Origin of the sequence: Mesorhizobium sp. dw_380 (assembly GCF_018588885.1) — a bacterium.
Lineage (GTDB): Bacteria > Pseudomonadota > Alphaproteobacteria > Rhizobiales > Rhizobiaceae > Mesorhizobium.
In genome coordinates, this window is record NZ_JAFFIW010000003.1 from 167,875 (window position 1) to 221,605 (window position 53,731).

A 53,731-nucleotide genomic window follows, 5' to 3' on the forward strand; every position below is an offset into this window, starting at 1 on the left:
CATCGGCCTGTCCTGCCCGCAGGACATTTCGGTTGCCTGTTTCGACGATTTTCCCTGGTCCGACGTGTTCCAGCCGCAGCTGACCACCGTGGCACAGCCGGTGCAGGCGATCGGCGAACAGGCGGCCAATCTGCTGCTTGATCGCCTCGCCGGCAACCGGGACGCACCACCGCGCAAACTCGTGCTCAAGGGCCGGTTGATGATCCGCAATTCGTGCCGGCCGCTCGGATCGATGGTGCAGAGCGTGAGCGCTTAAAGCAATTCCAGGAAAAGTGTGAAACGGTTTTCTGTCCAGAGTTATCTAAAAACAAGCACTTAGAGCAGTTCAGCGATTCCGTGCAAAACTGAATCGCTTTAGCGCAGTGCACGCCGGGCCAACCGATTGGAGTGCCGACAATCAGCCGACCTAGGCGACGAAGACCTTGGCAATCACGGCACGCGGGGCTAGGAATGACGAGATGCGGCACGAGCGCCGGGTTGTATCATGCGCGCGACATCAATCTTGATCGCGATACTTGCCGGGATGGTCGCATTCTCCGGCTGCACCACCGGCGACGCACTGCAGACTTCTCCCGCGGCCTATGGCGGCCTGACCGACGCCGGTCTTCGCATCCCGCCGGTTCCGATCTACAAGGTCGACCAAAAGTTTCGTCGGCAGACGGTGCCTTACGCGACCGACGAGGCGCCCGGCACCATCATTGTCGATACAGGGGCGAAGTTCCTCTACTACGTGTTGGGAGATGGCCAGGCGATGCGCTACGGCATCGGCGTCGGCAAGGCGGGCTTCGAGTGGCATGGCACTGCGCACGTTGCGAGGAAGCGCGAATGGCCGGATTGGACCGCGCCGTCCCAGATGATCGTGCGTGAGCGCGAACAAGGCCACATCATACCAGCCCATATGGATGCCGGACTCATGAATCCGCTCGGGGCGCGGGCGCTTTATCTCTTCAACGAGAAGGGTGACACCGGGTATCGCCTGCACGGCAGCCCTGAATGGTGGTCCATCGGCAAAGCCGTGTCGGCGGGCTGCATTCGCCTCATGAACCAGGACATCATCGATCTCTATGACCGTTCCCCGGTCGGCACCAAAGTGATCGTCCTCTAGGGCAATGCCAGGAAAAGCGTGTAACGGTCTTCCGTCCGGAATTGCCAGGAAAACAAATGGTTATATCGTCCCTGTGCTGTCGGTGCAGCTGCGCTTTCCGAACGCTTCCGAGGCAAGCGCCCGCAGCTTCGGAAAGATCTGCTTTCCGCCAGCGATCACTCGCGCTCCTTCGCCTAGAACTGTCCTGGGGTCAGGCTTGAGGATGGTGCCGCCGGCCTCTTCGACCAACATCATGCCGGCCAAGCAATCCCAGGCGTTCATGTGCTCCTCGACATAGCCAAGCAACCGGCCCGAGGCCACATAGGCAAGCATCAGGGCGCCGGAGGCGTTGCGGAAGAAGACGCCTCCCTCGGCCAGGATCTTCTTGATCAGCACGGCGATATTCTCGGCCTCGGCCCGGTTCGAGAAGCCGGTCCCCACCGACCCTTCTTCCAGGCTGGTCGCCGTGCTGGTCTTGATCGGTCTGCCGTTGACGAAGGCGCCGCCGCCGAGCCTTCCGTGGAAGGTCTCGCCGGTCGACGGCTCGTGGATGACGCCGACGACCGTCTCCCCGTCCCTGGCACAAGCGATCACCACGCACCAGGCCGGAATGCCGCGCACGAAATTGGCGGTGCCGTCGATGGGATCGATCACCCAGACATGACCGGTCGAGCCGGCGACCGAGGCATGCTCCTCGCCGACGATGCCGTCTTGCGGGTAGTCAGCGGCGATTGCCGCGCGGACGAACAGCTCGACCTCGCGGTCGGCTTGCGAGACCAGGTCCTGATGGCCCTTGCTCTCGATGGTCAGGCTTTCCAGGTCGCGAAAATATTTGAGCCCGAGTTCACCGGCGCGCCGCGCCAGTTCGATGGCAAACTGCTCGCGTGCTTCATGGTCGTTTTTCAAGGGAAGTTTCCGATCCGTGGAGGGAAATCCGCCCATAGCAAAACGGCGGTGCCTACAACAGTACCTGATGGAAGATCAGGCCGCCCGCGACAGCGATTCATGAGCCTCGGCCAGGATCTCAAACGACCGCACGCGGGCGGCATGATCCGATATCTGCGCGGTGACCATCAGCTCGTCGGCGCCGGTGCGCCGCACGAAGGCGTCGATGCCCTGGCGAACCGTTTCGGGAGAGCCGACCACGGCGCAGGACAAAGCCTGGTCGAGCATGCTCTTGGCCATCGGATCGAGATCGCGGTCGTAATTCTCGACCGGCGGCGGCAATCTGCCGGGCCGGCCGGTGCGCAGATTGACGAAGGCCTGCTGCAGCGAGGTAAACAGCAATCGCGCCTCGGCATCGGTGGGCGCGGCAAAGACGTTGAGACCGAGCATGACATGCGGCTTGTCGAGCTGTTCGGAAGGCTGGAAGCGCGAGCGGTAGATATCGAGCGCATGATCGAGTTCCGCCGGAGCGAAATGCGAGGCGAAGGCATAGGGCAGGCCGAGCATTGCGGCGAGCTGTGCGCCATAGAGGCTGGAGCCGAGGATCCAGATCGGCACGGTCTGGCCCTCGCCCGGCACGGCGCGCAGGCGCTGACCTTCCTCGGCCGGCAGGAAATAGCCCATCAGCTCGACGACATCCTGCGGGAAATTGTCAACACCGGCCTCGAGGTTGCGACGCAAGGCGCGCGCGGTGTTCATGTCGGTGCCGGGCGCCCGGCCGAGCCCGAGATCGATGCGGCCGGGAAACAAGGCGGCCAGCGTGCCGAACTGCTCGGCAATCATCAGCGGCGCATGATTGGGCAGCATGATGCCGCCGGCGCCGACGCGAATGGTCCTGGTGCCGCCGGCGACATGGGCGATGACCACCGCGGTGGCGGCACTCGCGATGCCCGGCATGTTGTGGTGCTCGGCCAGCCAATAGCGCTTGTAGCCCAGCCGCTCGGCATGGCGGGCGAGATCGAGCGAATTGGCCAGCGACTGCGAGGCATCGCTGCCTTCGACGATCGGCGACAGGTCGAGAACGGACAGTTCGGTCATGCGTTGGTCTCCACGATTTTCTTTTCACGCACCTTGGACTCGAAGGCCACGCGGTCGGGAATGACGATGCCGAGCTGGTCTTGCAGCGTGTCGGCGAGTGCGGCGGCGGTGGCTATGTCGGTCTGCTCGGTGCGGCCGTCAATGTGGTGGATCGAGAGACGGTTGCCGCACAGCGCGTAACGCCGGTCCGGCGCGGCGCGTGCCGCAACGACGGAGGCGAGGAAATGCGATGCCGGGCTGGTCGACAGGAAGTAGTTGGCAACGGAATAGTCGACCTCGTATTGCGGCTGCAGATCGAAGCGGTAAAGCGAGCGCCAGTCGCCGCCGATGGCGGCCTGCAGGCGGAAATGATCGTCTCTTTCGACGATGCGGAAGGTCTCGTGCGGCGTCGTCTGTTCGAGCCCCGGTTCGAGCAGCAGCGGTGCCGTCAGGGTCAGGCCGCCAAATCCGACATCGGCGATATAGATCCGGCCATCAAGCTCGACGCGCAGCAACATGTGGCTGCGCGCGGTGATGGCGTCGTCAGGCTGGCCCCAGAGCACGCGCGCGGCAAGGCCGCCGACCTGGAAGCCAAGCGCCTTCAGCGCCTGCATGAAGAGGAAATTGTGCTCGAAGCAATAGCCGCCGCGCCCATCACGCACGATCTTGTCCTGCAGCGCGGCCAGGTCGAGCCGGACCGGGCGGCCGAGGAACGGATCGATGTTCTCGAACGGGATAGCCTGCGGGTGGAGGAAATGAAGCGTCTTCAGCGTGTCCGGCGAAGCGTCCCTGGAACCGGCATGGCCGATGCGAGCGAAATAGGCGTCGAGGTCGAAAGGAGCATCGCTCATCGGGAAGGCACCAGCCATTGTCCGGCCGGATATAGGCATTCGGTCCGGGCGCCGCAAACACGGCCTGCCGGTCAGGCAGTGGCCTTGCCGTTCTCTTCGGCGGGTTCGTCCTCGACCACGGCGGTGTGCTGCGCGCCGAGAAAATTGCCGACATGGCTGAGCCCGTCGAAATGATCGCAAAACACCTTGACGACAACCAGCAGCGGCACCGCCATCAGGGCGCCTACGAAGCCCCATAGCCACGACCAGAAGGCAATGGCGATGAGGATCGCCACGGCGTTGATCTCCAGACGCCGGCCGACCACCGTCGGCGTCACGAACTGGCCTTCGATGATGTCGCACAACAGCACGAAGGCCGGCGCCAAGAGCGCGTAGGAAATGGTGTCGAAGCTGATCAGCGCGATCACGGAGACCAGCACGATGGTAAGCAGCGCGCCGACATAGGGCAGGAAGTTGAGCAGCGCGGCGGCCACGCCCCATACCAGCGGGTTGGGCATGCCGAAACCCCACAGGCCGAGGCCGATGACGGTGCCGAGCCCGGCATTGATGGCGGTTACGGTGAGCAGATAGTGCGAGATTTCGCGCTCGACATCGTAGACGACGCGCAGCGCGCGCTTCTTTTCGCTGAGGCTGGCAAAGGACTGGATGATCTTCTCGTAGAACATCGTGCCCGAGGCGAGCAGGAACAGCGACAGCACGAAGATGATGGTCAGGCTTGTTGCCGCCGACAGGATATTGCTGGCGGCTGTCGACAGAATGCCGGACTGGGCGACCGCCACTTTCTGTACGCCGGGCTCCTGCGAGGTCTCGGTCAGCTGTTCGAGCTGATGCGATATCTGCATGACCTTTTCGAATGGGCGGCGCAGTTGCGCCAGCCGTTCGGTAAGTTGCTGGCCGATCGACGAGGTGTTGTTGATGAGGTCGATGACCGGGCCTGAGAGCAGGTAGCCGGCGCTGGCGAAGACACAGATCGACAGCAGCACCAGAAGGGTCGCCGAGATCACTTCGGGGATGCCGTGCTTGCGCAGCAGCCGGACGATCGGCGTCAATGTCAGCGCCAGCAGGAAAGCCAGAATGACCGGCATGAAGAAGGCGCGGGCGAAGTAAAGCGCGTAGATGGCCATGAACAGAAAGATGCCGACGAGCAGCGAACGCATCAGGCGCGTATCCGCGCGTGCCCCGACGCGCGGATCCTGATCGTCGGCAGCGTCTGCGACCAAGGCGGCGGGTTCGGCTTTCATGGTCACCCCTTGAGCCGCCCGCCCCTCCGCGATCGGCGATTGCCTGCAGGAAACGCGAAGTTCCGGCTGTGGGTTCCATGAGCCGGCTTTGAGAACGGGGCCTGGTTGGATGCAGCGGACGGGCTGACGGATGAGCCGCCCGCCACTAAGAGCGGTTCATCGTTTCACGGAAACGCCGAACCGCTCCACCTCTTTGCCTCTTTGTTTTGCGCGATTGCGGACGGAAACCGTTTCACGCTTTCCTGCAATTGCTTCAGGCGGCGGGCGTTGCCACCGCCGGCGCGGATTTGGCGGTCTCCCTGCGCACGATCGGCGCCACTTTCGTGCCGTAAAGCTCGATCGCCTTCATGATCTTGGCATGCGGCATGGTGCCGATCGCCATCTGCAGCAGGAAGCGGTCATTGTTGAAGATCCTGTGCTGGGCGACGATCTTTTCGGCGACCTGCTCGGGGCTGCCGACGAACAGCGCGCCGCTGGGACCGCGCGACTGGTCGAAATGCGCCCGCGATGTCGGGCCCCAGCCGCGCTCGCGGCCGATGCGGTTCATCACTTCGGCTTGCGGCCCGTAGAAATCGTCGGCCGCCTGTTCGGTCGTCTCGGCGATGAAGCCATGCACGTTGATACTGGTGGCGAGATCAGCCGGATCATTGTCGGCGCGCCTGGCCGCCTCGCGGTAGAGGTCGAACAGCGGCGCGAACCGCGCCGGCTCGCCGCCGATGATGGCGAGTGCCAGCGGCAGGCCGAGCGCGCCGGCGCGGGCGGCGGATTGCGGCGTGCCGCCAATGGCGATCCAGACCGGCAGCCTGTCCTGGAACGGCCGGGGATAGACGCCGCGATCGTTGATTGGTGCACGCAGATTGCCTGACCAGGTAATCTTCACCTGGTCCCGGATGGCGAGCAGCAGATCGAGCTTTTCGGCGAACAGCTCGTCATAGTCCTCGAGATTGTAGCCGAACAGCGGAAAGGATTCGATGAACGAACCGCGCCCGGCCATGATCTCGGCACGCCCGCCCGACAGAAGGTCGAGCGTGGCAAACTGCTGGAAGACGCGCACCGGATCGTCCGAGGAGAGCACGGTGACCGCGCTGGTCAGCTTGATGCGTTTCGAGCGCTCGGCGGCCGCCGCCAGTGCCACGACCGGGGCCGAGGCCGCATAGTCGGGTCGGTGATGTTCGCCCAGGCCGAAGACGTCGAGACCGACCTGGTCGGCCAGCTCGACCTCCTCGATCAGGTTGCGCAAGCGCTCATGCGGGCCGATGGCGCCGGGGCCGGGCTGCGGGCTGACGTCGGCAAAGGTGTAGAGACCGAGTTCCATTTGGTGTCATCCTGACGTTGGGTTTCGGCGCTAGACGTAGCGAGCGACCGGCCTCGCCGCCAGAGGCGCGGACGGTGAACAGTGCATGTCGATTTGGGTGGGGAAAGGCGTCTCCCGCGCGCAACAGCGCAGAATTTCATGGCTGGCATACCGTTTTGGCGCTTGAACTCTCGGTATTCGCGCGTATGTAAGCCTCGCGAATTGACTTCAGGGAAGTGGACTTGGCTATCTACAGGGAAAAAGACATTTTCGAGCGGCGCAATGCCGCGAACGAGGCAAAGAAGGCGCTCCTCGAGCGCTTCAAGTCAAAGCCGGCGGCAGACGATCCTGCGGTGGTGGCGCGACAGGCCGAACGCAAGGCAATCCTCCAGGCTCGTGAGATACGCGAAGCCGAGAAGGCAAGGCTGAAGCAGGAAAAGCTGGCACGCGAGGCGGTCGAGAAAGCCGAGCGCGAGGCAGCGGCTGAAGCAGCGCGCCTTGCGGCCGAAGAGGCAGCTCAGGCGGAAGCCAAAATTCGGGAAGCCGAAGAGACCGAGCGCATTGCACGCCTGCTCGCCGACGAGGCTGAACGCAAGGCCAAGCGCGACGCTCGCTATGCGGCGCGCAAGCAGCGTACCGGCAGGACGCCGCCGGGCTTTACTGGTCGCTGAGCTTCATTCGCCTCGACATATGATGAATAAGGGACGCGCTGAGGCGCGGCCCTTTTTGTATTTGTCCGCGTCTGTCGCTGCACCACGGTGATATCCGTCGATGTCAGGCGGTTCGCGCGGATTTGCGGCCGGCGGACGTCTTCAACTCGCGAATTTCAGCCCCATGATGCCGCAGACGATCAACGCGATGCAGGCGAGCCTGATCGTCGTGGCGGGCTCGCCGAGCAGCCAGATTCCGAGCAGCGCCGTGCCCACCGTGCCGATGCCGGTCCACACCGCATAGGCGGTGCCGACAGGAAGCGCCTTCAGTGCCAGGCCGAGCAAGGTGAGACTGACGATCATCGAGGCGACCGTGAGCACGGTCGGAGCCAGCCTGGTGAACCCATCAGTGTATTTGAGGCCGATTGCCCAGCCGATTTCGAACAGACCGGCGAAAAACAAAAAAGTCCAAGACATCGGCAACGCTCCATCCAGCGTCGGATCGGAAATAAATCCGACCTCAAATCAACAATGGCGGATCGTCCCGACCTAGTTTTTTCGGAGAAGCGCGGGGCCGTCCCGCGCCAGGGATTTAGGTTATCCAAACGCGCGATCAACACCTGCCCGGCGGCACTGTCGAATACCGCCGGTGAGGTCCGCTCGCGCCGGATTTGCCGAGGCCTACTTCTCCTTGATGCGCATCGCCTTGACCGGCGGCGCCTTCAGGACGGGAGCGGGCGCCGGCTTCTTGGCATCCTTCTTCGGCTTGCGGGCTTCCTTGCCTGCCTTCATCGCACCTTTAGCCATGATTCGTTCCTCCGATTGCGGGATGCGAAGTGAAACAAGAGAAACGCCTGACTGCAAGAGGCCAGCGCCTGTCGCCACCGCCGGTCGGTCGCTTTCAACCGATTTCTAATTTGCTCGTAAACCATGGCGGTCCGTGTCATGGTCGTCACCGCACTGCAGCATCGATCGGCGCTTCCGCCGGGAGATCGTCAGGCAGGCGGGTCAAGGCGACAATGCGGATCCACATCGGCTGCGAGATGAGCTTCGACTTTCCGCAGGAAACACCGCTCATCGCGATGCTCAATGTCCATTATTCGCGCGCCTCGGATCTCGAACGGCCGGATTTCCTGATTTCCAACCCACCAGTGCCTATCGAGAGCTATCGCGACAGTTTCGGCAACTGGTGCAACCGGTTCGTCGCGCCGCCCGGGCGTTTCACTTTCGGTACGGATGCGGTGATCCGCGACCCCGGCACATTTGAGATGGGCGAGCCGGAGGCCTGGCAACATGAGGTGCGCGATCTGCCGGCGGAAACGCTGCTGTTCCTGCTGCCCAGCCGGTTTTGCGAGAGCGACCTTCTGGCTGATGAGGCCTGGCGGCTGTTCGGCCATACGCCATCAGGCATTCCGCGCGTGCAGGCGGTGTGCGATTTCGTCCACAACCACATCGTCTTCAACTATGGCAACGCGCGGCCGACGCGCACCGCCGCCGAAGCCTATCGCGAGCAGAGCGGCGTGTGCCGCGACTTCGCGCATCTCGCCGTCACCTTCTGCCGGGCACTCAATATCCCCACGCGCTACTGCACCGGCTATATCAGCGACATCGGCATGCCGAAGCCATGGGCGAGCATGGATTTCTGTGCCTGGATGGAAGTCTATCTCGGCGGCCGCTGGCACGCTTTCGATCCGCGCAACAACGCGCCGCGCATCGGCCGCATCCTGATCGCCTCAGGGCGCGACGCGGCGGATGTGCCGCTGACGCATATTTTCGGACCAGGGACACTCGCCGGCTTCAAGGTATGGACCGACGAGATCAAGGAATAGCTGCGTTCCCGCCCGCAAATCCTCGAGGATTTTGAACGACCCGACGATTGGCGCGTTGTGCTTCACATTTTTCCGGGAATTGCTCCAGGTGCCTTGAAGGGACAACATTGCATGGCCGGGCACGGCGGCTCCAAAACGGTCATCTATGCGGCGCTCGCCGGCAATCTGGCCATCGCGGTGACCAAATTCGCCGCCGCCTTCTCCACCGGCAGCTCGGCTATGCTGTCCGAAGGCGTGCATTCGCTGGTCGATACCGGCAATGGCAGCCTGCTTCTTTACGGCATGCACCGGGCGGCGCGACCGGCGGACCGCTCGCATCCGCTCGGCCATGGCCGCGAACTCTATTTCTGGAGCTTCATCGTCGCTCTTCTGGTCTTCGCGCTCGGCGCCGGCGTGTCGTTCTACGAGGGCATCGTCCACATCATGGCACCGGAGCCTGTCGCCAACATCAAGGTGAACTATATCGTCCTCGGCTTGTCCTTCCTGTTCGAAGGCAGCTCCTGGCTGGTGGCGCTGAAGGAATTCCGCCAGCAGAAGGGCAGAGAGGGCTGGCTGCAAGCGGTGCGATCGAGCAAGGACCCGAGCGTCTATACCGTGCTGTTCGAGGACAGTGCGGCTCTTCTTGGCCTGACCGTCGCCTTCGCCGGCATCCTGGCGGCGGAGCTGCTGGCGATGCCGGAGCTCGACGGTGCCGCCTCGATCGGCATCGCCCTCATCCTCGGCGCGACGGCGATCTTCCTGGCCCGTGAAAGCAAGGGCCTGCTCATTGGCGAGCCGGCTTCACCCGAGGTGCAGAAAAAAGTGCTGGCGATCGCGCAGCAGGATCCGGCGGTGCGGCGGGCGAACGGCGTCCTGACCGTCCACATGGGACCGGAAGAGATCGTTGCCGGCCTGAGCATCGAATTCGAGGACCGCCTGGCGGCGCCGGAGATCGAAGCCTGTGTCGAGCGCATCGAAGCGCAGCTGAAGAAGGAGATGCCTGAGATCACGCGGCTGTTCGTCAAGCCGCAAACGTCAGGCACCTGGGAGCAGCGCCACAAGCTGATCGAATCCGCGTCCGACTAGAGCCGGATGATTTCAGGTCGAATCGACCTGAAATCTGAATCCGCCTCTAAATCAAAGAGATAGAGCATGATGTCGTCCGAAAACCGCTTCGCACTTTTCGGCATCATGCTCTAGCCTCCGGACCAGAACTGCACCATTGCCCCGTCGCCTTGCCTCGCTAAGATCAATGGACGTTTTTTTTTAGGAGCGACGATGAAGATCGACGGCGGATGCCATTGCGGCGCCATCACCTACGAAGCGGAGGTCGATCCGGAAAAGACCTCGATCTGCCACTGCACGGACTGCCAGCAACTGACCGGAACGGCCTTTCGCGTCTCGGTGCGGGTGCCGGAGGAGAACTACCGCATCACCAGCGGCACACCAAAGGTCTACGTCAAGACCGGATCCAGCGGCGCCAAGCGCGCCCAAGGCTTTTGCGGCGAATGCGGCTCGCATCTCTATGCGACATCCGTTGGTGACGGACCGAAGGTCTATGGCATCCGGACCGGCACGGCGCGTCAGCGCGATGAACTGGTTCCGCGGACGCAATATTGGCACCGTTCGGCCCTGCACTGGCTTCCGGAATTCGAGGGCACCACGATCATCGAGGAGCAGTAGCGCCGGTCTTTCGGTCGAAAGCCGCCTGCGACAGACAATTATGTGCTAGCCTCGCTCGCCTTCAACGGGTGGGTGATAGCGATGTTGGAAACGGACAAGTTGTTTGCCGGCTCGATCCCGGAAAACTACGATCGCTATATGGTGCCGTTGATTTTCGAGCCGTTCGCCGTGGATCTTGCACAACGAGCAGCATCCTTTTCGCCCGGCGCCGTCCTGGAAGTCGCAGCGGGCACCGGGGTGGTCACCCGCGCCTTGGCGCCAAGACTGTCCCCTGGCGCCAGCTATGTGGTGACCGACCTCAACCAGCCGATGCTCGACTACGCCGCTTCGCGACAGGCTCCGGACAGCCGCATCCAATGGCGCCAGGCTGACGCTCTGGCGCTGCCGTTTGAAAATGCGGCCTTCGATCTGGTTTGTTGCCAGTTCGGCGCGATGTTCTTTCCGAACCGCCCATCCGCCTACCGCGAAGCAAAGCGGGTGCTGAAGCCTGGCGGACATTTTCTGTTCAACGTATGGGATCGCATCGAGGAGAACGTGTTCGCGGACGACGTGACCAATGCCCTGGCAAGGATTTTTCCGAACGATCCGCCGCGCTTCCTGGCCCGCACGCCGCACGGCTACCACGATACGGCATTGATCCGCAGCGAGCTGGAAGAGGCAGGTTTCTCCCGTGTGACAATCGAGACGAGAGCCGAACAAAGCCGCGCCTCCTCGCCGCGCATCCCGGCCGTGGCCTATTGCCAGGGAACTGTCCTTCGCACCGAAATCGAGGCCCGGGACCCGGGGAAACTCGACGCTGCAACGGATTATGCCACATCCGCGATTGCGGAAAGACATGGCAGCGGCGAAGTGGCCGCCAAAATTCAGGCACATGTCATCGTGGCTGAGTCGTAAAGCGCATCGCGTCGAAACGGGTTCAGTCGTCGCCTTCGACGACCCGCAGCCTGAGCTGCCCGGTCTTTGAATCGGCAGTGCGAGGGCCGGGATCGAGTTTCGCGGCCGGTACCCGTGACGGCGTCTCCGGGCCGGCATCGCCGTCGGCCTGTGCACCGAACTCCAGCGCCTCGATCTTCTGGCCGCGCTTGGTCACCTTCGATGTCGAGACAAGGATATCGTCGATGTCCTTGGCCGACTGGCCGAAATGGACCTGCAGCTTGCGCACCCGCTCATCGACCCGCGCGACATCCTCCATCAGCCGGATCACTTCGCCCTGGATCAGATGCGCCTGTTCGCGCATGCGGGCATCCTTGAGGATCGCCTGGATGACCTGGATCGACAGCATCAGCAGCGACGGCGAAACGATGACAACCCGGACGCGGTGCGCCTTGTGGACGACCGCCTCGAAATTCTCGTGGATCTCGGCGAACACCGATTCCGACGGCACGAACATGAAGGCGGTGTCCTGCGTCTCGCCCTGGATCAGGTATTTTTCCGAGATATCGCGGACATGGACCTCGATGTCGCGGCGGAAGGCCTGGGCCGCGACCTTCTGCAGGTCGGCGCCATCGGCGGCACGGATGGCGTTCCAGGCTTCCAGCGGAAACTTGGCATCGATGGCGAGCGACGGCGCGCCGTTCGGCATCTTGACCAGGCAATCGGGCCGGCTGCCGTTCGACAGCGTCGCCTGGAATTCATAGGCCCCATGCGGCAGGCCGTCGGCGACGATCGCCTCCATGCGCGACTGGCCGAAGGCGCCGCGCGTCTGCTTGTTGGAGAGGATCGCCTGCAGCTGCACGACCTGGCCGGCAAGCGACTGGATGTTGCCTTGCGCGGTATCGATGACCGCCAGCCGCTCCTGCAGTTTGGCCAGGCTCTCATGCGTGGACCTGGTCTGCTCGGTCATGGTCTGGCCGATGCGTCCGGTCATGGCGTCGAGCCGCTGGCCGATCGACTGCGTCAGCTCCGCCTGGCGCGCGCCGAACACCTCGGCGATAGCGCCCATGCGGCCCTGCATCTCGGCCTGGCTCTGCAATATGCCGGCCATCCGGGCCTCGGCGTCGCGGGCATGGTCGGCGGCTTCCGCGGCGGCGACCGCGCGCGCCTTGGCCGACCGCCACAGCGCGATGACCAGCGCTACGAACAGGCCGAAAAACAGCAGCGCGCCGAAAGCCAGCGCAAGGCCGAGGGTGATCGTGGTGGCGCCAAGCCGCGCGACGGGTTCCGAAAGGATGGTGCTCAGATCATTCATGTGGACAGCATAGCCGATTCGGCCTGATGGCACAGATCAAAACGGGAACGAGGCTCAGGCGCACCGGTTGACGCCATTCCTGCGAGGTCTTAGGTGGAACGCCATGTCGATCAAGCCGCTCATCATCCTTCCCGATCCCATCCTGCGCCAGGTTTCCAGCCCGGTGGAACGCGTCGACGCGCCTTTGCGCAAGCTGGCCGACGACATGCTGGCGACCATGTATGACGCGCCCGGCATCGGGCTGGCGGCAATCCAGGTCGGCGAGCCTCTGCGCATGCTGGTGATCGACCTCGCCAAGGAAGACGAAACGCCGGCGCCGCATGTCTTCATCAACCCGGAAATCCTGGAAAGCGCCGATGCGCGCTCGGTCTACGAGGAAGGCTGCCTGTCTATCCCCGACTACTACGCCGAGGTCGAACGTCCAGCCAGCGTGCGCGTGAAATATCTCGATCGCGACGGCAAGCTGCAGGAGATGGAGGCCGAGGGGCTGATGGCGACCTGCCTGCAGCACGAGATCGACCATCTCAACGGCGTGCTGTTCATCGACCACATCTCGAAGCTGAAGCGCGACATGGTGGTGAAGAAATTCAAGAAGCTCGCCAAGGACAAGGCGCCGGGCAAGCTGGTGGGATAGTCGTCACTCGAGCCGCCCGCGGCTTTGTCCTTTTCTCCCGACCACCGAATAGCGTTGAGCCTCGGTTCGAATTCTGATATCAATGATATCGATTTGGAGATTCCCATGGGCGACATGCTCATCCGAGACATTCCCGAGCCCTTGAAACGCGAAATCGAACAGGCAGCGCGCAAGGGCGGCCAGAGCCTGTCGGGCAAGGCGATCGATCTTTTGCGCAAAGGCATGGTCGCGGAAAAAGAAGCCAAACCGGAACCAGGACTTTCCGCATGGGACGCGATCCGCTCAGCATTCGTCGCTGAAAACGCCATTGGCGATGAATTTTCCGAGATCATGAACGAGATCGAAGCGGACAGGAAACGCGACTTCGGTCATCCGGTTGAGGATTTCGAGTGATCGTCCTCGATACCAATGTTGTTTCAGAAGCCAGCAAACCCGTGCCCGACTCGAATGTCTCGGCCTGGTTCCGCAAACAGGATCTTCTCGCGCTCTATATGTGCGGGCCGGTCATCATGGAGCAGTCTTTCGGTGCGGAACGGTTTTTGAACAAGACGGGATCAGACTGTTATGTTCGCGTGCTCGATCAGCTGATTTCGCAGCAGTTCGCCGGTCGCGTCGTGGAATTTTCCGGTTCGATCGCTCGGCTTGCCGGCAAGATGCGTGCAGCACGCGAAAGAATCGGGCGCCCCCTCAGTCTTTCCGACGCCATGATCGCAGCGATCTGCCTCGCCCATGATGCGACGCTTGCGACACGCAATGACCGCGACTTCGACAGTCTTGACCTGAAGCTCGTAAACCCGTTTGAAGCGGAAGCGTGAGCCGGCTCACGGCGGGCAAGCAGAACTGGATATCGGAAAATGCCCCTACGCGTCATCTTCATGGGCACGCCGGAGTTTTCGGTGCCGACGCTGCGCGCGATTGCCGCGGCCGGACATGAGATTGCAGCCGTCTACACGCAGCCGCCGCGCGCCGCGGGCCGGCGCGGGCTGGAGCTGACGCCATCGCCGGTGCAGCGCGAGGCCGAGCGGCTGGGCATCGAGGTGCGCACGCCGGCATCCCTCAAGAGCGAAGCCGAGCAGGCCGCTTTGCGTGGCCTGCAAGCCGATGTCGCCGTCGTCGTCGCCTATGGATTGCTGCTGCCTAAGGCGGTCCTCGACGCGCCCAAGCTTGGCTGCATCAACGGCCATGCATCGCTTTTGCCGCGCTGGCGCGGCGCTGCCCCCATCCAGCGTGCCATCATGGCTGGAGACCTGGAAAGCGGCATGATGGTGATGCGCATGGAGGAGGGCTTGGACACCGGACCGGTGGGATTGGTTGAAAAATGCGCCATCGAGCCCGATATGACAGCCGGCGATCTGCATGATCGGTTGATGAGCATTGGCGCCGCGCTGATGGTGGAAGTGCTGGCGCGGCTGGAAGAGAATACCCTGACATTTGCCGCACAAGCGGTCGACGGGGTGACTTACGCCAGAAAAATCGATAAATCCGAGACGCGCATGGACTGGACACGGCCAGCGGCCGAGGTCCACAACCACCTTCGTGGCCTGTCGCCCTTTCCCGGCGCCTGGTCCGAAATTGAAATTGGCGGCCGCATGGAACGGCTGAAACTGCTTCGTTCGACGCTTTCCGAAGGCTTGTCGCTTTCTGAAGATTTGGGCGAGTCGGGAGGAATTCTCGATGACCGGCTGACGGTCGCCTGCGGGACAGGCGCGGTCAGGCTGGTCGAAGTTCAACGTGCGGGCGGAAGGCCCGCTGCCGCGTCGGAATTCCTGCGCGGGGCCAAGATCGAAAAAGGAATGAAATTCTCATGAGCATGATGTCGATACGCGCGGCAACGCCGCGGGATCGCGAGGCCATTCGCCTCGTCGAGGAACACGCTTTCGGCCAGCAGGCGGAGGCCGGGCTGGTCGACGCGCTGGTCACCGGCGGCGACGCCGTCGTCGAACTTGTTGCGGAAGAAGATGGACAGGTGCTCGGCCATATCCTGTTTTCCCGGCTATTCGTCCAGGATGGCGGCAAGAGCTTTGCGGCCGTGGCGCTGGCGCCGCTGGCGGTGGAGCCTTCGTTCCATGGCAGCGGCATTGGCGGCGCGCTGATCCGCGAGGCGCATATCCGGCTCAGGGATGCCGGCGAGACGCTGGCCGTGGTGCTCGGCGATCCAGCCTATTACAGCCGCTTCGGCTACAGCCATGCGCGCGCCGAAAAGTTCGAGAGCGAGTATCAGAGCGAGGCCCTGCAGGCGCTGGCCTGGGGTGACGCCCCCGAGGCCGGCAGGCTGGTCTACGCCTCCGCCTTCACCGCTCTCGCCGCCTAGGCGAGAGCGTATAACCGCCCGGCATGCCGCGTTTTCGCCTCGATATCGAATATGACGGCAGTCTGTTTGCCGGCTGGCAGCACCAGGCCGATCAGCCTTCGGTGCAGCAGGCGATCGAGCAGGCGATCGAAAAATTCTGCGGCGAGGCGGTGCGGCTGCGCGCAGCCGGCCGCACCGATGCGGGCGTGCATGCGACCGCCCAGGTGGCGCATGTCGACCTCGCCAAGGCGTGGCCCGATGACAAGGTGCGCGATGCCGTCAACGCCCATCTGCAGGCGGCCGGCGCGCACGTTGTCATCCTGAAGGCGACAGTCGTCTCCGACGATTTCGACGCGCGCTTCTCGGCCACCGGCCGCCACTATCTCTATCGCATCCTCAACCGACGCGCGCCCTCGGCGCTGGAAAAGGGCAAGGTGTGGTGGGTGCCGAAGCGGCTTGATGCCGACGCCATGCACGAAGCGGCAAAAATCCTGCTCGGCCGGCATGACTTCACCACTTTCCGCTCGACGCAGTGCCAGGCCAACAGCCCGGTCAGGACTCTGGAACGGCTCGACGTGAGCAGACAGGGCGACATGATCGAGGTGCGGGCCTCGGCGCGCTCCTTCCTGCACAACCAGGTGCGCTCGATGGTCGGCTCACTCAAGCGCGTCGGCGACGGCAGCTGGAGCGTCGGCGACCTCAAGGCGGCACTCGAAGCGCGCGACCGCGCCGCCTGCGGCCAGGTGGCGCCGCCCGACGGGCTCTTTCTCATTGGCGTCGATTATCCGGATACCCTGACCATTCAGGGGTAGTCGGAAGGCTCTAACCAGGAGCGAGTCCGGAAAGGCTCTGAGCCCCGATATCGTCCGGCACGGAGATACCAAGCAGCACCTGCAGCCCGAACAGCACCAGCAGCGACGCGATGAACATGCCGACGAAAACGGCGGTGCCTACCGCCGCCCCCCTGCCGATCGTCGCATTGGTCATGCGCCAGGTCAGCACCATGGACAGGGAAAACAGCAGCAGCGACACGAGGCTCGAGACCTGGCTTGCCGAGGACAGGAAAAGCCTGATCAGCGCCGAGGGCAGCATCAGCCAGGCGGTGATCGCCGAGGCCCAGTTGCTGGCCACGACATAGTGGACGAAACGCCCGCCAATGCCGGCGCGCGGCGCGACCAGAGCGAGCGCGACCAGCGGTAGCACCCAGGAACCGATATCGACCGTCGCCAGCCGCAGCAGCATAACGAAGCGGCCGGCAAAGGCATCGGGATCGCCGATCTCGTTGGCGATGCCAACCCAGCCGACAATCAGTGCAGGCGCTGCCACGACAATGGCGAAAAAGGAATTCCAGAACCCATCGGCCGACAGGTCGAGCAGGCGCAGGCCGTCGACCTTGCCGAGCATCAGCCGCCAGGCGCCGGTCAGCGAAGCTTGGGTCTCGTCCGCTGAAAGCATGCTCAGCCCTGCCCGAACCAGTCTTGGATGAAGCGCTGGTAGATTTGTGTCAGGGTTTCGAGATCGGCAATGGCGACGCGCTCGTCAACCATGTGCATGGTCTTGCCGACCAGTCCGAACTCGACCACCGGGCAGTAATCCTTGATGAAGCGTGCATCCGATGTGCCGCCGGAGGTGGACAGCGCCGGCTTTCTGCCGACCACCGCCTTGACCGAGCCGGTCAGCGTTTCGATCAGCCTGTCGTCGCGGGTCAGGAAGACATGGCTTGGCCCGTCGCGCCAGACAAGGTCGTAGTCGACCGGCGTTGTCTTGCCCGGCCGGTACTTCTTGCGCTTGGCCGCCTGGTCGAGCCGGTTGTGGATCTCAGCCTGCACGGTCTCGGCCGTCCATGTGTCGTTGAAGCGGATGTTGAAGGTCGCGGTCGCTTTGGCCGGAATGACATTGGTGGCCGGATTGCCGACATCGATTGAGGTCACCTCCAGATTGGTCGGCTGGAAATCCTTGGTCCCCTTGTCGAAGACGGGATGCAGCAGGGCATCGACCAGGCTCATCAGGCCCCGCACCGGATTGTCGGCAAGCTGCGGATAGGCGGCGTGGCCCTGGCGGCCATTGACGGTGACGGCACCCGACAGCGAGCCGCGCCGGCCGATCTTGATCATGTCGCCGAGCGCATCCGGGTTGGTCGGCTCGCCGACTATCGAGGCATCCCATTTCTCGCCCCTGGAAGCGGCCCATTCGAGCAGCTTGACCGTGCCATTGACGGCCGGCCCTTCCTCGTCGCCGGTGATCAGCAGCGAGACCGAGCCCTTGGGGCCGCCGTTGTTTTCGACGTGACGCGCCACGGCGGCGATGAAGCAGGCAATACCGCCCTTCATGTCGACCGCGCCACGGCCGTACATCTCGCCGCTGGCGATCTCCGCGCCGAAGGGTGGATGCGTCCAGGCGGCTTCGTCGCCAACCGGCACGACGTCGGTATGGCCGGCGAACATCAGATGCGGGCCGTTGCCGGACCGCCTTGCATAGAGGTTCTCGATATCGGGCGTACCGTCCTCGGAGAACACCGGCCGATCGACCAGGAAGCCGAGCGGTTTCAGCATCGTCTCCAGCGCGCTCAGCGCGCCGGCCTCGGCTGGCGTCACCGAGGGACAGCGAATGAGGGCGGCGAGGTTTGCGGCGGGGTCGGTCGGCAGCGTCATGGCAAAAGCGATAGTCGAAAGCGGAAGGCCTGTCACGGCCAGACATGGAGGCCAGCTCAATGGCCGACGATACCGCCGACATTATGGTTTTCATGTCGTATAGTCGGGCTAAGTGCGGAGTGAGAGATGGCGAACGGGGAGAAAAGGATCGTCATCGCCGGTGCCGGCAGCATCGGCTGCTATGTTGGCGGCTGCCTGGCGCTTGCCGGCCGGCAGGTGATTCTGCTGGCCCGGCCGCGCATCGAGGCAGCGGTGCGGCAGGGCGGATTGCGCATCAGCGATCTTGAAGGCCGCGATCGCCTGGTCAAGCCCGACAGGCTCGGGATCACCGCGGATCCGGCCGTCGCCTTGCCGGAGGCGGACGTGGTCCTGGTGACCGTCAAGAGCGGCGCGACACAGGAGATGGCCGCGCTCATCAAGGCCCATGCCCGCGCCGATGCCGTGGTGGTCAGTTTGCAGAATGGTGTCGACAATGCCGACAGGCTGCGCGCCGGGCTTGGCCCGCGACCGGTGCTGGCCGGCATGGTGCCGTTCAATGTCGTGCAATCGCCGGACGGCGACCTGCCGCTGCGCCTCCACCGCGCCAGCGACGGCAAGGTGATGATAGAGGATGGCGGCACCGGCCTTGCCGGTCTTCTCGATGTCGCCAGTTTTCTTAATGTCGGGGGGCTGGCGGTCGAGACACACGGCGACATGAAGGCCGTGCAGTGGGGCAAGCTTCTGATGAACCTCAACAACGCGCTGGTGGCGCTTTCGGGCCTGCCGCTGGCGAGGGAACTCGCCGATCGCCGCTGGCGGCTGATCCTGGCCGGCCAGATCGACGAGGCGCTGCGGGCGATGAAAGCCTCCGGTATCGAGCCGGCGCGGATCGCCGGCCTGCGGCCGGCAATGCTGCCGAAGGTGCTCAGGCTGCCGGACTGGCCGTTCAAATTGCTGGCGCGGCGCATGCTGGCGATCGACCCGGAGGCCCGCTCGTCAATGTGGGACGATCTGCAGCGCGGCAGGCCGACCGAAATCGACGACCTGCAGGGCGCCGTTCTGCGCCTGGCCGAAAAGGCGGGAACGCCGGCGCCGATCATCCAGCATGTGGCGGCGCTGGTGCGTCAGGCGGAAGCCGACCGGCGCGGCGCGCCCGGCCTGTCGCCAGGTGCCATCAGCGGCAATCTTCAATCAGCGTGATCTTCTGCCAGATCTTGCGCGACAGGTTCGAGCTCAAATTCTCGATGTCGTTGACGCCGTCGATGACGACGTCGTCATTGACCGACTGGGCGAACAAGGCGGCGATCTTGCCGGTGATCGACAACATTTCCGAGCAATAGTCGAGATAGCGCGCCAGGTCGGCGGCATTGGTGAGACGGGCGGGTGAATGCGCCGTCGGCTTGAAATTGGCCGAAAGCGCCGCCGGATCCTTGGTCAGCTGGTGCATGTCGATGACGTGGATCAGCGAGCGCAGGCCATGCAGCTGGCGAAAGACCTTCTTGCGCTTGATGCGCTCCTCGGTGCGGATCAGCGCCAGAAAGCCAAGCACGGCCAGGATGACGGTGTTGATCGACGCCTCGATGCCCTGCACCGATTGCACGGCATCGTCGGTTCCCGAAATGCGGTCGAGCGGCAGGATGGTGCCGACGAACAGGAAGATCAGCACGCCGGCGATGAAGGCCGCGACGATGAGGCCGCGCAACCACCAGATCGGTTCCTCGAGCGCCTTTGCCGCCTTGGCCAGGTCGCGCGACAGCGACACCAGTTCGGCGGCCACGCCGCGCAATCCCGCTTCGGGAAAGCGGTCGGCAATGCGGCCCTCCAGCCGCTTGGCCGTGTCGATGATCAGTTCCGGATCAAGCGTGCGGTAGCGCATGGCGAGAAATCCGATCGGCCCCTCATGAATCGACCACTATGGTTGAGCCGGCTCGTTGGTGCGCCGGCCATAGCGGTTGGGCCCAGGCTGCCCCGGAAACAGGCACAACACAAGGAAAGCGACGATCGAGACCACCGGCACGAACAGGATCAGTGCGGCAATACCCGGCTTGTCGAGGTCGTGCAGCCGCTTGACCGCCAGTGCGATGTTCGACCACAGCGAGGCAACGAAGGCGATGAAAAAGATGAACGACCACATGTTGCTCTCGGGCGAGCCTTCCGGCACCAGCGTGAAGCGGTACAGCGGGAAGGCCTGGATGATGGCAACGAACAATCCGCCGAGGAAATAGGCCGCGCGGCTGACGCGGCCCGATGTCTTGAAGAAAAGCCAGGTAAGATCTGCTCTGTCAGGCAAGCGGGTCCGGTCCATATTGATTGGCGCTTCCAATGCCTTGACGACCGCCTCGGCTCACGTAGTTCCCTTGGCTGACCCACCGCAGCGACCGATTGTCACGCTGGTCGAGCGTGCGCCGGCTCGGTGGAAAGATCAATCGCGCAGCAATTCGTTGATCGAGGTCTTGGACCGGGTCCTGGCATCGACCCGCTTGACGATCACGGCGCAGTAGAGGCCGGGGCCGGGCTCGTTGTTCGGAAACGGCTTGCCGGGCAGCGAGCCGGCGACGACGACGGAATTCGGTGGCACTTCACCATAGAAGATCTCGCCGGTGGCGCGGTCGACGATCTTGGTCGACTGGCCGATGAAGACACCCATGCCGAGCACGGAGCCTTCGCGCACGATGCAGCCCTCGACGACTTCCGAACGCGCGCCGATAAAGCAATTGTCCTCGATGATGGTGGGGCCGGCCTGCATCGGCTCCAGCACGCCGCCGATGCCGACGCCGCCCGAAAGGTGGACGTTCTTGCCGATCTGGGCGCAGGAGCCGACCGAAGCCCAGGTATCGACCATCGTGCCGCTATCGACATAGGCGCCGACATTGACGAAGGACGGCATCAGCACGGCGCCCGGCGCGACATAGGCGGAACGGCGCACGATCGACGACGGCACGGCGCGGAAGCCCGCCTTCTCGAAATCGACGGCGCTCCAGCCGTCGAACTTGGATGGCACCTTGTCCCACCAGACGGCCTGGCCCGGGCCGCCCTTGATGATCTCCATCGGATTGAGCCGGAAGGAGAGCAGCACCGCCTTCTTCAGCCACTGGTTGACGTGCCACTTGCCGTCGTCCTGCCGTTCGGCGACGCGGACCGTGCCGCGGTCGAGCAGGTCGAGTGCCGACTGGATGGCGTCGCGCGTCGCGCCGCGTGTCGCGGTCGAAATGGCATCGCGCTCCTCGAAGGCCTTCTCGACGGTTTTCTCGAGGCTCGCCAGATCGGGCTTCGACATGAATTTGCTCCATTACCAAGCTGTTAAGGGGCTGCGGCTTAACCTGTTCCAAAGTCGCGCGGACCCTATGTTAAGGCTCAATGGGGGTCAATCGCGGCTGCGTCATGGGACGACGCAAGTAAAGGAATTGAACGGGTGGATTCGATGACTCCCATGGAAAAGGCGGGATGGACGCCGCTGCCGCATTCGGACGAGGATCTGCAGCGATCGAAAAGCGTGCCTGACACGCCGCAGACGCGGGCCGAGACCTACCGGCTAGCCTGGAACGATCCCGACTTCATGACGCGCCGCGAATTGCGCGCGGTCCGGCTGCAGCTCGAACTGTTGAAGCCGGAAATGATCCTGGCCGAACGCGGCATCAGTTCGACTGTGATCCTGTTTGGCGGTGCGCGCCTGCCGGAGCCCGGTGGCGAAGCCTGGGCGGCCAAGAATGAGACGCAGAAGAAAAACCTTCTGGAAAACAGCAAATATTACGAGGAAGCGCGCAAATTCGCCCGGCTGTGCTCGCAACAATCGGCCACGTCATCCTACCGCGAATATGTCGTGGTGACCGGCGGAGGTCCCGGCGTGATGGAAGCGGGAAATCGCGGCGCCGATGATGTCGGCGCGCCGTCGATCGGGCTCAACATCGTCTTGCCGCACGAGCAGGCGCCAAACGCCTATGTGACGCCGGAGCTCTGCTTCAACTTCCACTATTTCGCCATCCGTAAGATGCATTTCGTCATGCGCGCCAAGGCGGTGGCGGTGTTTCCCGGCGGCTTCGGCACGATGGACGAGTTCTTCGAGACCCTCACGCTGATCCAGACCGGGCGCATGGAGCGGGTGCCGGTGATCCTGTTCGGCAAGTCCTTCTGGAAACGGGCGATCAACCTCGACTTCCTCGCCGAGCAAGGCACGATCAGCCCCGGCGACCAGGACATCATCGATTTCGTCGACACCGCCGACGAGGCCTGGGGCATTATCAGCCGGTTCTATAAGTTAGGGGAGTAGGGCTGGGAACTGGGGAATTGAAGAACTGGAGAATTGACGAATAGAGGGACCGCGATCTCTGCGTTCCGAATCAATTCCCCAATTCCCCAATTCCTCAGTTCTTCAATTCGTCAATTCCCCTATTCCTCCCGCCACTATCCCTGTCAGGAATCCCGCCAGATCGTCGGTGACGAAGTCGACGTCGTCCTCCTGGGCGGGGTCGCGCTCCCATATCTCGGAAAAGGTCGGCTCGAAATTGCGCGGCACCACGAGAACGGTGGTCATGCCCAGAGACTTCGGCACGGCCAGGTTGCGGGCGAGATCCTCGAACATCACCGCATTGTGGCCGGTGACGGCGTGCAGTTCGGCGAACTTCTCGTAGGTCTGGCGCGCGGGCTTGGGATTGAGCCCGGCGGCGACGATATCGAAGATGTCATCGAAATGGTCGAGGATGCCGAGTTGGCGCGCGGTGCGCTCGGCGTGCCTGCGGTCGCCGTTGGTGAAGATGAACTTGCGGCCGGGAAGCTGGCGGATGGCGGTGCCGAGAACGGGGTCGGGCACCAGCCATGAATAGTCGATGTCATGCACCTTCTCGAGAAAATCGTCCGGGTCGATGCCGTGGCGCGTCATCAGTCCGTTCAGCGTCGTGCCGTATTCGCGATAAAGCTCCTTCTGCAGCTTGCGCGCCTCCTCGCGCGGAAGCGCCAGCAACTCCCCGACATAGGCGGTCATCTTGACGTCGATCTGCGAGAACAGATTCGAATGGTGCGGATAGAGCGTGTTGTCGAGATCGAATACCCAGTCAGTGACATGGGCGAAGCGGGCGGGATCAGGCAGCGTGGTCATGCGCTCCTTATGGCACGAAACGGGGATCCTGACAGAGACTTTATCCACAACTTACGCGCGACCTAAGTGGCGAAAATAGGCTCACGATTCAAATTTTAGGCATCCGGGAAAGGTGGCCTTCAGGGCTTACTGGCACAGAGACAGTCCTGTGGGAGCCAGCGATGAACACCGTGATTCTGAAGTCCGCCGCCATCGCTTTCGCCTCCGTCGCCGCCTCTCTGCTGCTGACGCTGATCGTCGTTCCGGCCTTGGGATTTCCTGTCAACCGGACGATCTGGCTGACCTCGACGCTGTGTCCGCTGGTACTCGCCTGGGTTGCTTGCGCCAGCACCTTCTGGCAGAGCGACAGGCTGAAGAACGCGCATCGCGAACTCGCCCGCGCCCACGCCCAGCTCGCCGCGGCGCATCGGCGCCTGGCGGAAAAGGCGAGCCGCGACGACATGACCGGCATGCTCAACCGGGAAAGCTTCTTTGCCGCGCTGGACGGCTCCCGGCGCAAGTCCGACCGCGGCGCGCTGCTGATCATCGACGCCGATCATTTCAAGAAGATCAATGACAGTTTCGGCCACCTGACCGGTGACGACGCGCTGCTGTTGATCGCCAGCGCCATCGAGCGCGGGGTGCGCAACGGCGACGTGCTCGGCCGCATCGGCGGCGAGGAGTTCGGCGCGTTTCTGGTCGGAGCCACCGAGCAGGAGGCCAAGCGCGTTGCCGAGCGCATTCGCCGCGAGGTCGAGCTGATCCGCTTCCGGCCCGTCGACGAACGGACCATTCCGCTGACCGTCAGCATCGGCGGAACCGTCTGCGGTGAGGATGTCAACGTATCGGAACTGATGCGTGCCGCGGACCGGCGCCTCTACCAGGCCAAGCACCAGGGCCGCAACCTGACAATCGTCGATACGGACATTTCCGCGGCGGCGTGAGCCGACCGACTCGGCACAACCGGTCTGTTAGGGAATTGCTAACCCTGTTTGCATTCGGTTGTGCCGCTTGCCCGCCTTTTCGCTGCCTTGAGGCCAGGGTTGGCACGATACTGGCTTCCGTTTCGATGCGTGTGCCGTTCGGGGAATGTCATGCGCGCATCGAAGCCCCCACCCGAGAGACCTGTCATGAGTTTCTTCATCAAAAAAATGTCGCGCCGCACGTTCGTGCAGGCGCTGATCGCCCTGCCCGCCTTGTCCTTGTTCCGCAAGCTGCCCGAGGCCGATGTCGCCCATGCCGGTTCATCACCTGCCGACCCGAATGAGATCGTCGAGGTCAATGGCTGGATCCTGAAGCGGAGCGACCTGGCATGATCTTCGACAGCTATGAGGCATATCGCGCCGCCAACTTCAAACCCAAGGTCTGCATCCTCGGTTCCGGTCCGGCCGGCACCACCATTGCCCGCAAGCTGGGTGCTGCCGGCATCCCGGTCGTGGTGCTGGAGGCCGGCTCGCGGGAATTCAGCGACGGCTCGCAGGATTTCTACCGTGGCAGCACGGTCGGCGACTTCTATTTCGATCTCGACATCACCCGGCTGCGGTACATGGGCGGCAGCTCCAACCACTGGGCGGGCTGGTGCCGGGTGCTCGACAAACAGGATTTCGAACCGAAAGCCTGGGCACCCGACACAGGCTGGCCGATCCGCCGCACCGATATCGAACCCTATTTGCCTGAGGTGCACGATATCCTCGAACTTCCCGATTTCCGGCCCGATGTGCCGATCTCGGACGACATACGCTGGGTGCAGCTGATCAAGAGCCCGGCAGTGCGCTTTGCCGAGAAATTCGCCGACGAACTCGACAAGAGCAGGAACATCGCCGTCGTGCTCAACACCTATGCCACCGAGCTTGCCGGCGACGGCAAACGGGTGACCTGCGCCAGGCTGTGGTCCAATGGCCAGGACGCCGGCTCGTTCAGCGCCGATTATTTCATCGCCTGCACCGGCGGGCTGGAGAATTCGCGGCTGCTTCTGTGGTCGAACCAGCGCTCCAATGGCGGCGTGGTGCCGAACGCGGCGGCACTTGGCCGCTACTGGATGGAGCACCCGACCTTCGAGGGCGGCAATGCCATCCTGGCCAACTATGGCGAGTTCGAGGTCGATGCCGTCAACGAGGCCTTCTTCTCGCCGACGCTTGCCGCGATGGAGCGCCTGCGGATCATGAATTTCGGCATCAGGCTGATCGAGACGCCTTATCCTGGCGTCAAGAGCCTCATCGCCGATCTCGCCTGCACGGCGCCCGACATGGCCGAATGGATGTCCTTCAAGTTCAGCCAGAACCTGCGCTGCGCCGCCCAGCTCTATGTCGCCTGGGAGCAGGCGCCATTGGCCTCCAACCAGATCGAACTGTCGAAGACCGATGTTGACCATGCCGGCGTGCCGCGTATCGAGCTGCACTGGAAGAAATCTGAGCTCGAACGCCGCACGCTTGTCGAAGGCCTGAAGCTGTTCGGCACGACGCTAATCGAGAAGGACCTCGGTCGTGTCCGTCTCATGGACTGGATTGCCAATGGCGAGGATTATCCGACCAACGAGGAGACCGCGGGGCACCATCACATGGGTGGCACACGCATGGGCACCGACGTTGCCAAGAGTGTGGTGGATGCCAACTGCAAGGTGCACGGCATGGACAATCTCTATGTCGGCGGATCCTCGGTGTTCTGCACATCCGGTCAGGCCAATCCGACGACGACGATCACGGCACTGGCCTGCCGGCTGGGGGACCATTTGAGCAAGGTGGTCTCGGTCTGAGGGTTCGAGCGCGAGCCGATCCCAACCGTTGCAACGTCACCCCTTGCCGGCGCCATCGATGGCGCCGGCGGAGCCCGGCATGGGTTTAAAAGCCGTACACGGCGATGCGCACCAGCACGGCCGCTGCGGCCAGCGACACGAGCAGGATGCCGAGGCCGATGGGAGAGCCCCAGCCGTACCATTCCATCGCCAGCTTGGCGTATTTGAATTCTTCCTCGTGCGAGAGGGGTGTACGCTGTTGGATCAGGCTCATTTTTCACTCCTTGTCAGGCGGCCGGCTCTTGCCATGGAGGCGCCCAAGCCGCATATTGCTGCGATAGTCTAAATGTTAGACGGATTGATAATTAGATGATCGAAGTAAAATCGTCAAGCGAAAATCGCGACGACATAGCTGCCTCCATCGGCCTCGCCATCATGCAATGGCAGGACGCAACGCAAGCCTATGACGAAGCGGTGGGGACGAGGCTCGGGCTGAACATGGCCGAGCGCCATTGCATCGGGCTGCTCCATGGCGGCCCGCAATCGGCTGGCGCCATCGCAACGGCAACCGGGCTGACACCGGCCGCGGTGACGGCGCTGATCGACAGGCTGGAGGCGCGCGGCCTGCTGACGCGCGCGCGCAGTCTCGAGGACAGGCGCAAGGTGGTGATCGAGGCGACCGAGGCGACCGGGGAGTTGTCGGCGCGCTATTACGGCGCCATCGCGCGGGAGGGAGAAAAATTGATCGCCACCTTCAGCGACGCCGAGCTCGCGACCATATCGCGCTTCGTCAATGCCGCACTCGACCTGCAGCGCGCTCAGCTTGCGCGGCTGAAAGCCGCGGGGTCGGACACCTCCGGGCGATAGGGCGCCGATGGCTCCCGCCTCCAAATCGGGGGCGGCAGAACAGGACGGCTTTCCCGGAACTAGACCGTCGCCGGGTCGAGCGCCGGCTGGCCTTTCCGGCGCGCGACGATGGCCTCGAAATCCGCGGTCTGGAAGGCATCGCGCAAGGCGTCGAAGGACGGCAGCACGAAATAGGCGCGCTGGAACTTGTCGATCTCATAACCGGTGCGCATCACCGTTTCGAGATCGAAGGGCACGTGATGGGCATCCTTGCCCTCGACGGCGAACTGCAATTCGGTGAAGGACGACATCAGGCCGGCGCCGAAGGCCTTCAACGGCTGGCCGGGCTCCTGCATCAGGCCGTATTCGGCCGTGTACCAGTAGAGCCGGGTGATCATCTCGTCGCCGCCGAGCGCAATGATGTCGCCCGCCTTCTTGCCATACATCTGCATGAAGTCGGCGAATACCGGCTGCGACAGCACCGGCACGTGGCCGAAGAAATCATGGAACATGTCCGGCTCGACGATGTAATCGAGCTCCTGCCTGGTGCGCAGCCAGTTGGTGACCGGGAAGCGGCGGTTGGCCAGATGATCGAAGAAGGGTGCGGCGGGGATGAGGCCCGGCACGGCGACGATCTCCCAACCGGTAAGCTTGCGCAGCTTGGCGCTGACGTCCTCGAAATCGGGGATGCGGTCGAGCAAGCCGAGCTTTTCGACACCGTCGAGGTAGGAGTGGTGGGCGAGCTTGCGGGTCAGCTTGGTCTGGCGGTCGCACAGCGTGCGCCACACCGCCTGTTCCTCGGCACTGTAGTCGTAATCCTGCGCCACGGTGAAATCGGCGCGGCAGACCGAATAGTCGCCGCGCAACCCCTGCGCCGCGGCATCGCGGGCATATTCGGCAACGCTCATCGTCGTCATGGTTTTTCTCCTCGCAGATCGTCGATGGCTGACGTGCCCGAAGGGTAGCCGGATTTGCCGAGTGAAATCGGTTTTGATGATGGCTTGGAAGGGATATTTGGGATAAGATTCACTCACGATCCGCATCATAGGAGTGAAAATGCCTCATTTCGACGATTTCGAGATCAAAATGCTTGACGTCCTGCAGCGCGACGGCCGCAAGCCCGTCTCCGAGCTGGCGCAGGAGATCGGCCTGTCGACGACGCCGTGCGCGCGGCGCTTCGAGGCACTGCAGGAAGCCGGCATCATCAAGGGCTTTGCCGCGGTGATCAGCCGCCGCGCTGTCGGGCTGATGGTCGAGGTGTTCATCCAGGTTCGCCTCGTCAGCCACAGCGACGGGTCACCCGAAGGTTTCATTGCCGCGGTCCAGCGCATGGACGAGGTGTCGTCATGCTGGACCATGACCGGCGAGTACGATTTCCTGCTGCATGTCATGGTGCCGTCGGTCGACGAGCTCAATGCTTTCGTCATGCACCGGCTGATGCGGCTCGACGGCGTGCGCGACGTCCATACGCAACTGGTGCTGCAGAACATCAAGGGCCCTGGCCACGTGCCGCTCGCGCATCTCCGGCGATGATGGTGCCGGCGTTCCTCAGTCGTTGAGGAAAAGCTGCACGCAAACTGCTGAAACGGGTCAATCGGGCGGCATCATCGCCGGCCAGCATGCGCGGATCAACTTCGCATGAGGTCCGTCATGAAAATCGTCCTGATCAATCCGCCGCACACCGCCATCGGCAGCCGCGTGCCGGACGATCATCTGCCGCCGCTGGGCTTGCTGGCGATCGGCGGTCCGCTGATCGATGCCGGGCATGCGGTGCGGCTGGTCGATGCCGAGTTCGGGCCGATGCCGCTCGACAGGGTGGTGCACGAGGCCCTCGACGATCATCCGGACTTCGTCCTGATCGGCCATTCCGGCTCAACCTCGGCGCATCCGACCGCCCTGCTGATCGCCGAGATGATCAAGGCGCGCGAACCGGCGACCATCATCGTCTATGGCGGCGTCTTCCCGACCTATCACTGGCGCGACATACTGGCGGCAACCGACGTCTTCGACTTCATCGTGCGCGGCGAGGGCGAGGCGACCTGCATTGCGCTGGTCGAGGCATTGGAAATGCACCAGCCGGCGGCGAGCGTGGCCGGCATCGCCTTTCGCGACGATCTGCGGCGGCCCTTCGCGACGCAGCCAGCAATGACTATTGCCGACCTCGACGCCTATCGCGTCGGCTGGGAGCTGATCGATCCAAGCCGCTACAGCTATTGGGGCGGCAAGCGCGCAGTGGTCATGCAGTTCTCGCGCGGTTGTCCGCATCTGTGCAACTATTGCGGCCAGAGGGGCTTCTGGACCCGCTGGCGGCACCGCGACCCCGTGAAGTTCGCCAAGGAGATCGCCTGGCTGCACCGGGAACATGGCGTCGAGCTGATCAATCTCGCCGACGAAAATCCGACGGTTTCGAAGAAGACGTGGCGTGCCTTTCTCGATGCCCTGATTGCAGAGGATGTGCCGGTGCTGATCGTCGGTTCGACCCGCGCCGACGACATCGTGCGCGATGCCGACATCCTGCATCTCTACCGCAAGGCCGGCATCATCCGCTGGCTGCTCGGCATGGAAAACACCGACGAGCAGACGCTTCAATTGATCCGCAAGGGCGGCAGCACCTCATCCGACCGCGAGGCGATAAGGCTGCTTCGCCGGCATGGCATCCTGTCGATGGCGACCTGGGTTGCCGGCTTTGAAGATGAAGGGTTCCGCGACCTGTGGCGCGGCTTTCGCCAGCTCATCGCCTATGATCCCGACCAGATCCAGGCGCTTTATGTGACGCCGCATCGCTGGACGCCGTTTTTCCGGATCGCGCGCGACCGCAAGGTGATCCAGAGGGATGCCCGGCTGTGGGACTACAAGCACCAGGTGCTGCAGATGACACGGCTGAAGCCGTGGATGCTGTTCTTCAGCGTCAAGCTGATCGAACTCGCGGTGCAGTCGCGGCCGAAAGCGCTGGCGCGCATCCTGTTCCACCCCGATCCCGAGCAGCGGCACTCGATGCGCTGGTACACCAAGATGGGCCGCCGCGTCTGGTTCCGCGAGGTCTGGGGCTTTCTGGCGAGCGACGGCCGGGTGAAGGACGGCCCGACGCTCGCCGAATTCTGGGGCGCGCCGCAGGACGCCGAGGAAGAAGCGATGGTCTTCCAGCGTCCGGCGAAAAGACCCGTCGTCGTGCCTGACGCCATGCGGCGTGCGGCGCCCGAACAGCCTGCCTTTCGCGTCCCGCCGCCATGAGCCTGAACCCGCTCGCCCTGGCCGCCGCCGCTCCATGCGCTAGTTTCTGGCGATCGAACCGCTGGTGACCGGCAGGAGGAAGCGATGAACCTCGTCACGCATAAGAAGATGAAAGGCGACCGGATGATGCCTTGGGGGAAAGGCACCGTCGTGACCGGAGCCAAGGGGTTTGTCTTCCTTGCCGGCAATACGGGCACCGCAGAGAATTACGATCCGTCGGGCCACAAGGGCGGTGCGGTCGGTGACGCGGCGACGCAGTGGCGCTCCATTCTGACGAACATCAAATCTGATCTGGAGGAGCTTGGCAGTTCGCTCGAATATCTCGTCAAGATCACCCAGTACGTCAAGGGACCGTTTCCGGACGGCGGGGCCTTGAGTTCGCCAAATTTCCGGCTGGACGTGATGGATGAATTCTTTGCCGAACACTGCCCGAAGCATTGCAGCTACAACAATCCACCGCCATCGGAAGTGATCGGAGTCGCCGCACTTGCCCATCCCGATCTCGTCATCGAAATCGTGGCGGTGGCGGCGCTGCCGGATTAGTGCCTGCCGCCCAAGCCGTGCTGCGCCCGGCGGCGCAACCGTGGACCGTCAGGGCACGATCAGCGTGCCGGCACCGTGTTCGGTGAACAGTTCGAGCAGCACGGAATGCGCCGTCTTGCCGTTGAGGATGACGACACCCTCGACACCGCGCTCGATCGCCTCGATGCAGGTTTCGACCTTGGGGATCATGCCGCCCGAAACCGTGCCGTCCTTGATCAGCGCCCGGGCCTCGGCGACGGTCAGTTCGTCGATCAGCTTCTTGTTCTTGTCGAGCACGCCAGGCACGTCGGTCAGGAACAGCAGGCGCGAGGCCTTGCAGGCGCCGGCAATAGCGCCGGCGAAGGTGTCGGCATTGATGTTGTAGGTGTGGCCGTCGCGGCCGGGCGCCACGGGCGCCAGCACCGGGATCATTTCGGAACGCGCCAGAAGGTCGAGCAGCGTGCGGTCGACCTCGACCGGCTCGCCGACGAAGCCGAGATCGAGCACGCGCTCGATGTTGGAATCCGGGTCGATCATGGTCTTGCGCGCCTTTTCGGCGAACACCATGTTGCCGTCCTTGCCGCACAGGCCGATCGCCCATTCGCCCTCAGCGTTGATCAGCGCGACGATCTCCTTGTTGATCGAGCCGGCCAGCACCATCTCGACGATCTCGACCGTCTTCTGGTCGGTGACGCGCAGGCCGCCTTCGAACTTGGACTCGATGCCCATCTTGGTCAGCATGGCGCCGATTTGCGGGCCGCCGCCATGGACGACGATCGGGTTGACCCCGGACTGCTTCAACAGCGCGATATCCCTGGCGAAAGCCTTGCCGAGTTCGCTGTCGCCCATGGCGTGGCCGCCATATTTCACCACGACCGTCTTGTTCTCGTAGCGCTGCATGTACGGCAGAGCTCGCGACAGCAGGGCGGCCTGCATTTCGGCGGTGGCGGCGATGTCCGTCATCGGTTTCCGGCTCTTGGTTTTGTGCATGTCGTCATCCCAAAACCGCTGGGCACTTTGGGCGACATGCATCAGGTAAAGACGGCGGCGTCTTAGCGGGAATTGGCGCCGCCCGCAAATGGCATCGCTGTCATATTCGCCGGGCTCACGATCTCGTCATCGGTCAACTCGAAATGTTCTCCATCGATGCGGCCAGGCGGTGTCGTTTCGAGCCGATCACCTGCCTCGGAGTGAGACCCCGCCCAACCGGAGCTGAGCGGGTGTCATCATGGGAATTCCAGATGCTTAGTTTGCCGCCGGGACCGGGCAGTCCATGTCGCCTTCATTGCACTTCAGGTAAACCTTGAGCGCTTCCGTGCGGCTTTGAGTCAGGCTGTCGTGGCAGGAGCTGTTGACGAACGGATATGCGCTGCCGCCCTGAACAGTCGAGCTTTGAAAATCGCATTCGGCATCGCGGAATGCGATCCATGCTTTCTGCGTCGCCACGAGAAGCTTGGTGGTGTCCGCATCGCCCTTCAGCCGACCTTCGATCTCCTTATAAACCCTATTCATCTCCGCATCCGACTTCTTCAGGGATTCGGCGGCGCAGATGTTCATGTCCGACTGATTTGTCTTGTCGCCACAGTTTTCATCGGCAAACGCCAATGTCGACGCCGCCAGGACCAGCGTGGCGGACAGTAACTGAGCTCTCATGATGGGCCTCTCTTCAATCAAGTATCCATGCCCCGCCGACAATGTTGTCTTCTATCCCATTCGCAGCTCATTTTGAGGCTCGGCGGCCTCATCGCCGCTCATTTTCGATGCGATAATGAATTTTTTATTATTCGGCACACGCTAATACTCTCCCCTAATTTTCAAGGAATTAGCCTATTGAGGCACCATCAGCGGCGCCCGCCGCTTCAGCCAGCCCGAGATCTTCTCCATCTGCGCGGCGAAGGACAAAAGCGTTTCCTCATCGCCCGGGCGGCCGGCGGCCTGGATGCCGAGCGGCAGGCCGGCATCGGTGACATGGACCGGCAGCGCGATCGATGGCTGGCCGCTGACATTGTGGATCGCCGGCCAGTGGGTGAACCAAAGGCTCTTGTCCATCAGCTGGCCGAAAATCGGTTCCAGCTTCAGCAAAGGCGTGAGATGGAACTTGTCGAGCAGGTTTTCGATCAGCTCGTCGGCGCCTTTGGGATCCATGGCGCCGCAGGCGAGCGGCGGATGGGCGATGATGGGCATCAGCACGGCGTCATACTGAGCGGTTTCTTCGATCATCCGCCGCGAGGCGGCATGCAGCCGCTGCAGGCCGGCATAGGTTTCGCCGGCCGAGACCATTTCGCCCAATCTGCCCAGCACCCGCGTGGCGCGCTCGATGTCGCCGGTAACGGGGCGGCCGACGCGCAGCGCTTCCGCCTGCAGCATGCCGGCGACGGCGGAAGCAACCGACCTGCAGAAGTCGGCGAAGAAATCGCGCCCGATGAACGGCAGGTCGATGTCCTCGACCGTGTGGCCGCCTTCGCGGGCGAGCGCCACCGCCGTATCGAGCGCTTTCATCGTCTCGGCAGAGATCGGCAGGCCAAGCGGCGACTTGCGGTAGACGGCCAGGCTGAGCTTGCCGGGATCGCGTGCGGCGGCGGCGACGAACGTGCCCTTCGGCGGCAGCGCGGCATAGGGCGACAAGGAGTCCGGGCCGTGGGTGAGGTCGAGCAGCAGCGCGCAATCTCGTACCGAACGGGTGACGGCATGATCGACCACCATGCCGTACCAGCTTTCGCTCACCAGCGGCGTCAGCGGGACGCGGCCGCGCGAGGTCTTGAGGCCGACCAGCCCGGTGCAGGCGGAAGGCACCCGGATCGAGCCGCCGCCATCCGAGGCATGCGCCACCGGCACGACGCCGGCTGCGACCAGTGCCGCCGCGCCGCCCGACGAGCCGCCGGTGGTGTGTCCGGTGTTCCATGGATTGCGGGTAATGCCAAAAGCCTTGGATTCGGTCATCAGCCGCAGCCCGTGCTCCGGCGATGTCGAGGTGACGATCGGGATCAATCCGGCGGCGAGATAGCGCTCGGTCATTACCGAATTGACGTCGGGGGTCCAGGCGGGAATACGGCTGCCGCCATGCGACGGCACGCCCTTGATGGCGATGCCGAGATCCTTGATGGCGAAGGGCACGCCGGCCAGCGGCAGCGAGCGGTCGATGGTCTTCGCCCGGGTCCGCGCGGCCTCATAGAGCGGCTCTGCCGTGGCATTGATTTCGGGCCTTGTGGCCTCGGCGCGTGCGATCGCCGCTTCGGTCAGTTCGATCGCGGACAGTTCGCCCTTGCGCACAAGGCCGGCAAGGCCGGTCGCATCTTCTTCCCAAAGGATCCGTTCGACCGACATGTGCGCTCCCCCAACCGCCGCCAAGCTAGCCAGCGGCGATTCCCTTGGCAATCGAAGCCTGTGTCCTGGCGCTGGAACTTTAGGCGCACAGAATATTTGCGTCATTGCAAATACAACGCATTTGCCTAATTTGCCCGCATGACGCCGCAGGACATCACCAAGCTGATCGTCCGGACTTCGATGAAGGATCGGGCCGCGTTCGATCTGCTCTACCGGCAGACCAGCGCGAAACTTTTCGGCGTGTGCCTTCGTGTATTGAACGACCGGGGAGATGCGGAAGAAGCGCTACAGGAGGTCTTCGTCAAGATATGGACGAAGGCGGATCGCTTTGCTGTCTCCGATCTCAGCCCGATCTCCTGGCTGGTGGCAATCGCGCGTAACCACGCGATCGATCGCATCAGGGCGCGGCGCAAGCCTGCCGCCGATATCGATGCAGCGCTCGATGTGGCCGATCCGGCGCCGGGACCTGAGGCGATGACGGTGGCGGGCGACGAATCCGAACGCATCCATCATTGTCTCGATGAGCTGGAGAAGGACCGGGCGGCGGCCGTCCGGGGCGCTTATCTCAAGGGCGAAAGCTATGCCGAACTGGCGGAACGCCACGGCGTGCCGCTGAACACGATGCGTACCTGGCTGCGCCGCAGCCTGATGAAACTCAGAGAATGCCTGGAAAGATGACGCTCGCAGAGGACAATGGACCGGAACGTGGGGGCGACGACATGTTCGCCGCCGAGTACGTTCTCGGCGTGCTGCCGGCGGACGAGCGGCGGATCGCATCCAGGCGCATCGATTCCGAAGCGGACTTCGCGCGGCTCGTCGATGGCTGGGAGGTTCGCCTCTCGCCGATGGCCGCCGCCTATCCGGAGACCGAGCCGCCGGCTTCGGTGAAGGCGGCGGTCGATCGCCGGCTGTTTGCATCGACCCCTGCGACGCGTGCCGAAGCACGCGGCGGCCTGTGGTCCAGCCTCGCCTTCTGGCGCGGCCTTGCGGCGGCGGCGGTCGCGGCACTCGCGATCTACATCGCCGTGCCCTACGTCAATCCTCCGGCCGTCCAGCCGCAGACGCGGCTCGTCGCCTCGCTGGCCGCCGATGGCAGCGACGTCAAATACCTGGCAGTCTATGATGCCGCGCATCACGAGGTCGGCCTGTCTCACGTTTCCGGCGAACGTGCCGCCGGCAAGGACTTCGAGCTGTGGATGATCGAGGGTAAGAATGCGCCGGTCTCTATGGGCGTCATCCCGGTCGGAGCGACAGCGCGTATCGTCGTCTCGCCAGCAGCCCAGCAGAAGCTCGCCCAGGGCGCGGTGCTGGCCGTGAGTCTCGAGCCGGTTGGCGGCTCTCTGACCGGGCAGCCAACCGGGCCGGTGGTTGCAGCGGGTGACCTGAAGAGCATCTAGCTCCAACTGTCCGCGCTTGCGACGGCAAGGTCACCGTAACCGACGAGAGCGGCAATGTCGCCAATGTGACGATCGCCGATGTCGAGCAGTCCAACGGCGTCATCCATGTCGTCGACAAGGTTCTGCTCCCAAAGATGTGATCGGGCGGAAACTGTAACAAAGCGCTTGCCGCGGCGAACCTGCTGCAAGGGCCCACCGTCGATCGCGTCGTCTCGCTCCCGTGACCCGCAATCGACACGCGTGCTCCGCGCCGGCCACGGTTCAGCCGTGGAACGGCGCGGAGTTTCGTCTTGGGGCAACCGTCACCGGCTTTTGATTGTTGTGTGGCGGTATAGTTTGGCAAAAGAGACGACAGGAGGAACTGGTCATGAACCGTCGCGACTTTCTTTTGAGCGGTGCCGCCGCCATCGGCGTTGTCGGGGCCGCGGCAACAATGCTGCGCATGGGCAGCCCGCAGGCCGCACAGGCCGCGGAGAAGTTCGAGGTCACCAAGACCGATGACGAATGGAAGGCCATCCTGTCGCCGGCCGCCTTTGACGTGCTGCGCAAGCAAGGCACGGAATATCCGGGCACCAGTCCGCTGCTCAACGAGCACCGCAAGGGCATCTTCGCCTGTGCCGGCTGCGATCTGCCGGTCTATCCATCGGAGACGAAATTCGATTCCGGCACCGGGTGGCCGAGCTTCTGGCAGGAGATCGCCAATGGCATCGGCAAGACCGAGGACCGGTCGCTGGGCATGACCCGCACCGAAGTGCATTGCCGCCGCTGCGGCGGCCATCTCGGCCATGTCTTCGACGATGGCCCGGCGCCGACCGGCCTGCGCCACTGCATCAACGGCGTGGCGTTGAGCTTCAAGCCTGCCACGGCCTGACGAAATTCTACCTCAAACGAAAAACTCCGGGCCTTGCGGCCCGGAGTTTTTTGCGCTGGCAGAGTTTTGGGCGTGGACTGGAGGAGCTTCCCGAAACCGCTGCCGCGTATGGTCCTTTTGCTCAGTGCCCGCCGCCGCCACCGCCACCGGGCGCGGCCGGCTTGTTGATCAGCATGGTGAAAAGGCCGAGCGTCGCGAACAGTAGCGTCAGCATGTAGAACACGTCCATGAAGGACAGCAGCGCCGCCTGCTGATGGACCATGCCCGACAGCTTGGAGACCGCCGCACTGGCAGCGTCCAGGCCCGTGGCCTGCTCGAAGTTGAGCGTCATGTTCTGCAGCTTGGTCTGCGCGGCCTCGCTGCCCCACTGCACATGCTCGGAAAGCCTCGCATAGTGGAAGGCATTGCGGTCGATCAGTACTGTGTTGATGATGGCAAGGCCAACGGCACCACCAAGGTTGCGCGTGAGATTGAACAGGCCGGACGCATTCTTCAACCGGTCGGGCGGCAAGGTGCCGAGCGCGATGTTGTTGATCGGCACCATGCACAGCATCATCGAACAGCCGCGCAGGATCTGCGGGATCAGCAGCTCATAAAAATCCCAGTCGGCGGTTAGATGCGTCATCCACCACGTACCGGTGGCGAAGCCGAAGAAGCCGATCATCATCATCAGCCGCAGATCCATCTTGCTCGACAGGATGCCCGAGATCGGCGCGGTGACGAACATGGCCAGGCCGCTGACGAACAGCGCTTCGCCTATCATCATCGAATCGTAGCCGCGGATACGGCCGAGGAAGACCGGATAGAGGTAGGTCAGGCCGTAGAGGCCGATGCCGATGACGAAGGAAAACAGCGAGCCAAAGGCGAAATTGATGTTGCTGAACGCCCTGAGATCGACGATCGGCTCCTCGGCGGTGAAGACACGCCAGAAGAAGATCACCGCGCCGATGGTCATGATGATGGCGCAGATGAACACGGCATGATCCTGCAGCCAGTCGTTGTTCGGGCCTTCCTCGAGCACATATTCCATGCAGCCCAGGAACGCCGCCATGCCGGCGAGGCCCCACCAATCGAACTTGCTGAACAGCTTGAGATTGGGCTTGTCGAAATCGATCAGCGACCAAGCCGCGGTCGCCACCAGAATGCCGGGCACGACATTGACCAGGAACAGCCAGTGCCATGAAAAGGCGTGGCTGATATAGCCGCCGACGGTCGGGCCGATGGTCGGCGCCAGCGTCGCCACGAGGCCGATCATCGGCGAGACGATGGCGCGGCGCGAGGGCGGGAAGATGGTGAAGGCCGCGGCAAAGACGCTTGGGATCATGCCACCGCCGATGAAGCCCTGCACGGCGCGGTAGACGATCATCTGGTCGATGTTGGTGGCGGTGGCGGCAAGGGCGCTGGCTGCAGTGAAGCCCGCCGCCGCGATGGTGAACAGCACGCGCGTCGACAGCATGCGGCTGAGGAAGCCCGACAGCGGGATCATGACCACCTCGGCGATCAGATAGGCCGTCTGCACCCACGGAATTTCGTCGGAGCTGGCGCTGAGGCCCGCCTGGATCTCGGCCAGCGAGGCCGAGACGATCTGGATGTCCAGGATCGCCATGAACATGCCGAACACCATCGCCAGGAAGGCGATGACGCGCCGTGTCGAAATGGTGTCGGGAGCGGCCGGGCGTGCCGGCGGCGCTCCGGCTGTCAGGGTTGCGGTTGCGGTTGCCATAGCATTGCTCCCGGGCGCCCGCTCAGTTCGATGCCGCGGGCGCGGTGCGGCTGTCGGCGGCGACGACAACGCTCAAGCCCGCGCGCAGCTTGCCGCCCTTCAGCACATCGGCCGGCACGTCGATGCGGACCGGAACACGCTGCACGACCTTGGTGAAGTTGCCGGTGGCATTTTCAGGCGGCAGCAGCGAGAACACGGCACCCGAGGCCGGCGCCAGCGACGAGACGGTTCCTTCGAAATCCTGGCCGTCGATCGCGTCGACCGAGACCTTGACCTTTTCGCCGGGAACCAGCCGGGCGAGCTGGGTCTCCTTGAAATTGGCGACGATGTAGAGCTTGTCCATCGGCACGACGACGGCAAGCTTCTGGCCGGGACTGACGAGGTCGCCCTGTTCGACGGAACGGTTGCCGACGACGCCGTCATAGGGCGCCTTCAGCACGGTGAAGGAAAGGTCGCGCGCGGCCTTGTCGCGGCTGAGCTGCAAGGAAGCGAGCGTGCTCGCCGATTCGGCGCGCTGCGCTTCGAGCACACCGATATTGGCCTGCGCGGCGGCGATCTGCGCATCGGCACCGACGAGAGCGGCATTGGCCTGGTCGAGCGCGGTCTGGGCGTCGTCCAGTTGCGCCTGCGTGCCGACATGCGTCTTGACCAGCTGCGCGGCGCGCTGCTGGGCGCGAGCGGCATTGTCGGCCGCGGCCTGGTCGGCCACCTTCTGTGCCTGTGCCTGCTGCAGGGAAGCCTGCGCGGCCTTGGTCTGCGCATCGATGCGGTCGAGCGTCTTTGACAGCGTGGCGATCTGCGCTTGGGTCTGGGCAACGGCGATCTTGTAGTCGCCATCGTCGATCGTCAGCAGCGGGTCGCCAGCCTTGACCAGCTGGTTCTCGCTCACCTTGACCTGATCGACATAGCCGGAAATCTTGGGCGAGACGAACGCCATGTCCGCCTGGACATAGGCGTCGTCGGTCGAGATCATGAAACGGCCCGTGGTCCAATAGTCATAGCCATACCAGGCACCGGCGCCGAGCAAGGCAACACCGATGATCGGCAGCAGGAAGGAGCGCACCGAACGCTTCTTCTTTGCGGGAGCTTCGGCCGGCGGCGGCGCGACGGCCGGCTGGATAGGAACTTCCGGTGCTTCCGTCGCCGGCGCGACCTTGGCATTGGGGAAAGGACGGACTTCGGCGGTGGAGGGCGCGTTCGAAGACATGACATCTCTCTAAAGTTATAATACTGAACCGTTCGGTTCGATCAGACCGTTGACATAGCGCGTAAAGAGGACCATATCAAGAGGCAATCGAACCGCTTGGTTCGAATTATTTCGAGGTGCGACTTTTATGGCCGAGACAACGCCCGACGTCGAAAACGACAAATGCGGCGACCTGCTGGACAGCTTGCGACGCGGCCGCCCGGCCGCCGGTCAGGATCCGGTCAAGCGCAGCCAGATTATTGACGGCGCCCGTCGTGTCTTCATCGACAAGGGCTTCGAGGCCGCCTCGATGAACGACATCACGCGTGAGGCCGGCGTGTCGAAGGGCACCATCTATGTCTACTTCGCCAACAAGGAAGAGCTGTTCGAGGCGCTGATCGAGGAAGAGCGCGGCAGCATCTTCAAGAACATGTACGACTTGCTCGACCGTGCCGACGATCTTCGCCAGACGCTGGTGAAGTTCGGCAAGGTGCTGTCCATGAAGATCACCTCGGCCAGGGTCATCCAGGCGCAGCGCACGGTAATCGGTGCCTGCGACAGGATACCGGATATGGGCGCGCGGTTTTATGAACGCGGCCCCAAACGCGGCCATGACAAGGTGGTGGCCTTTTTGAACGCCGCCATCGACCGCGGCCTGCTACGCATCGACGATGTCGATCTCGCGGCCTATCAGTTCACCGAACTGTGCCTGGCAGGTCTTTTCCGTCAGTGCATCTTCGCCTATCGCGCCAAGGCGCCGAGCCAGGAGGAGATCGACCACATCGTCCGGTCGGGCGTCGATATGTTCCTGAAGGCGTACGGAACCGGAAGCCTCGCCGAGGAAGAACGCCACCAGATGATTGCCCTGGAGGCAAAGTCATAAGGGCAATCGCCCCGCTGGACGGGCCTGTCCCGAGTCTTTAGCCGCCATTGGCGGCAAGCACGATCGCCGCCTGCAATTCCTCGAGGCCTTCGCCCTTTTCCGATGAAGTCGCCAGGACGAATGGAAACGCGGCCGGCCGCTTCTTGATCTTGGCCAGCGTCTCCTCGATCAGCCGCGGCACGCCCGCGACCTTGATCTTGTCGGTCTTGGTCAGCACGATCTGGTAGGATACCGCCGCCTTGTCGAGCAGCGACAGCACTTCGTCGTCCTTGGCCTTGATGCCGTGGCGGGCGTCGATCAGCACATAGACACGTTTCAGCGTGACGCGGCCCTTGAGATAGTCGAAGACCAGCTTGGTCCACTCATCGACCTTCTCCTTGGGCGCGGAGGCGTAGCCGTAGCCCGGCATGTCGACCAGCGCCAGCGGCGGCAGGTCGGCGCCCTCGCCCGAAAATCCGTCCGGCACGAAATAGTTGAGTTCCTGCGTGCGCCCCGGCGTGTTGGAGGTGCGCGCCAGCCCCTTCTGGTTGACCAGCGCATTGATCAGCGACGATTTGCCGACATTGGAACGGCCGGCAAAGGCGATTTCCGGCGGCCCTTCCGGCGGCAGGAACTTCATGGCCGGCACGCCTCGGATGAAGATCCAGCCGCGCGTGAACAGGTCGGTGCCGATCGTGGTGCTGTTTTGAGCGCTCAAGCTGCTGCCTCCAGAAGAGAGATGTCGGCGCCCCTGATGGCGTCGAGGTTGCGGCCGATCTTGTCCACCGGCCAATCCCACCACGCCAATGCCAGCAGCCGCCTGATCGTCCTGTCGTCGAAACGCTTCTTCACCATCTTGGCCGCGTTGCCGGCAACGATCGCATAGGGCGGCACATCGTGCGTCACCACGGATTTGGCGGCGATGATGGCGCCATGGCCGATGTCCACACCGGGCAGGATCACCGCCTCCATGCCGATCCAGACATCGCTGCCGACCACCGTGTCCCCGCGCACCTCCCTCGACCATGTCGCCGGGTCAAAACCCTTTTCCCAACCATGGCCGAAAATGTTGAACGGGTAGGTCGAAAAGCCGGACATGGCGTGGTTGGCGCCGTTCATGATGAAACGCGCTCCTTCGGCAATGGCGCAGAATCTGCCGATGATGAGCTTGTCGCCGATGAAGGGGTAGTGATGCAGCACGCATTTTTCGGCGAATTTGTCCGGCCCGTCCGGGTCGTCATAATAGGTGAAGTCGCCGATCTCGATGTTCGGCGCGCTCACCAGAGGTTTCAGGAAACCGACGCGCGTATGCATCGGGATCGGGTGCTTGATGCCGGGGTTGGGTCCATCCATGTCGGTTCGTCCGAAAATTGGCAGACAGGCGCATCCGCAACCGGAGGCGCCTGGTCAAAATAGCGTGATCCGCCCTATAGCACCAATCGGCCGGGGAGCGAGTCTTCCGTGGCGGACCAGCTCATTTGTTGCCGCGACAGATCACGATCGGATTGGACAGCGCGCTGTCGAAACCGCTGCCCTGATAGACGGTGACGTTGGATGCTCCAGGCGGCAGCATGAAGGTGCCTTCGACAATCTTCTGATCGCCGGCCATCGCGTGCAAAGCCCAGCTGAACGTGCAGAACTGCGGCGGCGCCTGGGGTTCGACGTGGCTGCAGTTCAGCTGTGCGCCGCCCAGCATGGCGGCGCCGCCGCAGCTGACCGCGTCCTTGGCAACCGCAGTACTCGGGCATCCAGCGACAGCCAGCACCGCCGCGATCTTGAGCCAATTCATCGTCTCGTCCTCGCCGGGAAATTGCCTGTCGCCGCGCCTGCCGTTGCACCGCGACACGTGCGACATTTTTTCTCGGGCGGGCTTAATCCGTCTTGTGCATCGCGTCCAGCAGGATTATGTGCATGATGATAATAAGCATGCTCACGAAAGCTTGACCGCAGACCCTGATCTCCTCCCATGTCGTCCTCGCCCAAAATCAGCTTCGTGCTGCACGACGTCGCGCGCCTGCTTCGAAAGCGGTTCGAGCAGCATTCGCGGACATCGGGGCTGAGCCGAACCCAGTGGCAGGTGCTTGCCTATCTGTCGCCGCGTGAAGGCATCAACCAGAACAGTCTGGCCGACCTCATCGAGATCATGCGCGGCAACGGCCAGAAAACACGAGACGAGGCCTTCGCCGGTCTTTCGTCGGATGCACAGCATCTGCTGCAGACCCTAGGCTCGATCAAATCCAATCTGCTCGCGGCTTGCACCCAGCCAGCCGTCGACCGGGAGAAAGTACATGGCTGAATCAACATTCCCCAAGAAACCTGCCGAAGGCCAGCCTTCCACGGTCCGGACCGGCGACCAGGTCGTCCGGCTGGACAGCGAGCGCAAACAGCGACGAGCCAATGTCGTCATCGACAAGGACGAGTTGGAAGCGCCGGTCGCCCTTGAGCCGGCGGCGCTCGAGGCGCCGGCCAGGGAGCCGCAGCCACAGCAGGCCCCTGTCGCCGTTGCCCCTCCTGCTTCGGCCAAGCCGAAGCAGGGCCTGACGCGTCCGGTGCTCTTTGCCCTGCTTCCGGTCGCGCTGGTCGTGGGCGGCTATTATTATGTCACCGGCGGCCAGGTGATGACGACCGACAATGCCTACATCCAGGCCCAGTCGCTCGGCGTATCCACCGATGTCTCCGGCACCGTGCAGGAGATCGATGTCCACGAGAACCAGGCGGTGAAGAAGGGCGACGTGCTCTTCCGCCTGAGGCCGGCCTCCTTCGAAACCGCTCTCGCCGCTGCCCAGGCCCAGCTTGGGACCGTGCGCAACCAGGTGCTGACGCTGCAGGCGAGCTATCAGCAGTCGCTGTCGCAGATCGAGCAGGCGCAGGCCGACATCCCCTATTACGAGGCGGCCTTCCAGCGGCAGCAGGACCTGCTCAAGACCTCCACCGCCTCAAAGGCGTCTTTCGACAGCGCCCAGCACGACCTTGTGGCGGCGCGCCAGAAAGTGTCGGTCACCAAAGCGCAGGCGCAGGCCACGCTTGCCCAGCTTGGCGGCGACGCCGACCAGCCGGTGGAGAAGAACCCGTTCTATCTGCAGGCCCAGTCTGGCGTCGACGATGCGCAGCGCAACCTCAACGACTCGATCGTCAAGGCGCCGTTCGACGGTGTCGTCACCAATGTCGACGCGCTTCAGGTCGGCAAGTATCTGCCCGCTTCGCAGCCGGCCTTCAGCCTGGTTTCGTCAACCGATCTGTGGATCGAGGCGGAACCGAAGGAAACCGAGCTGACCTATGCGCGGCCGGGACAGACGGCGACGATCAGCGTCGACACCTATCCGGGTGCCGTGTGGCACGGCACGGTTGCCTCGATCAGCCCCGCCTCGTCGTCGAGCTTCTCGCTGCTGCCGGCGCAGAACACCACCGGCAACTGGGTCAAGGTCGTGCAGCGCATCCCGATGCGCGTGACGGTCGATGACATCGAGGGCAAGCCGCCGCTGCGCGGCGGGATGAGCGTCGTGGTCGACGTCGAGACCGGCCATGCGCGCGGCCTGCCGGACTTCGTGGCCAATCTCATCGACCGGTTCGGACAAAAGTCATGACCGGCGCGTCCGCGGCAGGTGCCACGCCGGTGGTCGCCAATCGCGGCGCCATCACCGCCTGCGTGATCCTGGCCGTCATCATGCAGGCGCTGGACACGACCATCGCCAATGTGGCGCTGCCCTATATCCAGGGCAGCGTTTCGGCGAGTGCCGACCAGATCAACTGGGTGCTGACCTCCTACATCGTCGCGGCCGCGGTCATGACGCCGCCCTCGGGCTATCTTGCCAACCGTTTCGGTCGCAAGCGCATCCTGTTGACCTCGATCACCGGCTTCGTGGTCGCCTCGGTGCTGTGCGGCTTCGCGCAGTCGCTGCCGCAGATCGTCGGCTTCCGCCTGCTGCAAGGCTTGTTCGGCGCGGCGCTGGTGCCGCTGTCGCAGAGCATCCTGCTCGACATCTATAGTGTCGAAGAACGCGGCTCGGCCATGGCCCTGTTCGGCGTTTCGGTGATGGTCGGGCCGGTGCTGGGTCCGGTCATCGGCGGCTGGCTGACCGAAAATGTCAGCTGGCGCTGGGTGTTCTACATCAACGTTCCGATCGGCGCGCTGGCTTTCGCCGGCGTGTGGATGTTCGTCCAGGAGACGAAGACGGACATGAAGGCGAGGCTCGACTGGCTGGGCTTCGGCATGCTCAGCATCACCATCGCGGCCCTGCAGATGTTCCTCGACCGCGGCGAGCAGCTCAACTGGTTCTCGTCATCCGAGATCATCGTCGAGGCGCTGATCTGCGCGTCGGCCTTCTACATCTTCCTGGTCCACACCTTCACCGCCCGCAACACCTTCGTCAATCCGCGGCTGTTCCTCGACAGGAATTTCGCGGTCGGCATGATCTTCATCTTCATCATCGGCATCACTTATCTCGCCTCGCTGGCGCTGATGACGCCCTATCTGCAGACGCTGATGGGCTATCCGGTGGTGACGGCCGGCATCGTCATGGGCCCGCGCGGCCTCGGCACCATGGCGTGCATGTTCCTGGTCGGCAGGCTGATCGGCAAGGTGGATACACGCTGGCTGCTCCTGACCGGCCTGCTGATCACCGCCTGGGCGATGTACGACATGACCGGCTGGACGCCCGACGTCTCGCAATGGACGATCATCAGCACCGGCTTCATCCAGGGCGCGGGGCTCGGCTTCCTGTTCGTGCCGCTGACCACCATCACCTTCGCCACGCTGGCGCCGGAGCGGCGCGCGGAAGGCACCGGGCTTTACAATCTGTCGCGAAACATCGGCTCCAGCGTCGGCATCTCGGTGGTCACCGCGCTGCTGACGCAGAACGTGCAGATCAACCATGCCAACATCGCCACCTATGTGACGCCCTTCGACCAGGCGTTCGGCAATCCGGCGATCGCGCGGGCGATGAACCCTTACACCGCCGCCGGCCGCGCAGCACTTGACGGCGTGGTGACGCTGCAGGCGACTGTTATCAGCTACATGGACGACTTCAAGCTGATGATGATCCTGTCGCTGGCCGCCATCCCGCTGGTGCTCCTGCTGCGCAAGCCCGGAACACCGGCCAAGGTCGACCACAGCGCCGTGATGGAGTGATGTGCTGGAAGCGGTCGAAGCTCCACCGCTGAAGCCCCAGCCGTTCTCACAGGTGGGAAAAGAGAGACCGGGGTCCTGTGAGGGACTACAGGACCCCGGCCTCGCCGATGCGGCTTCCCCAGGAAACACGGCACCTCGTCACGAGGCTGGGATGGCAGACCGAGAAAGCCCCAACGGATTTGCCTTGATCCCCTTTTGCCGGAAGCCGTTACTTCGGCAACAGCACCTTGTTGACGACGTGGATGACGCCGTTGGACTGATTGACGTCGCCGATGGTCACCTTCGCCTCGCCGCCGGACTCGTCCATGATGTAGAGCTTGCCTTGCTTGACCTCGGCGGTGAGCATGTCGCCCGAGACGGTCTTCATCTCATACTTGCCGCCCATCGCCTTGGCCTTGGCCATCATGTCCTTGCCGGAGATCTTGCCGGCCACGACATGCGCGGTCAGCACCTTGGTGAGCTGGTCCTTGCTCTCTGGCTTCAGCAGCGTGTCCACCGTGCCGGCCGGCAGTGCGGCGAAGGCTTCGTTGGTCGGCGCAAAGACGGTGAAGGGGCCGGCGCCCTGCAACGTGTCGACCAGGCCGGCCGCCTTGACGGCGGCGACCAGCGTCGTGTGGTCCTTCGAGTTGACGGCGTTTTCGACGATGTTCTTGGTGGCGTACATCGGCGCGCCGCCGACAGTCGGGTTCTTGGCATAGGCGGGAGCGGCAATCGCCGCGCCGGCGACGAGTGCGGAAATGGCGATAGTCGTGAATGACGGCAAGCGCATGTGGTCTTCCTCCGGGTGAGGGCTGATCGGAATTGATAGCCTTTGGAAATGCACACGCAGTCACGCCTCGCGACCGCTTGCAGTTTCGCCGATCACAGGAACGTGAACGGAAACTTGTCCAAAGAAAAAGCCCGGGCGAACCGGGCTTTTTCGAGAAGAGAGCGCTTCTATTCCGCTGGCGACGGTTTCTTTCGAAACAGTGCGACCAGATTGTCCCACAGCTCGATCTTGGCGCCCTGGCGCTTCATGATGACGCCCTGCTGGAGGATCGACAGAGTGTTGTTCCAGGCCCAGTAGATGACGAGGCCGGCCGGGAAACCCGCCATCATGAAGGTGAAGATGACCGGCATCCAGGTGAAGATCGCGGCCTGCGTCGGGTCCGGCGGCGTCGGGTTCATGCGCATCTGCAGGAACATGGTGACGCCCATGATCAGCGGCCAGACGCCGATCATCAGCATGTGCGGCAGAGTGACCGGAACGAGGCCGAACAGGTTGAAGATCGAGGTCGGGTCGGGCGCGGCCAGATCCTGGATCCAGCCGAAGAACGGCGCATGCCGCATCTCGATGGTGATGTAGAGCACCTTGTAGAGCGAGAAAAAGACCGGGATCTGCAGCGCTACCGGCCAGCAGCCGGCAAGCGGATTGATCTTCTCAGTCTTGTAGAGCTCCATCATCGCCTGCTGCTGCTTCATCTTGTCATCCGCATATTTCTCGCGGATTTCGAGCATCTTGGGCTGCACCTTCTTCATGTTCGCCATCGACGCGTAGGACTTGTTGGCGAGCGGGAAGAAGATGGCCTTGACGATGACGGTGGTGGCCAGGATCGCCAGGCCGAAATTGCCGAGGAATTTGTAGAGCGTGTCGATCAGCCAGAACATCGGCTTGGTGATGAAGTGGAACCAGCCCCAGTCGATCAGCAGGTCGAACCGCTTGATGTGGCGGTCTTCGGCATAGGCGTTGATCTTGGCGACTTCCTTGGCGCCGGCGAAGACCTCGGTCTCGACAGTCGCCGACTGGCCGGCCTCGACATTGATCGCGTCGGTCAGGAAGTCGGACTGGTAGCGGTGGCGGCCGTCCTCGAAATAGGCGTAGCGCGGCTGGAACGGCTGCTTCTCGGTCGGCACCAGCGTCACCGCCCAGTATTTGTCGGTGATGCCGAGCCAGCCGTCGGTCGACTTGCCCGGCTGGTACTGCTTGTCCTTCTCGACGGACGCGTATTTGTGCTCCTGCAGGCCTTCCGTACCGGTGAAGCCGATCAGGCCCTCGTGCAGCACATAGGTGCTGGCGACGGCCGGCTTGTCGTAGCGGGTGACACGGCCGTAATTGAACAGCGACACCGCGCTTGAGCCGGAATTCTGCACCGTGTCGGAGACCGTGAACATATAATTGGCGTCGACGGAGAAGGTGCGCTTGAAGGTCAGGCCCTTGTCGTTGGTGTAGGTGAGCGTCACCGGCGTCGACGGGGTCAGCGTCGGATTGCCTTCCACGCTCCACACCGTTTCCGCACCCGGCACAGTGCCGGTCTTGTCGTTGCCGACGAAGCCGATCTCGGCGAAGTAGCCGGTGGGCAGCGCCTGCGGGTTGAGCAGTCCGATCTCGGGCGAATTCTTGTCGACGGTTTCGGTGTAGTGCTTGAGCTTGAGGTCGTCGAGGCGCGCGCCGGTCAGGTTGATCGACCCTTCGAGGCTCGGCGTGTCGATCTTGACGCGCTTCGAAGCGGCAAGCGCCTGATCACGGCTGGCCGCGGTGACGGTGTCGCCGCCGGGCGCGTTGGGAATGGTGCCCGGCGCCGGAGCCGGTGTTGCAGCACCCGGATTGGCCGCCTCGGCCGTCTTTTTCTGCTCCTCCACGCGCTGCTGCTCGACCTTGGCGGCCTCACGCTGCTGCTCGACGCGCGGGTTCATGTAGAAAACCTGCCACAAGGTCAGGATCAGCACCGACAGCGCGATGGTGATGAAGAAGTTCCGGTTGTTTTCCATCGAGAGCCCTTGGCCTATCGTGTTCCGCGAAGTCGGCGGGAGAGTTCGGCCTTCAACTGGCCGAAAGGCGCGCGCAGCGCGTCATCGCGCCCGACGATGACATAATCATTGCCGGGCTTCATGTCATCGGCCGCATGGACGCGGACGGCTTCTTTCAGCCGCCGCCTGACGCGGTTGCGCACAACGGCGTTGCCGACCTTCTTGGTGACGGTGTAACCGACGCGCGGTATCCCGCCGTCGCCGCGGTCGAGGACCTCGACGAGGAAAAACCGTCCGCGTCGCTTTTCACCACGACGGACGGCCAGGAATTCCGCGCGCTTCAGAAGCCGCTTGGGATTTTGCCCCACTGGCTTGCCGGTTGCGGGCAACGATCTCGTCTCGCTTAGGCGCTCAGCCGCTTGCGGCCGCGATTGCGGCGAGCTGCGACGACGCCACGACCACCCTTGGTGGCCATGCGGGCACGGAAGCCATGCCGGCGTTTGCGGACGAGTTTGGACGGTTGGTATGTACGCTTCATTTGTTTTAATACCGCGGGGTGCGGCCCTTCTTGATTCTGTCACTTTGTAACAGGAGCTTTGCCGGGCCGGCTTTGGCGCGATCGAAACCGCGCCGGGACGAATGGCCCGAGCGTGAGCGGGCTTATAGAAAGAAGGGTTTTGGAAGTCAATCCGGCCGTGTCGCGGCAGGGACGTGCACCTTTTGGCGCCAATTGTGTCTGAGACCAAGGATGAAATTGGCAAAAAAGCCGTAATCGCCTAATCTTGGGCGATCAAGTGATTGTGAAGATCGAGTCGCATGAGCGAAGCCAACCAAGCCGGGGAAGGTAACGGAACGGCGCCAGCCGTCGTCCGCACCGTACCCCTGTCGCGCGGACTGTCGACAAAGCTGCTGCTGTTGACCATCGTTTTCGTGCTTTTGGCCGAAGTGCTCATCTTCCTGCCCTGGATCGCCAGCTACCGGCTGAGCTGGCTCAAGGAGCGGCTGAGCACGGCCGCCGCCGTGTCGATCGTGCTGGTGCAGGGCGAGCCGACCTCCTTGTCGCGCACCGCCCAGAACGACGTGCTGATGGCAATCGGCGCCAAGGCGATCGCGGTGCGCGATGGCGGCGTGTCGCGGCTTCTGGTGGTGGCGGACATGCCGCCGCAGGTCGACGAGCACATCGACCTCGCCAGCGTCGGCATGATCAAGGGGATGACCGGCGCGCTGGACACGCTGTTCTTCGGCGGTGACCGGATGCTGCGCGTCTTCGGGCCGGTCGGCGACAGCGACAAGGAATTCGAGCTGATCATGCCGGATTACTCCCTGCGCAAGGCCATGCTCATCTATTCGCGCAACGTCGCCTTCGTCTCGCTGCTGATCTCGCTGTTCACGGCCATGCTGGTCTATGCCGCGATCGACCTGATCATGATCGGGCCGATCCGCACGATGACGCGCTCGATGCTGTCCTTCTCCGAAGCCCCCGACGATCCAAGTCGCATCATCCATCCCGCCGCCCGCGCCGATGAGATCGGCGTTGCCGAACGCGAGCTGTCGCAGATGCAGGAGCGGCTGCAAAAGATGCTCTCCGAGCAGAAACACCTTGCCGACCTCGGCCTGGCCGTCTCGAAGATCAACCACGACATGCGCAACATCCTGGCATCGGCGCAGCTGATTTCGGACCGCCTGCGTCTGGTTAAAGACCCGACCGTGCAGGCCTTCGCGCCGAAGCTGCTGCGTGCGCTCGACCGGGCCGTCTCGTATTCGGAAGGCGTACTGGCCTATGGCCGCACGCAGGAGCCGCCGCCTTCGCGCCGCAGGGTGCGGCTGCGCCAGCTGGTCGAGGACGTGCACGGCCTGCTCGACATCGAGGAGGGCATCGAGTTCATCAACGCCGTCGAGGCGGCTTTCGAGGTGGACGCCGATTCCGACCAGCTGTTCCGGGTGCTCACCAATCTGTGCCGCAACTCGGTGCAGGCGATGGCGGCCGACACCGAGAGCGCCGTGGTGCGGCGGCTGGCGGTATCTGCGGAACGCATGGGCAGCGTCAGCCGCATCGCCGTCACCGACACCGGCCCCGGCCTGCCGGCGAAAGCGCGCGAGAACCTGTTTGCGGCATTCCGCGGCTCGGCGCGCAGCGGCGGCACCGGCCTTGGCCTGGCGATCGCGCACGAACTGATCCGCGCGCATGGCGGCTCGGTGGAACTGGTCGAGTCGATTGGCGGGCGCACCACCTTCGCCGTCACCATCCCCGACCAGCCGGTGCGGCTCGACCAGGCCCGCGGCAGCCTGCGCCGCCCGGCGTGATGGCTCGGGCTCGGCGACTGTTTCGAAGCGCCTGGATCGGACTCTTCTCGCCGGATGACAGGCCTGCGACAAAACTTTTGCCGGAGCGACTTGCTTTTCGCAAATTCAGTCGGTAGGGAACTGCACACATCGCGGCCGGTCCTCAGGATCGGATCGCAGGGCCGTTGAAAACACGGCCTGATGCGCGCCCGTAGCTCAGCTGGATAGAGCACCAGACTACGAATCTGGGGGTCAGGAGTTCGAATCTCTTCGGGCGCGCCATTCTCTCCGTTGTATGCCTCGTTTCGCGACTTGATCGGCTGCGCCAGGATTTCAATTCGTCTGCGGTTCCGTTCTTGCCCGTGCGAGCAGCAGACGTTCGAATCCCCACAGAAGCGCCGGACAGGCCAGAAGAGCGGCCGCGCCGAGGCCGAGAGCCGCGCCGGCGCTGCCTGCCCAAAGAGCAAGCTTACCGCCGAGCCAGGGAGCGGCCAGCATAGTCGCATAATAGACTGTATAAAAGAGACCCATTCCCAGCGCACGAGTCGCCGGCGCCAGTGCTTGCGCCGGCAGGCTCATGATCGCTCCGGCCGGGAGTCCGCAGATCAGTCCCAGCACAAAGACGGTGGGCAGTACCGGCGCACCGCGCCACAGCAGCAGGACCAGTGCCGCGAAAGCCAGGGTGCTTGCCGCCAGTATGGCGTTGCGGCTCCCGGTGCGGTCCGCGAGGTATCCTCCGAACGGAACGGACAGGGCTGCGAGCCACAGCACTATGCTGACGGCGGAGCCAGCGGCGGCGGTCGACCAGCCGTGCTCGACCAGCATCGACGGCCCGAAGCTGAAAATCATGGCGAAGCCGACATTGTAGAGGGACCAGATCAAGCCTGCGAGCAGTACCGCCCAGAGGGCCGGCTTCGCAAGTCGCACGCCTTTCGCCGAAACCGAAGCGAGGGCCAGTCCGGGTGGCCGATAGAGAAACCCCACCAACGCGAGAGCCGAGGTGATGAGGGCCATCACCGCGATCTGCGCCCCCGATATGCCAAATTCCGCCTGGATCAGCGGCAGTATGACGAGCGCAAGGGCGATGCCCAAGGGCCATGAGTTAATGAAGATTGCCATTGCGGTGGCGATTTGCCGGCCCGAGAACCAGTCAACGACCATCTTGGTCATCAGCACATTCAGCAGCACGCCTCCCAGGCCGGAGATGAGCCGGCCCGCGACCTGCACGCTCCATGAAGTTGAGGCGTAGAGCAGGAGTTCCCCTGCCAGCATCAGGACCAGCCCGGCAAGCACCGTCGCCTTATCGCCGAAGCGCTGGGCGATTGCGCCGCCGGGAAGCGCAACCGCAACGCCTGGCGCGAAATACAAGCCGATGAGGACGCCGATGTCGGCGAGGTTCGCGTTCAGCGCCTTACCCAATTCCGGCGCAACGGCGGCAACGCCCTGGAACTGCACCGCCATCGCCGCGCGGGCGACGAATAGTACAGCAAGGATCATCCAGCGACTGCGCACGGTCCCCCCTAGGAATCCCGAATCATCCAGGCCTGATGTTTTGGTTCAATCGGAAGAAATTGGTCGGGTCGTATCGCTTCTTGGCAGCGGCGAGGCGCGCATAATTTCCGCCGTATGCAGCACGAACGCGCTCGTCACCCTCATCACCAAGATTGTTGGCATAAACACCGCCGGTGGAGAATGGTCTGACCGCATTCCACAGGTCGCGCGCCCAGCGCGTATTGGCCTCATCATCGACCGGATCATCCCATATGGCGATCGGGAAGCAGTCAAAGGCCGCATCGCGATTGGCGTAGGGCGAGTGTGACGCGGGTAAACGAGCGATCGCTCCGCCGACCTGTTGGAAAACCAGCAGGGACGAGTGATTGGGAGCCCTCGCGTAACTGTCGAGCAGCGCGTCGATCGCACCGTCGCTGATCGCACGCAGGAACTGCGCTTTCCAGTAATAGCGTCGTCCGCGTGGAAAGAGGCTATCGCCCGCCGATTGAATCTGGAGATAAGGAATGGCTTGAAGGCGGCTCTCGATGGGAGAGCCGAATTTCACCAGCGGTGCGATGACAGGCTCGCCCGCTTCGGGTGATCCGACATAGCAAGCCGAGATGCTGAAGGCACGGTCGCCCGAGGGCAATGTGACGAGCGCGGCGTCAACGCTCACCTCGTCCGGGGCGTCACGGGAGAATTTGTCGTAAAACCGCATGGCGTCGCGCGCATGATCCCAGGCGTGGAGCACCGAGCCCACGAGAAGGGCCGGACCGAGCGGATGCAGCCGGTATTCGAACGCCGTCACGATGCCGAAATTGCCGCCGCCGCCGCGCAAGGCCCAGAACAGGTCGGGATGCTCCTCGGCGCTTGTCCGCAACAACTGTCCGTCAGCCGTGACAATTTCGGCCGCGATCAAATTATCGCAGCTCAGACCGTGCTTGCGCCCGAGCTTGCCGAAGCCTCCGCCAAGCGTGAGGCCGGCAATCCCGGTGTCGCTGTTGACGCCCATGGTCGTTGCAAGGCCGTGCGCCTGTGTGGCGGCGTCGAACTCGCCGAGGTTCAGACCGGCTTCGGCCCTGGCGATGCGGCGCTCGGGATCGACTGCGATCTTCTTCATGCGGGATAGATCGATCACCGTCCCGTCGTCGCAGACGGACAGGCCGGCGACGTTATGGCCGCCGCTGCGAACCGCCACAAGACAGCCTTGTGACCTGGCATAGGTCACGGCATGGACGACGTCATCGGGACTGGCGCAAAAGACAATTGCGGCAGGGCGTTTGTCGATTGCCCCGTTCCAGACCTTGCGCATCCGGTCATATGCAGCGTCTGTCGGCAGCACCAGCTCGCCCCGTAAGAGCCGCCGTAGCTGTTCAATCGCCGTGCTCGAAGCATGGGATCGGCCCATTCGTGCATCGGTCTGTCGTGGAAGCTCCATCGCTGTCGCCCTCCGTTCCGGCAGGACGATGGTCTCACGGGGGCGCAACCTTTTGCAAAAGCGAAATTCTTGGATGCCGGATGAGAAAAATTCATCTACGCTGCCGACATGACAAACCGCCCGCCGCTGCGCGCTTTGCACGCCTTCGAGGCCGTCGCTCGGCACGGCAGCTTCAAGGCCGCGGCGGCGGAACTCGGCGTGACGCCGACGGCGATCAGTCACCAGGTCCGCTTGTTGGAAGAGATGTGCGGTCTCAAGCTGTTCCAGCGCCGGCCGCGCCCGCTCGTGCTGACGAGCGCGGGAGCGCGGCTGTTTCCTATCCTGCGCAACGGCTTTGATCTTCTCGCCGGCTCCCTTGCCGCGGTCGCGGAGCCGGACGTTCAAGCGCCGTTGCGGGTGACAAGTCCGAACGCCTTCGCTAGCCGATGGCTAGTGCCCCGCTTGCCGAAATGGCGAGCGGCCAACCCGGCCGTGCCATTGGAGATCATCGGGACGGACGCTCTGCTCGATCTGCGCGCCGGCGCCGCGGATTTGGCGATCCGCTACACACGGCGCCCGCCCGTGGGCTTTGCGGCGCAAGAGCTG

61 protein-coding genes, 1 tRNA gene and 1 pseudogene (2 of these 63 running past the window's edge) are annotated in these 53,731 nt (G+C 63.4%); 33 read left to right on the top strand and 30 right to left on the bottom strand.

Annotated features, from left to right (window positions below; genetic code table 11):
• Both JT360_RS04100 and JT360_RS04105 read left to right on the top strand, forming a co-directional pair.
• Positions 1-256: the final stretch of a LacI family DNA-binding transcriptional regulator gene (locus tag JT360_RS04100; protein WP_214470416.1), read on the top strand. Its footprint begins 764 nt before the window's first position; only the last 256 of its 1,020 coding nucleotides appear in the window; its start codon lies beyond the left edge, outside the window; the stop codon is at positions 254-256.
• 228 nt (positions 257-484) lie between these two features.
• Positions 485-1,105 carry a L,D-transpeptidase gene (locus tag JT360_RS04105; protein ID WP_214470273.1) on the top strand — a complete coding sequence of 207 codons (621 nt, stop codon included), beginning with the start codon at positions 485-487 and terminating at the stop codon, positions 1,103-1,105.
• Positions 1,106-1,165: 60 nt separating this feature from the next.
• Here the strand turns inward: JT360_RS04105 and JT360_RS04110 are convergent, their stop codons facing one another.
• The 5 genes from JT360_RS04110 to JT360_RS04130 form a co-directional block, all read right to left on the bottom strand.
• Positions 1,166-1,990, bottom strand: a complete 825-nt coding sequence (locus JT360_RS04110) for an inositol monophosphatase family protein (RefSeq protein ID WP_214470274.1) — start codon at positions 1,988-1,990, stop codon at positions 1,166-1,168.
• Positions 1,991-2,065: 75 nt separating this feature from the next.
• Positions 2,066-3,067, bottom strand: a complete 1,002-nt coding sequence (locus JT360_RS04115; RefSeq protein ID WP_214470275.1) for an LLM class flavin-dependent oxidoreductase — start codon at positions 3,065-3,067, stop codon at positions 2,066-2,068.
• Positions 3,064-3,897 (bottom strand): arylamine N-acetyltransferase family protein, encoded by an 834-nt coding sequence (locus tag JT360_RS04120; RefSeq protein ID WP_214470276.1) that lies wholly within the window; start codon positions 3,895-3,897, stop codon positions 3,064-3,066. Before JT360_RS04120 ends, JT360_RS04115 begins: the two co-directional genes overlap by 4 nt.
• A 71-nt stretch (positions 3,898-3,968) precedes the next feature.
• A complete protein-coding gene (locus JT360_RS04125; RefSeq protein WP_214470277.1) occupies positions 3,969-5,138 on the bottom strand; it encodes an AI-2E family transporter in 1,170 nt (389 codons plus the stop codon).
• Between the two features lie 253 nt (positions 5,139-5,391).
• Positions 5,392-6,453: an LLM class flavin-dependent oxidoreductase gene (locus JT360_RS04130; RefSeq protein ID WP_214470278.1), complete on the bottom strand. Its 1,062-nt coding sequence runs from the start codon at positions 6,451-6,453 to the stop codon at positions 5,392-5,394.
• A gap of 221 nt (positions 6,454-6,674) precedes the next feature.
• Between JT360_RS04130 and JT360_RS04135 the strand changes: the two genes are divergently transcribed.
• Positions 6,675-7,103: a DUF6481 family protein gene (locus JT360_RS04135; protein ID WP_214470279.1), complete on the top strand. Its 429-nt coding sequence runs from the start codon at positions 6,675-6,677 to the stop codon at positions 7,101-7,103.
• Positions 7,104-7,244: 141 nt separating this feature from the next.
• Here the strand turns inward: JT360_RS04135 and sugE are convergent, their stop codons facing one another.
• Positions 7,245-7,559, bottom strand: a complete 315-nt coding sequence (gene sugE, locus JT360_RS04140; protein WP_214470280.1) for a quaternary ammonium compound efflux SMR transporter SugE — start codon at positions 7,557-7,559, stop codon at positions 7,245-7,247.
• Positions 7,560-7,763: 204 nt separating this feature from the next.
• The gene (locus JT360_RS33950; protein WP_080643851.1) at positions 7,764-7,889 is read right to left on the bottom strand and encodes a hypothetical protein; all 126 of its coding nucleotides are present in this window, start codon (positions 7,887-7,889) and stop codon (positions 7,764-7,766) included.
• A gap of 212 nt (positions 7,890-8,101) precedes the next feature.
• On the opposite strand from JT360_RS33950, the gene JT360_RS04145 reads away from it, so the two are divergent.
• From JT360_RS04145 to JT360_RS04160, 4 genes are all read left to right on the top strand, one after another.
• Positions 8,102-8,911: a transglutaminase-like domain-containing protein gene (locus JT360_RS04145; protein WP_214470281.1), complete on the top strand. Its 810-nt coding sequence runs from the start codon at positions 8,102-8,104 to the stop codon at positions 8,909-8,911.
• Between the two features lie 111 nt (positions 8,912-9,022).
• Positions 9,023-9,976: a cation diffusion facilitator family transporter gene (locus JT360_RS04150; RefSeq protein ID WP_214470282.1), complete on the top strand. Its 954-nt coding sequence runs from the start codon at positions 9,023-9,025 to the stop codon at positions 9,974-9,976.
• Positions 9,977-10,168: 192 nt separating this feature from the next.
• Positions 10,169-10,573, top strand: a complete 405-nt coding sequence (locus tag JT360_RS04155; RefSeq protein ID WP_214470283.1) for a GFA family protein — start codon at positions 10,169-10,171, stop codon at positions 10,571-10,573.
• Between the two features lie 81 nt (positions 10,574-10,654).
• Positions 10,655-11,467, top strand: a complete 813-nt coding sequence (locus JT360_RS04160; RefSeq protein ID WP_214470284.1) for a class I SAM-dependent methyltransferase — start codon at positions 10,655-10,657, stop codon at positions 11,465-11,467.
• Between the two features lie 22 nt (positions 11,468-11,489).
• Here the strand turns inward: JT360_RS04160 and JT360_RS04165 are convergent, their stop codons facing one another.
• Positions 11,490-12,761, bottom strand: a complete 1,272-nt coding sequence (locus JT360_RS04165) for a DNA recombination protein RmuC (RefSeq protein WP_214470285.1) — start codon at positions 12,759-12,761, stop codon at positions 11,490-11,492.
• 103 nt (positions 12,762-12,864) lie between these two features.
• On the opposite strand from JT360_RS04165, the gene def reads away from it, so the two are divergent.
• The 6 genes from def to truA all read left to right on the top strand — a co-directional run bounded on the left by def (position 12,865) and on the right by truA (position 16,497).
• A complete protein-coding gene (gene def / locus JT360_RS04170) occupies positions 12,865-13,395 on the top strand; it encodes a peptide deformylase (protein WP_214470286.1) in 531 nt (176 codons plus the stop codon).
• Between the two features lie 105 nt (positions 13,396-13,500).
• Positions 13,501-13,788: a plasmid stabilization protein gene (locus JT360_RS04175; protein ID WP_214470287.1), complete on the top strand. Its 288-nt coding sequence runs from the start codon at positions 13,501-13,503 to the stop codon at positions 13,786-13,788.
• Entirely contained in the window at positions 13,785-14,210 is a 426-nt protein-coding gene (locus tag JT360_RS04180; RefSeq protein WP_214470288.1) for a type II toxin-antitoxin system VapC family toxin, read from the top strand. Before JT360_RS04175 ends, JT360_RS04180 begins: the two co-directional genes overlap by 4 nt.
• 39 nt (positions 14,211-14,249) lie before the next feature.
• Positions 14,250-15,203, top strand: coding sequence for a methionyl-tRNA formyltransferase (gene fmt, locus JT360_RS04185; protein ID WP_214470289.1), 954 nt, complete (start codon positions 14,250-14,252; stop codon positions 15,201-15,203).
• Positions 15,200-15,706, top strand: coding sequence for a GNAT family N-acetyltransferase (locus tag JT360_RS04190; protein WP_214470290.1), 507 nt, complete (start codon positions 15,200-15,202; stop codon positions 15,704-15,706). The genes fmt and JT360_RS04190 overlap by 4 nt, the downstream gene beginning before the upstream one ends.
• A gap of 23 nt (positions 15,707-15,729) precedes the next feature.
• Entirely contained in the window at positions 15,730-16,497 is a 768-nt protein-coding gene (gene truA, locus JT360_RS04195) for a tRNA pseudouridine(38-40) synthase TruA (protein ID WP_214470291.1), read from the top strand.
• Between the two features lie 10 nt (positions 16,498-16,507).
• Here the strand turns inward: truA and JT360_RS04200 are convergent, their stop codons facing one another.
• Together JT360_RS04200 and dapE are read right to left on the bottom strand one after the other, a co-directional pair.
• The gene (locus JT360_RS04200) at positions 16,508-17,140 is read right to left on the bottom strand and encodes a transporter (protein WP_214470292.1); all 633 of its coding nucleotides are present in this window, start codon (positions 17,138-17,140) and stop codon (positions 16,508-16,510) included.
• Between the two features lie 2 nt (positions 17,141-17,142).
• Positions 17,143-18,336 carry a succinyl-diaminopimelate desuccinylase gene (gene dapE / locus JT360_RS04205; RefSeq protein WP_214470293.1) on the bottom strand — a complete coding sequence of 398 codons (1,194 nt, stop codon included), beginning with the start codon at positions 18,334-18,336 and terminating at the stop codon, positions 17,143-17,145.
• Positions 18,337-18,462: 126 nt separating this feature from the next.
• Between dapE and JT360_RS04210 the strand changes: the two genes are divergently transcribed.
• Positions 18,463-19,515 carry a 2-dehydropantoate 2-reductase gene (locus JT360_RS04210; protein ID WP_214470294.1) on the top strand — a complete coding sequence of 351 codons (1,053 nt, stop codon included), beginning with the start codon at positions 18,463-18,465 and terminating at the stop codon, positions 19,513-19,515.
• Here JT360_RS04210 and JT360_RS04215 read toward each other — a convergent pair.
• The 3 genes from JT360_RS04215 to dapD form a co-directional block, all read right to left on the bottom strand.
• Entirely contained in the window at positions 19,490-20,191 is a 702-nt protein-coding gene (locus JT360_RS04215; RefSeq protein WP_214470295.1) for a nucleoside-diphosphate kinase, read from the bottom strand. The two genes, JT360_RS04210 and JT360_RS04215, sit on opposite strands and share 26 nt — an antisense overlap.
• A 36-nt stretch (positions 20,192-20,227) precedes the next feature.
• A complete protein-coding gene (locus JT360_RS04220; RefSeq protein WP_214470296.1) occupies positions 20,228-20,620 on the bottom strand; it encodes a DUF805 domain-containing protein in 393 nt (130 codons plus the stop codon).
• Between the two features lie 117 nt (positions 20,621-20,737).
• A complete protein-coding gene (gene dapD / locus JT360_RS04225; RefSeq protein ID WP_214470297.1) occupies positions 20,738-21,592 on the bottom strand; it encodes a 2,3,4,5-tetrahydropyridine-2,6-dicarboxylate N-succinyltransferase in 855 nt (284 codons plus the stop codon).
• A 144-nt stretch (positions 21,593-21,736) separates the two neighbouring features.
• On the opposite strand from dapD, the gene JT360_RS04230 reads away from it, so the two are divergent.
• Entirely contained in the window at positions 21,737-22,582 is an 846-nt protein-coding gene (locus JT360_RS04230) for an LOG family protein (RefSeq protein WP_214470298.1), read from the top strand.
• 102 nt (positions 22,583-22,684) lie between these two features.
• Here JT360_RS04230 and JT360_RS04235 read toward each other — a convergent pair whose 3' ends face one another.
• Entirely contained in the window at positions 22,685-23,407 is a 723-nt protein-coding gene (locus tag JT360_RS04235) for a pyrimidine 5'-nucleotidase (RefSeq protein ID WP_214470299.1), read from the bottom strand.
• A 161-nt stretch (positions 23,408-23,568) separates the two neighbouring features.
• Here JT360_RS04235 and JT360_RS04240 point away from each other — a divergent pair, with 161 nt between their 5' ends.
• From JT360_RS04240 to JT360_RS04250, 3 genes are all read left to right on the top strand, one after another.
• The gene (locus JT360_RS04240; protein ID WP_214470300.1) at positions 23,569-24,330 is read left to right on the top strand and encodes a GGDEF domain-containing protein; all 762 of its coding nucleotides are present in this window, start codon (positions 23,569-23,571) and stop codon (positions 24,328-24,330) included.
• A gap of 186 nt (positions 24,331-24,516) precedes the next feature.
• The gene (locus tag JT360_RS04245) at positions 24,517-24,702 is read left to right on the top strand and encodes a hypothetical protein (protein WP_214470301.1); all 186 of its coding nucleotides are present in this window, start codon (positions 24,517-24,519) and stop codon (positions 24,700-24,702) included.
• A complete protein-coding gene (locus JT360_RS04250; RefSeq protein WP_214470302.1) occupies positions 24,699-26,138 on the top strand; it encodes a GMC family oxidoreductase in 1,440 nt (479 codons plus the stop codon). Before JT360_RS04245 ends, JT360_RS04250 begins: the two co-directional genes overlap by 4 nt.
• Before the next feature lie 85 nt (positions 26,139-26,223).
• On the opposite strand, the gene JT360_RS04255 is transcribed toward JT360_RS04250, so the two are convergent.
• Complete coding sequence (locus JT360_RS04255; RefSeq protein ID WP_167531521.1) at positions 26,224-26,391, bottom strand: hypothetical protein; 168 nt, start codon at positions 26,389-26,391, stop codon at positions 26,224-26,226.
• Between the two features lie 95 nt (positions 26,392-26,486).
• On the opposite strand from JT360_RS04255, the gene JT360_RS04260 reads away from it, so the two are divergent.
• Positions 26,487-26,984 (top strand): MarR family winged helix-turn-helix transcriptional regulator, encoded by a 498-nt coding sequence (locus tag JT360_RS04260; RefSeq protein WP_214470303.1) that lies wholly within the window; start codon positions 26,487-26,489, stop codon positions 26,982-26,984.
• Positions 26,985-27,043: 59 nt separating this feature from the next.
• On the opposite strand, the gene phhA is transcribed toward JT360_RS04260, so the two are convergent.
• Positions 27,044-27,880, bottom strand: a complete 837-nt coding sequence (gene phhA, locus JT360_RS04265; protein WP_214470304.1) for a phenylalanine 4-monooxygenase — start codon at positions 27,878-27,880, stop codon at positions 27,044-27,046.
• Positions 27,881-28,019: 139 nt separating this feature from the next.
• Between phhA and JT360_RS04270 the strand changes: the two genes are divergently transcribed.
• The 3 genes from JT360_RS04270 to JT360_RS04280 all read left to right on the top strand — a co-directional run bounded on the left by JT360_RS04270 (position 28,020) and on the right by JT360_RS04280 (position 30,737).
• Positions 28,020-28,496, top strand: a complete 477-nt coding sequence (locus JT360_RS04270; protein WP_214470305.1) for an Lrp/AsnC family transcriptional regulator — start codon at positions 28,020-28,022, stop codon at positions 28,494-28,496.
• Positions 28,497-28,613: 117 nt separating this feature from the next.
• Positions 28,614-30,194 carry a magnesium-protoporphyrin IX monomethyl ester anaerobic oxidative cyclase gene (gene bchE / locus JT360_RS04275; protein ID WP_214470306.1) on the top strand — a complete coding sequence of 527 codons (1,581 nt, stop codon included), beginning with the start codon at positions 28,614-28,616 and terminating at the stop codon, positions 30,192-30,194.
• A gap of 84 nt (positions 30,195-30,278) precedes the next feature.
• On the top strand, positions 30,279-30,737 hold the full coding sequence (locus tag JT360_RS04280; protein WP_214470307.1) for a RidA family protein: 459 nt from the start codon (positions 30,279-30,281) through the stop codon (positions 30,735-30,737).
• 48 nt (positions 30,738-30,785) lie between these two features.
• Here JT360_RS04280 and argB read toward each other — a convergent pair whose 3' ends face one another.
• The 3 genes from argB to JT360_RS04295 all read right to left on the bottom strand — a co-directional run bounded on the left by argB (position 30,786) and on the right by JT360_RS04295 (position 34,040).
• Positions 30,786-31,679: an acetylglutamate kinase gene (gene argB, locus JT360_RS04285; protein ID WP_214470417.1), complete on the bottom strand. Its 894-nt coding sequence runs from the start codon at positions 31,677-31,679 to the stop codon at positions 30,786-30,788.
• A 282-nt stretch (positions 31,680-31,961) separates the two neighbouring features.
• The gene (locus tag JT360_RS04290; protein ID WP_214470308.1) at positions 31,962-32,369 is read right to left on the bottom strand and encodes a lysozyme inhibitor LprI family protein; all 408 of its coding nucleotides are present in this window, start codon (positions 32,367-32,369) and stop codon (positions 31,962-31,964) included.
• 174 nt (positions 32,370-32,543) lie between these two features.
• Complete coding sequence (locus JT360_RS04295; RefSeq protein ID WP_214470309.1) at positions 32,544-34,040, bottom strand: amidase; 1,497 nt, start codon at positions 34,038-34,040, stop codon at positions 32,544-32,546.
• 138 nt (positions 34,041-34,178) lie between these two features.
• Here JT360_RS04295 and JT360_RS04300 point away from each other — a divergent pair, with 138 nt between their 5' ends.
• The 4 genes and pseudogenes from JT360_RS04300 (at position 34,179) to msrB (ending at position 36,308) form a co-directional block, all read left to right on the top strand.
• Positions 34,179-34,718, top strand: coding sequence for a sigma-70 family RNA polymerase sigma factor (locus JT360_RS04300; RefSeq protein ID WP_214470310.1), 540 nt, complete (start codon positions 34,179-34,181; stop codon positions 34,716-34,718).
• Positions 34,715-35,437, top strand: a complete 723-nt coding sequence (locus JT360_RS04305) for an anti-sigma factor (RefSeq protein ID WP_214470418.1) — start codon at positions 34,715-34,717, stop codon at positions 35,435-35,437. Before JT360_RS04300 ends, JT360_RS04305 begins: the two co-directional genes overlap by 4 nt.
• A gap of 20 nt (positions 35,438-35,457) precedes the next feature.
• Positions 35,458-35,577, top strand: a pseudogene (locus JT360_RS04310) (fasciclin domain-containing protein); the annotation flags it as partial.
• A 227-nt stretch (positions 35,578-35,804) separates the two neighbouring features.
• A complete protein-coding gene (msrB, locus tag JT360_RS04315) occupies positions 35,805-36,308 on the top strand; it encodes a peptide-methionine (R)-S-oxide reductase MsrB (protein WP_214470311.1) in 504 nt (167 codons plus the stop codon).
• Between the two features lie 121 nt (positions 36,309-36,429).
• Here msrB and JT360_RS04320 read toward each other — a convergent pair whose 3' ends face one another.
• Together JT360_RS04320 and JT360_RS04325 are read right to left on the bottom strand one after the other, a co-directional pair.
• Positions 36,430-38,031 carry a DHA2 family efflux MFS transporter permease subunit gene (locus JT360_RS04320; protein ID WP_214470312.1) on the bottom strand — a complete coding sequence of 534 codons (1,602 nt, stop codon included), beginning with the start codon at positions 38,029-38,031 and terminating at the stop codon, positions 36,430-36,432.
• A gap of 22 nt (positions 38,032-38,053) precedes the next feature.
• Entirely contained in the window at positions 38,054-39,238 is a 1,185-nt protein-coding gene (locus tag JT360_RS04325; protein ID WP_214470313.1) for an HlyD family secretion protein, read from the bottom strand.
• Between the two features lie 127 nt (positions 39,239-39,365).
• On the opposite strand from JT360_RS04325, the gene JT360_RS04330 reads away from it, so the two are divergent.
• Positions 39,366-40,100, top strand: a complete 735-nt coding sequence (locus tag JT360_RS04330) for a TetR/AcrR family transcriptional regulator (RefSeq protein WP_214470314.1) — start codon at positions 39,366-39,368, stop codon at positions 40,098-40,100.
• A gap of 37 nt (positions 40,101-40,137) precedes the next feature.
• Here JT360_RS04330 and yihA read toward each other — a convergent pair whose 3' ends face one another.
• From yihA to JT360_RS04345, 3 genes are all read right to left on the bottom strand, one after another.
• Positions 40,138-40,797, bottom strand: coding sequence for a ribosome biogenesis GTP-binding protein YihA/YsxC (gene yihA / locus JT360_RS04335; protein ID WP_214470315.1), 660 nt, complete (start codon positions 40,795-40,797; stop codon positions 40,138-40,140).
• Entirely contained in the window at positions 40,794-41,432 is a 639-nt protein-coding gene (locus JT360_RS04340) for a CatB-related O-acetyltransferase (protein ID WP_214470316.1), read from the bottom strand. Before JT360_RS04340 ends, yihA begins: the two co-directional genes overlap by 4 nt.
• 121 nt (positions 41,433-41,553) lie before the next feature.
• A complete protein-coding gene (locus JT360_RS04345; RefSeq protein WP_250888600.1) occupies positions 41,554-41,934 on the bottom strand; it encodes a hypothetical protein in 381 nt (126 codons plus the stop codon).
• A gap of 111 nt (positions 41,935-42,045) precedes the next feature.
• On the opposite strand from JT360_RS04345, the gene JT360_RS04350 reads away from it, so the two are divergent.
• From JT360_RS04350 to JT360_RS04360, 3 genes are read left to right on the top strand one after another with little or no spacing between them, the layout of a single operon-like run.
• Positions 42,046-42,375, top strand: a complete 330-nt coding sequence (locus JT360_RS04350; protein WP_214470317.1) for a winged helix DNA-binding protein — start codon at positions 42,046-42,048, stop codon at positions 42,373-42,375.
• Positions 42,368-43,663, top strand: coding sequence for an HlyD family secretion protein (locus JT360_RS04355; protein WP_214470318.1), 1,296 nt, complete (start codon positions 42,368-42,370; stop codon positions 43,661-43,663). Before JT360_RS04350 ends, JT360_RS04355 begins: the two co-directional genes overlap by 8 nt.
• The gene (locus tag JT360_RS04360) at positions 43,660-45,207 is read left to right on the top strand and encodes a DHA2 family efflux MFS transporter permease subunit (protein ID WP_214470319.1); all 1,548 of its coding nucleotides are present in this window, start codon (positions 43,660-43,662) and stop codon (positions 45,205-45,207) included. Before JT360_RS04355 ends, JT360_RS04360 begins: the two co-directional genes overlap by 4 nt.
• A 208-nt stretch (positions 45,208-45,415) precedes the next feature.
• On the opposite strand, the gene JT360_RS04365 is transcribed toward JT360_RS04360, so the two are convergent.
• The 4 genes from JT360_RS04365 to rpmH form a co-directional block, all read right to left on the bottom strand.
• On the bottom strand, positions 45,416-45,976 hold the full coding sequence (locus JT360_RS04365; RefSeq protein ID WP_214470320.1) for a fasciclin domain-containing protein: 561 nt from the start codon (positions 45,974-45,976) through the stop codon (positions 45,416-45,418).
• 167 nt (positions 45,977-46,143) lie between these two features.
• Entirely contained in the window at positions 46,144-47,955 is a 1,812-nt protein-coding gene (gene yidC, locus JT360_RS04370) for a membrane protein insertase YidC (RefSeq protein WP_214470321.1), read from the bottom strand.
• Positions 47,956-47,969: 14 nt separating this feature from the next.
• A complete protein-coding gene (gene rnpA / locus JT360_RS04375) occupies positions 47,970-48,323 on the bottom strand; it encodes a ribonuclease P protein component (RefSeq protein WP_214470322.1) in 354 nt (117 codons plus the stop codon).
• Between the two features lie 14 nt (positions 48,324-48,337).
• Entirely contained in the window at positions 48,338-48,472 is a 135-nt protein-coding gene (rpmH, locus tag JT360_RS04380) for a 50S ribosomal protein L34 (RefSeq protein WP_008833937.1), read from the bottom strand.
• A gap of 278 nt (positions 48,473-48,750) precedes the next feature.
• Here rpmH and JT360_RS04385 point away from each other — a divergent pair, with 278 nt between their 5' ends.
• Positions 48,751-50,238 (top strand): ATP-binding protein, encoded by a 1,488-nt coding sequence (locus JT360_RS04385; RefSeq protein ID WP_214470323.1) that lies wholly within the window; start codon positions 48,751-48,753, stop codon positions 50,236-50,238.
• A 184-nt stretch (positions 50,239-50,422) separates the two neighbouring features.
• Positions 50,423-50,499 (top strand) — tRNA-Arg (locus JT360_RS04390).
• A gap of 51 nt (positions 50,500-50,550) precedes the next feature.
• Here the strand turns inward: JT360_RS04390 and JT360_RS04395 are convergent.
• Entirely contained in the window at positions 50,551-51,714 is a 1,164-nt protein-coding gene (locus JT360_RS04395; protein ID WP_250888601.1) for an MFS transporter, read from the bottom strand.
• 37 nt (positions 51,715-51,751) lie between these two features.
• Positions 51,752-53,311, bottom strand: coding sequence for an FAD-binding oxidoreductase (locus JT360_RS04400; protein ID WP_352126992.1), 1,560 nt, complete (start codon positions 53,309-53,311; stop codon positions 51,752-51,754).
• Here JT360_RS04400 and JT360_RS04405 point away from each other — a divergent pair.
• Positions 53,255-53,731 carry the 5' portion of a LysR substrate-binding domain-containing protein gene (locus JT360_RS04405; protein WP_214470325.1) on the top strand. 429 nt of this gene lie beyond the right edge of the window, so 477 of the gene's 906 nt are visible here — the first part of the coding sequence; it begins with the start codon at positions 53,255-53,257; its stop codon lies off the right edge, out of view. The two genes, JT360_RS04400 and JT360_RS04405, sit on opposite strands and share 57 nt — an antisense overlap.

Coding starts and splice junctions, on each gene's coding strand:
- JT360_RS04105 (WP_214470273.1), top strand. CDS start 485: ATGCGCGCGACATCAATCTTGATCGCGATACTTGCCGGGATGGTCGCA.
- JT360_RS04115 (WP_214470275.1), bottom strand. CDS start 3,067: ATGACCGAACTGTCCGTTCTCGACCTGTCGCCGATCGTCGAAGGCAGC.
- JT360_RS04120 (WP_214470276.1), bottom strand. CDS start 3,897: ATGAGCGATGCTCCTTTCGACCTCGACGCCTATTTCGCTCGCATCGGC.
- JT360_RS04125 (WP_214470277.1), bottom strand. CDS start 5,138: ATGAAAGCCGAACCCGCCGCCTTGGTCGCAGACGCTGCCGACGATCAG.
- JT360_RS04130 (WP_214470278.1), bottom strand. CDS start 6,453: ATGGAACTCGGTCTCTACACCTTTGCCGACGTCAGCCCGCAGCCCGGC.
- sugE (WP_214470280.1), bottom strand. CDS start 7,559: ATGTCTTGGACTTTTTTGTTTTTCGCCGGTCTGTTCGAAATCGGCTGG.
- JT360_RS33950 (WP_080643851.1), bottom strand. CDS start 7,889: ATGGCTAAAGGTGCGATGAAGGCAGGCAAGGAAGCCCGCAAGCCGAAG.
- JT360_RS04145 (WP_214470281.1), top strand. CDS start 8,102: ATGCGGATCCACATCGGCTGCGAGATGAGCTTCGACTTTCCGCAGGAA.
- JT360_RS04150 (WP_214470282.1), top strand. CDS start 9,023: ATGGCCGGGCACGGCGGCTCCAAAACGGTCATCTATGCGGCGCTCGCC.
- JT360_RS04155 (WP_214470283.1), top strand. CDS start 10,169: ATGAAGATCGACGGCGGATGCCATTGCGGCGCCATCACCTACGAAGCG.
- JT360_RS04160 (WP_214470284.1), top strand. CDS start 10,655: ATGTTGGAAACGGACAAGTTGTTTGCCGGCTCGATCCCGGAAAACTAC.
- JT360_RS04165 (WP_214470285.1), bottom strand. CDS start 12,761: ATGAATGATCTGAGCACCATCCTTTCGGAACCCGTCGCGCGGCTTGGC.
- def (WP_214470286.1), top strand. CDS start 12,865: ATGTCGATCAAGCCGCTCATCATCCTTCCCGATCCCATCCTGCGCCAG.
- JT360_RS04175 (WP_214470287.1), top strand. CDS start 13,501: ATGGGCGACATGCTCATCCGAGACATTCCCGAGCCCTTGAAACGCGAA.
- fmt (WP_214470289.1), top strand. CDS start 14,250: ATGCCCCTACGCGTCATCTTCATGGGCACGCCGGAGTTTTCGGTGCCG.
- JT360_RS04190 (WP_214470290.1), top strand. CDS start 15,200: ATGAGCATGATGTCGATACGCGCGGCAACGCCGCGGGATCGCGAGGCC.
- truA (WP_214470291.1), top strand. CDS start 15,730: ATGCCGCGTTTTCGCCTCGATATCGAATATGACGGCAGTCTGTTTGCC.
- JT360_RS04200 (WP_214470292.1), bottom strand. CDS start 17,140: ATGCTTTCAGCGGACGAGACCCAAGCTTCGCTGACCGGCGCCTGGCGG.
- dapE (WP_214470293.1), bottom strand. CDS start 18,336: ATGACGCTGCCGACCGACCCCGCCGCAAACCTCGCCGCCCTCATTCGC.
- JT360_RS04210 (WP_214470294.1), top strand. CDS start 18,463: ATGGCGAACGGGGAGAAAAGGATCGTCATCGCCGGTGCCGGCAGCATC.
- JT360_RS04215 (WP_214470295.1), bottom strand. CDS start 20,191: ATGCGCTACCGCACGCTTGATCCGGAACTGATCATCGACACGGCCAAG.
- JT360_RS04220 (WP_214470296.1), bottom strand. CDS start 20,620: ATGGACCGGACCCGCTTGCCTGACAGAGCAGATCTTACCTGGCTTTTC.
- dapD (WP_214470297.1), bottom strand. CDS start 21,592: ATGTCGAAGCCCGATCTGGCGAGCCTCGAGAAAACCGTCGAGAAGGCC.
- JT360_RS04230 (WP_214470298.1), top strand. CDS start 21,737: ATGACTCCCATGGAAAAGGCGGGATGGACGCCGCTGCCGCATTCGGAC.
- JT360_RS04235 (WP_214470299.1), bottom strand. CDS start 23,407: ATGACCACGCTGCCTGATCCCGCCCGCTTCGCCCATGTCACTGACTGG.
- JT360_RS04240 (WP_214470300.1), top strand. CDS start 23,569: ATGAACACCGTGATTCTGAAGTCCGCCGCCATCGCTTTCGCCTCCGTC.
- JT360_RS04245 (WP_214470301.1), top strand. CDS start 24,517: ATGAGTTTCTTCATCAAAAAAATGTCGCGCCGCACGTTCGTGCAGGCG.
- JT360_RS04250 (WP_214470302.1), top strand. CDS start 24,699: ATGATCTTCGACAGCTATGAGGCATATCGCGCCGCCAACTTCAAACCC.
- JT360_RS04255 (WP_167531521.1), bottom strand. CDS start 26,391: ATGAGCCTGATCCAACAGCGTACACCCCTCTCGCACGAGGAAGAATTC.
- JT360_RS04260 (WP_214470303.1), top strand. CDS start 26,487: ATGATCGAAGTAAAATCGTCAAGCGAAAATCGCGACGACATAGCTGCC.
- phhA (WP_214470304.1), bottom strand. CDS start 27,880: ATGACGACGATGAGCGTTGCCGAATATGCCCGCGATGCCGCGGCGCAG.
- JT360_RS04270 (WP_214470305.1), top strand. CDS start 28,020: ATGCCTCATTTCGACGATTTCGAGATCAAAATGCTTGACGTCCTGCAG.
- bchE (WP_214470306.1), top strand. CDS start 28,614: ATGAAAATCGTCCTGATCAATCCGCCGCACACCGCCATCGGCAGCCGC.
- JT360_RS04280 (WP_214470307.1), top strand. CDS start 30,279: ATGAACCTCGTCACGCATAAGAAGATGAAAGGCGACCGGATGATGCCT.
- argB (WP_214470417.1), bottom strand. CDS start 31,679: ATGACGGACATCGCCGCCACCGCCGAAATGCAGGCCGCCCTGCTGTCG.
- JT360_RS04290 (WP_214470308.1), bottom strand. CDS start 32,369: ATGAGAGCTCAGTTACTGTCCGCCACGCTGGTCCTGGCGGCGTCGACA.
- JT360_RS04295 (WP_214470309.1), bottom strand. CDS start 34,040: ATGTCGGTCGAACGGATCCTTTGGGAAGAAGATGCGACCGGCCTTGCC.
- JT360_RS04300 (WP_214470310.1), top strand. CDS start 34,179: ATGACGCCGCAGGACATCACCAAGCTGATCGTCCGGACTTCGATGAAG.
- JT360_RS04305 (WP_214470418.1), top strand. CDS start 34,715: ATGACGCTCGCAGAGGACAATGGACCGGAACGTGGGGGCGACGACATG.
- msrB (WP_214470311.1), top strand. CDS start 35,805: ATGAACCGTCGCGACTTTCTTTTGAGCGGTGCCGCCGCCATCGGCGTT.
- JT360_RS04320 (WP_214470312.1), bottom strand. CDS start 38,031: ATGGCAACCGCAACCGCAACCCTGACAGCCGGAGCGCCGCCGGCACGC.
- JT360_RS04325 (WP_214470313.1), bottom strand. CDS start 39,238: ATGTCTTCGAACGCGCCCTCCACCGCCGAAGTCCGTCCTTTCCCCAAT.
- JT360_RS04330 (WP_214470314.1), top strand. CDS start 39,366: ATGGCCGAGACAACGCCCGACGTCGAAAACGACAAATGCGGCGACCTG.
- JT360_RS04340 (WP_214470316.1), bottom strand. CDS start 41,432: ATGGATGGACCCAACCCCGGCATCAAGCACCCGATCCCGATGCATACG.
- JT360_RS04345 (WP_250888600.1), bottom strand. CDS start 41,934: ATGTCGCACGTGTCGCGGTGCAACGGCAGGCGCGGCGACAGGCAATTT.
- JT360_RS04350 (WP_214470317.1), top strand. CDS start 42,046: ATGTCGTCCTCGCCCAAAATCAGCTTCGTGCTGCACGACGTCGCGCGC.
- JT360_RS04355 (WP_214470318.1), top strand. CDS start 42,368: ATGGCTGAATCAACATTCCCCAAGAAACCTGCCGAAGGCCAGCCTTCC.
- JT360_RS04360 (WP_214470319.1), top strand. CDS start 43,660: ATGACCGGCGCGTCCGCGGCAGGTGCCACGCCGGTGGTCGCCAATCGC.
- JT360_RS04365 (WP_214470320.1), bottom strand. CDS start 45,976: ATGCGCTTGCCGTCATTCACGACTATCGCCATTTCCGCACTCGTCGCC.
- yidC (WP_214470321.1), bottom strand. CDS start 47,955: ATGGAAAACAACCGGAACTTCTTCATCACCATCGCGCTGTCGGTGCTG.
- rpmH (WP_008833937.1), bottom strand. CDS start 48,472: ATGAAGCGTACATACCAACCGTCCAAACTCGTCCGCAAACGCCGGCAT.
- JT360_RS04385 (WP_214470323.1), top strand. CDS start 48,751: ATGAGCGAAGCCAACCAAGCCGGGGAAGGTAACGGAACGGCGCCAGCC.
- JT360_RS04395 (WP_250888601.1), bottom strand. CDS start 51,714: ATGATCCTTGCTGTACTATTCGTCGCCCGCGCGGCGATGGCGGTGCAG.